Source organism: Streptomyces sp. DT190, assembly GCF_049846985.1.
In the GTDB taxonomy this organism is placed as follows: Bacteria; Actinomycetota; Actinomycetes; order Streptomycetales; family Streptomycetaceae; genus Streptomyces.
Map to the genome: position 1 here is coordinate 114380 of NZ_JBNCNM010000003.1, position 56122 is coordinate 170501.

At 74.1% G+C, this 56122-nt stretch carries 48 protein-coding genes, 1 other RNA gene and 2 pseudogenes (2 of these 51 cut by a window edge); 27 read left to right on the top strand and 24 right to left on the bottom strand.

Translation table 11 applies throughout. From position 1 onward, the window contains the following. On the bottom strand, positions 1-370 hold the start of the coding sequence (locus tag ACPXCS_RS07375; protein WP_425945294.1) for a BTAD domain-containing putative transcriptional regulator. Its footprint begins 2939 nt before the window's first position; only the first 370 of its 3309 coding nucleotides appear in the window; the start codon lies at positions 368-370; its stop codon lies beyond the left edge, outside the window. Positions 371-550: 180 nt separating this feature from the next. Here ACPXCS_RS07375 and ACPXCS_RS07380 point away from each other — a divergent pair, with 180 nt between their 5' ends. Further along, positions 551-1351, top strand: coding sequence for a site-2 protease family protein (locus ACPXCS_RS07380; protein ID WP_425945293.1), 801 nt, complete (start codon positions 551-553; stop codon positions 1349-1351). Positions 1352-1370: 19 nt separating this feature from the next. On the opposite strand, the gene ACPXCS_RS07385 is transcribed toward ACPXCS_RS07380, so the two are convergent. The 3 genes from ACPXCS_RS07385 to ACPXCS_RS07395 all read right to left on the bottom strand — a co-directional run bounded on the left by ACPXCS_RS07385 (position 1371) and on the right by ACPXCS_RS07395 (position 3448). Further along, positions 1371-1550, bottom strand: a complete 180-nt coding sequence (locus tag ACPXCS_RS07385; protein WP_094057501.1) for a hypothetical protein — start codon at positions 1548-1550, stop codon at positions 1371-1373. Between the two features lie 66 nt (positions 1551-1616). Then, on the bottom strand, positions 1617-2336 hold the full coding sequence (npdG, locus tag ACPXCS_RS07390) for an NADPH-dependent F420 reductase (RefSeq protein ID WP_425945292.1): 720 nt from the start codon (positions 2334-2336) through the stop codon (positions 1617-1619). A 38-nt stretch (positions 2337-2374) separates the two neighbouring features. Then, entirely contained in the window at positions 2375-3448 is a 1074-nt protein-coding gene (locus tag ACPXCS_RS07395; RefSeq protein ID WP_425945291.1) for a sialidase family protein, read from the bottom strand. Positions 3449-3567: 119 nt separating this feature from the next. Here ACPXCS_RS07395 and ACPXCS_RS07400 point away from each other — a divergent pair, with 119 nt between their 5' ends. After that, positions 3568-4170: a hypothetical protein gene (locus tag ACPXCS_RS07400; protein WP_425945290.1), complete on the top strand. Its 603-nt coding sequence runs from the start codon at positions 3568-3570 to the stop codon at positions 4168-4170. A 290-nt stretch (positions 4171-4460) separates the two neighbouring features. Here ACPXCS_RS07400 and ACPXCS_RS07405 read toward each other — a convergent pair whose 3' ends face one another. Further along, positions 4461-4691 (bottom strand): hypothetical protein, encoded by a 231-nt coding sequence (locus ACPXCS_RS07405; RefSeq protein WP_425945289.1) that lies wholly within the window; start codon positions 4689-4691, stop codon positions 4461-4463. A gap of 58 nt (positions 4692-4749) precedes the next feature. Between ACPXCS_RS07405 and map the strand changes: the two genes are divergently transcribed. Continuing rightward, complete coding sequence (gene map / locus ACPXCS_RS07410) at positions 4750-5607, top strand: type I methionyl aminopeptidase (RefSeq protein WP_425945288.1); 858 nt, start codon at positions 4750-4752, stop codon at positions 5605-5607. Between the two features lie 181 nt (positions 5608-5788). Next, complete coding sequence (locus tag ACPXCS_RS07415; RefSeq protein ID WP_425945287.1) at positions 5789-6436, top strand: heme oxygenase (biliverdin-producing); 648 nt, start codon at positions 5789-5791, stop codon at positions 6434-6436. Positions 6437-6515: 79 nt separating this feature from the next. Here the strand turns inward: ACPXCS_RS07415 and ACPXCS_RS07420 are convergent, their stop codons facing one another. The 4 genes from ACPXCS_RS07420 to ACPXCS_RS07435 form a co-directional block, all read right to left on the bottom strand. Further along, positions 6516-6734, bottom strand: coding sequence for a hypothetical protein (locus ACPXCS_RS07420; RefSeq protein WP_309097282.1), 219 nt, complete (start codon positions 6732-6734; stop codon positions 6516-6518). Between the two features lie 98 nt (positions 6735-6832). After that, a complete protein-coding gene (locus ACPXCS_RS07425) occupies positions 6833-7477 on the bottom strand; it encodes a PhzF family phenazine biosynthesis protein (protein WP_425945286.1) in 645 nt (214 codons plus the stop codon). 70 nt (positions 7478-7547) lie between these two features. Continuing rightward, positions 7548-9053: an HtaA domain-containing protein gene (locus ACPXCS_RS07430; RefSeq protein WP_425945285.1), complete on the bottom strand. Its 1506-nt coding sequence runs from the start codon at positions 9051-9053 to the stop codon at positions 7548-7550. 40 nt (positions 9054-9093) lie between these two features. Then, complete coding sequence (locus ACPXCS_RS07435) at positions 9094-10512, bottom strand: HtaA domain-containing protein (protein ID WP_425945284.1); 1419 nt, start codon at positions 10510-10512, stop codon at positions 9094-9096. A 132-nt stretch (positions 10513-10644) separates the two neighbouring features. Between ACPXCS_RS07435 and ACPXCS_RS07440 the strand changes: the two genes are divergently transcribed. From ACPXCS_RS07440 to ACPXCS_RS07470, 7 genes and pseudogenes are all read left to right on the top strand, one after another. Further along, positions 10645-11640, top strand: a complete 996-nt coding sequence (locus ACPXCS_RS07440) for a heme/hemin ABC transporter substrate-binding protein (protein WP_425945283.1) — start codon at positions 10645-10647, stop codon at positions 11638-11640. Continuing rightward, positions 11637-12710, top strand: coding sequence for a FecCD family ABC transporter permease (locus ACPXCS_RS07445; protein WP_425945282.1), 1074 nt, complete (start codon positions 11637-11639; stop codon positions 12708-12710). Before ACPXCS_RS07440 ends, ACPXCS_RS07445 begins: the two co-directional genes overlap by 4 nt. Beyond that, positions 12707-13540, top strand: coding sequence for a heme ABC transporter ATP-binding protein (locus tag ACPXCS_RS07450; protein ID WP_425945281.1), 834 nt, complete (start codon positions 12707-12709; stop codon positions 13538-13540). The genes ACPXCS_RS07445 and ACPXCS_RS07450 overlap by 4 nt, the downstream gene beginning before the upstream one ends. 94 nt (positions 13541-13634) lie before the next feature. Next, complete coding sequence (gene efeO / locus ACPXCS_RS07455) at positions 13635-14783, top strand: iron uptake system protein EfeO (protein WP_425945280.1); 1149 nt, start codon at positions 13635-13637, stop codon at positions 14781-14783. Positions 14784-14796: 13 nt separating this feature from the next. Further along, positions 14797-16041 (top strand): iron uptake transporter deferrochelatase/peroxidase subunit, encoded by a 1245-nt coding sequence (efeB, locus tag ACPXCS_RS07460; protein WP_425945279.1) that lies wholly within the window; start codon positions 14797-14799, stop codon positions 16039-16041. Positions 16042-16045: 4 nt separating this feature from the next. Next, positions 16046-17056, top strand: a pseudogene (gene efeU, locus ACPXCS_RS07465) (iron uptake transporter permease EfeU). Continuing rightward, on the top strand, positions 16941-17933 hold the full coding sequence (locus tag ACPXCS_RS07470; RefSeq protein ID WP_425945278.1) for a hypothetical protein: 993 nt from the start codon (positions 16941-16943) through the stop codon (positions 17931-17933). Before efeU ends, ACPXCS_RS07470 begins: the two are co-directional and overlap by 116 nt. Before the next feature lie 24 nt (positions 17934-17957). Here ACPXCS_RS07470 and ACPXCS_RS07475 read toward each other — a convergent pair whose 3' ends face one another. Further along, positions 17958-18689: a bifunctional DNA primase/polymerase gene (locus ACPXCS_RS07475; protein WP_425945277.1), complete on the bottom strand. Its 732-nt coding sequence runs from the start codon at positions 18687-18689 to the stop codon at positions 17958-17960. Positions 18690-18946: 257 nt separating this feature from the next. Between ACPXCS_RS07475 and ACPXCS_RS07480 the strand changes: the two genes are divergently transcribed. Next, positions 18947-19804, top strand: a complete 858-nt coding sequence (locus ACPXCS_RS07480) for a glycerophosphodiester phosphodiesterase (RefSeq protein WP_425945276.1) — start codon at positions 18947-18949, stop codon at positions 19802-19804. Here ACPXCS_RS07480 and ACPXCS_RS07485 read toward each other — a convergent pair. Continuing rightward, entirely contained in the window at positions 19783-20430 is a 648-nt protein-coding gene (locus ACPXCS_RS07485; protein WP_425945275.1) for a TetR/AcrR family transcriptional regulator, read from the bottom strand. The two genes, ACPXCS_RS07480 and ACPXCS_RS07485, sit on opposite strands and share 22 nt — an antisense overlap. A gap of 104 nt (positions 20431-20534) precedes the next feature. On the opposite strand from ACPXCS_RS07485, the gene ACPXCS_RS07490 reads away from it, so the two are divergent. After that, complete coding sequence (locus ACPXCS_RS07490; RefSeq protein WP_425945274.1) at positions 20535-20741, top strand: DUF6243 family protein; 207 nt, start codon at positions 20535-20537, stop codon at positions 20739-20741. Positions 20742-20985: 244 nt separating this feature from the next. On the opposite strand, the gene ACPXCS_RS07495 is transcribed toward ACPXCS_RS07490, so the two are convergent. Next, positions 20986-21984 carry a small ribosomal subunit Rsm22 family protein gene (locus ACPXCS_RS07495; RefSeq protein WP_425945273.1) on the bottom strand — a complete coding sequence of 333 codons (999 nt, stop codon included), beginning with the start codon at positions 21982-21984 and terminating at the stop codon, positions 20986-20988. A 134-nt stretch (positions 21985-22118) separates the two neighbouring features. Here ACPXCS_RS07495 and ACPXCS_RS07500 point away from each other — a divergent pair, with 134 nt between their 5' ends. Continuing rightward, positions 22119-22364 carry a hypothetical protein gene (locus ACPXCS_RS07500; protein WP_425945272.1) on the top strand — a complete coding sequence of 82 codons (246 nt, stop codon included), beginning with the start codon at positions 22119-22121 and terminating at the stop codon, positions 22362-22364. Between the two features lie 80 nt (positions 22365-22444). Here ACPXCS_RS07500 and ACPXCS_RS07505 read toward each other — a convergent pair whose 3' ends face one another. Both ACPXCS_RS07505 and ACPXCS_RS07510 read right to left on the bottom strand, forming a co-directional pair. Then, on the bottom strand, positions 22445-23620 hold the full coding sequence (locus ACPXCS_RS07505; RefSeq protein ID WP_425945271.1) for a serine hydrolase domain-containing protein: 1176 nt from the start codon (positions 23618-23620) through the stop codon (positions 22445-22447). Further along, a complete protein-coding gene (locus ACPXCS_RS07510) occupies positions 23572-24870 on the bottom strand; it encodes a multidrug effflux MFS transporter (RefSeq protein ID WP_425945270.1) in 1299 nt (432 codons plus the stop codon). The genes ACPXCS_RS07505 and ACPXCS_RS07510 overlap by 49 nt, the downstream gene beginning before the upstream one ends. A gap of 85 nt (positions 24871-24955) precedes the next feature. Here ACPXCS_RS07510 and ACPXCS_RS07515 point away from each other — a divergent pair, with 85 nt between their 5' ends. Further along, positions 24956-26002 carry a Gfo/Idh/MocA family protein gene (locus ACPXCS_RS07515; protein ID WP_425945269.1) on the top strand — a complete coding sequence of 349 codons (1047 nt, stop codon included), beginning with the start codon at positions 24956-24958 and terminating at the stop codon, positions 26000-26002. Here the strand turns inward: ACPXCS_RS07515 and ACPXCS_RS07520 are convergent. Then, positions 25989-27629 (bottom strand): alkaline phosphatase D family protein, encoded by a 1641-nt coding sequence (locus ACPXCS_RS07520; protein ID WP_425945268.1) that lies wholly within the window; start codon positions 27627-27629, stop codon positions 25989-25991. The two genes, ACPXCS_RS07515 and ACPXCS_RS07520, sit on opposite strands and share 14 nt — an antisense overlap. A 134-nt stretch (positions 27630-27763) precedes the next feature. Here ACPXCS_RS07520 and ACPXCS_RS07525 point away from each other — a divergent pair, with 134 nt between their 5' ends. Then, positions 27764-28522: an SDR family oxidoreductase gene (locus ACPXCS_RS07525; protein WP_425945267.1), complete on the top strand. Its 759-nt coding sequence runs from the start codon at positions 27764-27766 to the stop codon at positions 28520-28522. 251 nt (positions 28523-28773) lie between these two features. Here the strand turns inward: ACPXCS_RS07525 and ACPXCS_RS07530 are convergent, their stop codons facing one another. Further along, positions 28774-29100 (bottom strand): nuclear transport factor 2 family protein, encoded by a 327-nt coding sequence (locus ACPXCS_RS07530; protein WP_425945266.1) that lies wholly within the window; start codon positions 29098-29100, stop codon positions 28774-28776. Between the two features lie 173 nt (positions 29101-29273). Here ACPXCS_RS07530 and ACPXCS_RS07535 point away from each other — a divergent pair, with 173 nt between their 5' ends. The 5 genes from ACPXCS_RS07535 to ACPXCS_RS07555 all read left to right on the top strand — a co-directional run bounded on the left by ACPXCS_RS07535 (position 29274) and on the right by ACPXCS_RS07555 (position 44037). Then, entirely contained in the window at positions 29274-29831 is a 558-nt protein-coding gene (locus ACPXCS_RS07535) for a DoxX family protein (RefSeq protein WP_425945265.1), read from the top strand. A 95-nt stretch (positions 29832-29926) separates the two neighbouring features. Beyond that, positions 29927-30280, top strand: coding sequence for a MazG-like family protein (locus ACPXCS_RS07540; protein WP_425945264.1), 354 nt, complete (start codon positions 29927-29929; stop codon positions 30278-30280). A gap of 179 nt (positions 30281-30459) precedes the next feature. Next, entirely contained in the window at positions 30460-31980 is a 1521-nt protein-coding gene (locus ACPXCS_RS07545; RefSeq protein ID WP_425970920.1) for an MFS transporter, read from the top strand. Then, on the top strand, positions 31940-43120 hold the full coding sequence (locus tag ACPXCS_RS07550; protein WP_425945262.1) for an amino acid adenylation domain-containing protein: 11181 nt from the start codon (positions 31940-31942) through the stop codon (positions 43118-43120). Before ACPXCS_RS07545 ends, ACPXCS_RS07550 begins: the two co-directional genes overlap by 41 nt. Positions 43121-43347: 227 nt before the next feature. After that, the gene (locus tag ACPXCS_RS07555) at positions 43348-44037 is read left to right on the top strand and encodes a hypothetical protein (protein ID WP_425945261.1); all 690 of its coding nucleotides are present in this window, start codon (positions 43348-43350) and stop codon (positions 44035-44037) included. A 389-nt stretch (positions 44038-44426) separates the two neighbouring features. On the opposite strand, the gene ACPXCS_RS07560 is transcribed toward ACPXCS_RS07555, so the two are convergent. From ACPXCS_RS07560 to ACPXCS_RS07580, 5 genes and pseudogenes are all read right to left on the bottom strand, one after another. After that, positions 44427-44879, bottom strand: coding sequence for a hypothetical protein (locus ACPXCS_RS07560; protein ID WP_425945260.1), 453 nt, complete (start codon positions 44877-44879; stop codon positions 44427-44429). Between the two features lie 29 nt (positions 44880-44908). Next, on the bottom strand, positions 44909-45238 hold the full coding sequence (locus ACPXCS_RS07565) for a plasmid mobilization protein (protein ID WP_425945259.1): 330 nt from the start codon (positions 45236-45238) through the stop codon (positions 44909-44911). A 412-nt stretch (positions 45239-45650) separates the two neighbouring features. After that, an RNA gene (gene rnpB / locus ACPXCS_RS07570) (RNase P RNA component class A) lies at positions 45651-46056 on the bottom strand. A gap of 115 nt (positions 46057-46171) precedes the next feature. Then, positions 46172-46951 (bottom strand): annotated as a pseudogene (locus ACPXCS_RS07575) (DMT family transporter); the annotation flags it as partial. Positions 46952-46970: 19 nt separating this feature from the next. Next, positions 46971-47798 (bottom strand): AraC family transcriptional regulator, encoded by an 828-nt coding sequence (locus ACPXCS_RS07580; protein ID WP_425945258.1) that lies wholly within the window; start codon positions 47796-47798, stop codon positions 46971-46973. Between the two features lie 132 nt (positions 47799-47930). Between ACPXCS_RS07580 and ACPXCS_RS07585 the strand changes: the two genes are divergently transcribed. From ACPXCS_RS07585 to eda, 4 genes are all read left to right on the top strand, one after another. Then, complete coding sequence (locus tag ACPXCS_RS07585) at positions 47931-48689, top strand: MerR family transcriptional regulator (protein ID WP_425945257.1); 759 nt, start codon at positions 47931-47933, stop codon at positions 48687-48689. Continuing rightward, positions 48686-49264 (top strand): hypothetical protein, encoded by a 579-nt coding sequence (locus tag ACPXCS_RS07590; protein ID WP_425945256.1) that lies wholly within the window; start codon positions 48686-48688, stop codon positions 49262-49264. The genes ACPXCS_RS07585 and ACPXCS_RS07590 overlap by 4 nt, the downstream gene beginning before the upstream one ends. A 43-nt stretch (positions 49265-49307) precedes the next feature. Next, positions 49308-50090, top strand: coding sequence for a peroxide stress protein YaaA (yaaA, locus tag ACPXCS_RS07595; RefSeq protein ID WP_425945255.1), 783 nt, complete (start codon positions 49308-49310; stop codon positions 50088-50090). A 63-nt stretch (positions 50091-50153) separates the two neighbouring features. Beyond that, entirely contained in the window at positions 50154-50807 is a 654-nt protein-coding gene (eda, locus tag ACPXCS_RS07600; RefSeq protein WP_425945254.1) for a bifunctional 4-hydroxy-2-oxoglutarate aldolase/2-dehydro-3-deoxy-phosphogluconate aldolase, read from the top strand. On the opposite strand, the gene ACPXCS_RS07605 is transcribed toward eda, so the two are convergent. From ACPXCS_RS07605 to ACPXCS_RS07615, 3 genes are read right to left on the bottom strand one after another with little or no spacing between them, the layout of a single operon-like run. Next, the gene (locus tag ACPXCS_RS07605; protein ID WP_425945253.1) at positions 50782-52584 is read right to left on the bottom strand and encodes a bifunctional RNase H/acid phosphatase; all 1803 of its coding nucleotides are present in this window, start codon (positions 52582-52584) and stop codon (positions 50782-50784) included. The genes eda and ACPXCS_RS07605 overlap by 26 nt on opposite strands. 20 nt (positions 52585-52604) lie before the next feature. Beyond that, positions 52605-53348 (bottom strand): zinc ribbon domain-containing protein, encoded by a 744-nt coding sequence (locus ACPXCS_RS07610; RefSeq protein ID WP_425945393.1) that lies wholly within the window; start codon positions 53346-53348, stop codon positions 52605-52607. After that, positions 53345-54199: a Nif3-like dinuclear metal center hexameric protein gene (locus ACPXCS_RS07615; protein ID WP_425945252.1), complete on the bottom strand. Its 855-nt coding sequence runs from the start codon at positions 54197-54199 to the stop codon at positions 53345-53347. The genes ACPXCS_RS07610 and ACPXCS_RS07615 overlap by 4 nt, the downstream gene beginning before the upstream one ends. A gap of 235 nt (positions 54200-54434) precedes the next feature. Here ACPXCS_RS07615 and ACPXCS_RS07620 point away from each other — a divergent pair, with 235 nt between their 5' ends. Both ACPXCS_RS07620 and ACPXCS_RS07625 read left to right on the top strand, forming a co-directional pair. After that, a complete protein-coding gene (locus tag ACPXCS_RS07620; protein ID WP_425945251.1) occupies positions 54435-55928 on the top strand; it encodes a hypothetical protein in 1494 nt (497 codons plus the stop codon). 96 nt (positions 55929-56024) lie between these two features. Beyond that, on the top strand, positions 56025-56122 hold the 5' portion of the coding sequence (locus tag ACPXCS_RS07625; RefSeq protein ID WP_425945250.1) for a hypothetical protein. The gene runs 70 nt beyond the window's last position; only the first 98 of its 168 coding nucleotides appear in the window; the start codon lies at positions 56025-56027; its stop codon lies off the right edge, out of view.

Below are 56122 nucleotides of genomic sequence, written 5' to 3' on the forward strand. Positions count from 1 at the left end.
CGAGGACGACGGCGGCCTTGGCGGGGTCGCCGTCGGCCAGGGCGCGCAGCCCCTCACCGGCCAGCCGCTCGAAGCGGTGCAGGTCGACGTCGTCGGGCGCGGCGGTGAGCCGGTACCCGCCCTCGGCGGAGGCCACCTCGTCCGGCCCGAGCGCCCGCCGCAGCCGCCCGACCAGCGCCTGCAGCGCGCCCGCCGCGTCGGCGGGCGGATCACCGCCCCACACCTCGTCGACGAGCATCCCGGCGGGCACGGTGCGCCCCGCCCGCAGGGCGAGCACGGTCAGCAGCGCGCGCAACCGCGCCCCACCGACCGGTACGACCGTGCCGTCGGTGCGGATCGCCTGAGTGGTGCCGAGGATGCGGTAACGCACGGGTTCATTGTCTCCGGAGGCGTAAGGGCGGTCGCGACGGCCCGGCGGCGCGACGGGGGCGGGTGGAGCGGCCCCGGGGACCCACCCTTCCCGGAACGACCGGCCCGCGCGAGACGTTTTCCCCCTGCGCCCGGTACCGTCGGGCCGTCCCATCGCGTGTTCGAGAGTGCAGGGAGTCCCATGACCACCGTCACCAGCCGCCACAGTGAGCGGCGGATCAGTCCCGTCTTCGTCGGGATCCTGGCCGTGACGGCGGTCACGGGGTGGGCGACCTGGACCGGGTTCGCCGAGCAGCCCGGGGTCGCCGTGTTCCTGTTCGTGACGGCGGCCTGGATCGTCTCGCTCTGCCTGCACGAGTACGCGCACGCGCGCACGGCCCTGCACAGCGGCGACATCTCGGTCGGCGCGAAGGGCTATCTGACCCTGAACCCGCTGAAGTACACGCACGCGCTGCTCAGCATCGTGCTGCCGGTGATCTTCGTGATCATGGGCGGGATCGGCCTGCCCGGCGGAGCCGTGTTCATCGAGCGCGGGCGGATCCGGGAGCGCTGGAAGCACAGCCTGATCTCGGCGGCGGGCCCGCTGACGAACGTGCTGTTCGCGGTGGTGTGCACGGCCCCGTTCTGGCTGGACGCGCTGGACGGCGTGCCGAGCGACTTCCGCTTCGCGCTGGCGTTCCTGGCGCTGCTGCAGGTGACGGCCGCGCTGCTGAACTTCCTGCCGGTGCCCGGCCTGGACGGCTACGGCGTGATCGAGCCGTGGCTGTCGTACAACGTCCGGCGCCAGGTGGAGCCGTTCGCGCCGTTCGGCCTGCTGTTCGTGTTCGCGCTGCTGTGGCTGCCCGCGGTGAACGGCGTGTTCTTCGACGTGATCGACGCGATCCTGAAGTCGCTCGGCATCAGCGACTTCGAGACCTACTGCGGTCAGGAGCTGTACCGCTTCTGGCAGGGCTCGAACGAGTTCTGCTCGGCCGCGCCCTGAGGGCCCGGCCCGTGGTGGTTCAGCCCGTCGCGGACTTCTGCTGCCTGGCGCGCTTGAGGTAGTACCAGCACATGTTGGACGACAGGCCCGCCAGCAGCACCCACACGATCCCCAGGAAGCTGCCCCGCGTGAAGGACACGACGGCGGCGGCCACGGAGAGGACGCAGACGATCAGGGCGTAGAGGGCGAGGCGGGGCATGGCGGTGTGAGCTCCTGTCGGGGGACACTTCGGGCACTGCTGTGCCGTCCAGTGTCCCCCATCGGCTCACACGTCCGTGACCCGGAGCCCCGCGTGCGCCTTGTAGCGGCGGTTCACGGAGATCAGGTTCGCCACCAGCGACTCCACCTGGTGGGCGTTGCGCAGCCGCCCGGCGAAGATGCCGCGCATGCCCGGGATGCGTCCGGCGAGGGCCTGGACGATCTCCACGTCGGCGCGGACCTCGCCGAGCACCATCACATCGGTGTCGATCTCGTCGATCTCCGGGTCCTGCAGCAGCACGGCCGACAGGTGGTGGAAGGCGGCGGTGACCCGGGAGTCCGGCAGCAGGGCGGCGGCCTGTTCGGCGGCGCTGCCCTCCTCGGGCTTGAGGGCGTAGGCGCCCTTCTTGTCGAAGCCGAGCGGGTTGACGCAGTCGACGACGAGCTTGCCGGCCAGTTCCGCGCGCAGGGACTCCAGCGTCTTGCCGTGCCCGTCCCACGGTACGGCGACGATCACGATGTCGCTGCGGCGGGCGGTCTCGGCGTTGTCGGCGCCCTCGACGCCGTGGCCGATCTCCTCGGCCGCGGCCCGTGCGCGGTCGGCGGCCCGCGAGCCGATGATCACCTTCTGCCCGGCCTTGGCGAGCCGGTAGGCGAGGCCCTTGCCCTGCGGCCCGGTCCCGCCGAGCACCCCGACGACGAGTCCGGAGACGTCGGGCAGGTCCCAGGGGTCCTTGGCGGGGGCCTTCTGGGCGTTGTCGGAGGCAGCACTGTCGGTAGAGGTCATGGGCCCGACTCTACGACCGCGGTCCCGCCCCGACCGGCTCAGGTCAGCTCCGCCACCGGCACCCGCCGGAAGCCGATCGTCTCGTAGGCGCCGAAGTCGCCGGTCTCGTACAGCAGCCCCACGGTGTCCGGGTCGACGCGGACCAGGTCGGAGTAGGCCGCGGGCAGTCCGTCGACCGTGTGGGCCGGGCGCCAGGTGGTGCCGTCGTCGGTGGAGGCGCGGATCGTCATCACGGCGCGGAAGCCGGGGTCCGCGGGCCCGGAGTACAGCAGCAGGTCGGGGTCGCGGAGCTGCAGGACGCTCGCCTGGCACACGGGGGCGGGCAGGCCGGCCTGCGGACGGAAGGGCTTCACGAGCGTCTGCCCGCCGTCGGCGGAGTGGGCGTCGGCGCGGGTGCCGGGGGACGGGGAGTCGTTGCGGGTGTTGAAGTAGACGCGCCCGTCGGGCAGTTCGGCCGCGGTGGTCTCGTTGACGTTGACGTAGCCGTCGGGGTTGTCGTCGACGTAGCCGATCCGCCAGGTGGCGCCGGCGTCGTCGCTGAGCAGGCAGTGGCCGCCGTCGTACTTGCCCTCCGTGCCGTTGTCGGTACCGGTGGGCGGCAGGGAGTGGTTGGCGGGGACGACGACCCGTCCGGTGCTCAGCTGGATCGCGTGGCCGGGGGTGGTGGCGTACCAGCGCCACTGCGGCTTCTTGGTCTCCTGGGTGATCTCCCGCGGCGCCGACCACGTCAGGCCCTCGTCGTCGCTGTGCTGCACCCAGACGCGGCGTCCGTCCGCCGCGCTCACCGCGCCGCGCCGGATGGCGTCCTCGGTGGCCGCGGCGGCGTTGCGCACGTGCACCAGCAGGACGCGGCCGGTGTCCAGGACGACGGGGGCCGGGTTGCCGGCGAGGGCGTCGCCGTTGCGCGCGGCGACCTGGAGCGGGCCCCAGGTGCGGCCGCCGTCCGTGGAGCGCTTCAGCACGATGTCGATGTTCCCGAAGTCGTCCCGGGAGCCGACCCGGCCCTCGCAGAAGGCGAGCAGGGTGCCGCTGCCGGCGGCGACGACGGCGGGGATGCGGAAACTGGCGTATCCCTCCCGGCCGGCGCGGAAGGGGACGCTGGTCTCGGTCATCGGCGGGGCTCCTGTGGGTGTTCGACGGCGGAAAGCGTGACCGGGCCGCCTACCCAGGCCGGGCGAATGCGCGGTGAACTCCACGTCACGACTGGCCGGTTCGGGCAGGATGCGTGCCCATGGACGCGGTACGGGTGGCACTGCTGCGGGAAGTCCTCGCCGGGACGGAGTGGCTGGGCGCCACACGGCGGTTCGCCAGGGCTCTGCGCGGGTCGGTGGTGTCGCACGGGGGCGGGCTGCTGCTCGTCGGCACGCCCGCCTACGAGCCGTGGCATCTCGCCGCGCACCTGGTGGACGAGGCCGCGTGGTCGGGTACGCCGGAGCTGGCTCCGACGCTGGTACGGCACGACGCGCGCCCCTCGGATCCGGCGCACCTGGCGGTGGGGCTCGGCCGGCTGGAGGCGGCCCGGCGGGGCGAGACGCTGCTGGTGGTGTCACCCGAGGGCCCGGCCGTCCCCCTGCTCGAACGGGTGTCGGACGCCCGGCGGGCCGGGGCGACGGTGCTGGCCCTCGGCCCCGACCGGGGCGAGCTGCCGGCCATGGCGCACGAGGCCCTGGCCGTCCCCGCCGGTTCGGAGCTGGACCTGGACACGGTCCAGCACCTGGTCAGCGCGGCGGCGGGCGAGAACGCGCTCCCGACACCACGGGGGCGACGCCGCTTCCGCGACCGGGTCTCCCGCCTGGCGGAACACCTGACGGCCCCACCACCGGCCCGCTGGTAGACGGCACGGGTCCCAGCCGGAGGTGAACCGGCCGGACGTGAAACCGACCGGAGGCAGACCAGCCGAAGGCAGACCAGCCGGAGGCAGACCGGCCGAAGGCAGACCAGCCGAAGGCAGACCAGCCGAAGGCAGACCAGCCGGAGGCGAACCGGCCGAAGGCAGACCGGCCGGAGCCCACCGGGGCCGGCCCGGGGGCGTCCCGTCGCGGTCCGTCCCTCTGTCCCCGACGTGGCCACAACGCGACGCCCGGAGCCGATCGGCCGCGGGCGTCGTGCCGGGTGCTTCTCGGTTCAGCTCTCCTCGCGGCCGCCCGCGGGGGCGTCGTGCCACTTGGGGTCGTTCTCCCACTGGAGGTTGCGCTCGCGGGCGGTCTCCATCGCGTGCTCGGCCTCCGTGCGGCTCGCGTAGGGGCCGAAGCGGTCCTTGCCCGGGCACTCGGGTCCTTCCTCGACCTTCTTGTGCTCCAGGCAGTAGAACCACTCGCCCGGCTTGCCGACCGTCCGCTTCTTGAACAGGGCCATGACCAGCTCCTCTCGCCATCGACATGTTCCCCCATGGCCGCTGGTTAGACTCGCTGGCATGTCTGGCCAGTCGCTGCTCGTCCCGGGGGAGCTGTCCCCCACCCGTTCCGTGCCCGGAAACATCCGCCGGCCCGAGTACGTCGGCAAGCCCGCGCCGACGCCGTACACCGGACCGGAGGTGCAGACGCCCGAGACGATCGAGGCGATGCGGCGCGCCGGCCGGATCGCCGCCCGGGCGATGGCGGAGGCGGCCGCGCTGATCGCCCCCGGGGTGACCACGGACGAACTGGACAAGGTGGCGCACGAGTACATGTGCGACCACGGCGCCTACCCCTCCACGCTGGGCTATCGGGGTTTCCCGAAGTCGCTGTGCACCAGCGTCAACGAGGTCATCTGCCACGGCATCCCGGACTCCACCGTGCTGCGCGACGGGGACATCGTCAATCTGGACGTGACGGCGTACATCGGCGGTGTGCACGGCGACAACAACGCCACCTACCTCGTGGGTGACGTCGACGAGGAGTCGCGGCTGCTCGTGGAGCGGACCCGGGAGTCCCTGAACCGGGCGATCAAGGCGGTCAAGCCGGGCCGGCAGATCAACGTCATCGGCCGGGTGATCGAGTCGTACGCCAAGCGCTTCGGCTACGGGGTCGTCCGGGACTTCACGGGGCACGGCATCAGCTCGTCGTTCCACTCGGGCCTGATCATCCCGCACTACGACAGCCCGCACGCGACGACCGTGATGCAGCCCGGCATGACCTTCACGATCGAGCCGATGCTGACGCTCGGCACGCACGAGTACGACATGTGGGACGACGGCTGGACGGTCGTGACGAAGGACCGCAAGCGGACGGCCCAGTTCGAGCACACGCTGGTGGTGACCGACTCGGGCGCGGAGATCCTCACGCTGCCCTAGCTCCCCGGTCCGTCCGGGACTCCCCCGTGGACCTCGCATCCCGCCCACGGCCCGCCCTCCCTCAGGGGGCGGGCCGTTTCCGTGCCCGCGCGGGTTTTTTCCGACAAGCCGTCGGGAAGTTTACCGACAACCGGTCGGCAAGGCATTGACTTAGGTAAGGCTAACCATAGAAAGTGGGCCCATGGAATCCTTCTCGACCCTCATCCGGACGGCCTCCCGCGAGCAGCACGAGGAGGTCAGGGGCTCGACCTTCCTGAGTGACCTGCTGGGGCACAAACTGGGGGTCGACGCGTTCGCGCGCTACACGGAACAGCTGTGGTTCGTGTACGGGGCGCTGGAGTCCGCCGCGGAGCGGCTGGCCGGGGACCCGGTGGCGGGCCCCTTCGTCCGCCCGGAGCTGTTCCGCCGGGCGGCGCTGGAGCAGGACCTGGAGTATCTGCGCGGTCCCGGCTGGCGCGCGCGGGCCGACGCGCTGCCGGCCACGCTGGAGTACGCCGGGCGGATCACCGAGTGCGCCCGCGACTGGCCGGCGGGCTACATCGCCCACCACTACACCCGCTACCTCGGCGACCTCTCCGGCGGGCAGATCATCCGTGACACGGCCGAGAAGACATGGGGCTTCCCGAAGAAGGGCGACGGGGTCCGCTTCTACGTCTTCGAGGAGATCCCCAACCCGGCCGCCTTCAAGCGGACCTACTGGGAGCTGCTGGACGCGGTGCCCGGCGACGAGCTGGAGCGGCAGCGGATCGTGGCCGAGTGCAAGCGGGCCTACGGGCTGAACAACGCGATGTTCGTGGCGCTGGGCGAGGAGTTCCCGCTGTCGGCGTGAGGGCCCGGGACGACGGGCGGGGCCCCTCGCACGCGGCGAGGGGCCCCGGATCCGTCTCGGGTGGAGCGCCGGTCCCGGCTCAGATGTCGAACGGACCGTTGTGGCAGACGGCGCCGCCCCACTCGATCTCGGCGGTCTCGGCCTCCAGCTCACCGAAGTACGGGCTGCACGCCACGTGGTGGCCGCGGCCGTCGCGGTGGTCCCGGCCGTCGTCGTCGCCGGCGGCGGCGGTCGCCGCGCCGGTGGCGGTGACGGCGACGGTCAGGGCGGCTACGGCCAGAGCGGATCGAATGCGCATGAGATTCCTCTCGCGGTGGTGCTTGGTCACGCCCAGAGGTCCCCGTTCACCACCGCGCACACACGCTGTTCCACCCGTACGGCCGCGCGCCGCCCGAGTCAGCGTTCGAGATGCACCCGGCCGCCGACCTCCGTCCAGCCGCCCGGCTGGGGCGCGGTGAGGATCTGGGAACCCGCCCCCTGGGTGATGTTGAGGGCCCGGCCCAGCCGGTCGGTGAGCAGCAGGGCCGCCGCCCCCGTCGCCTCGTCCTCGTCGATGCCGTCGCCCCGGCCGGGGAAGGCCCGGGCCCGGACCCGCCCGGCGGGCTCGTCCTCCCACGCCCAGGCGTACACCCACTCCCCCGGCGGCGGCACGGGCAGGCCGTCGACCTCGGCGGCGCTGCCGTACTGCCGCAGGGTGCGCGGCGGCACCCAGTCCGCCCGCGCCTCGATCCAGCAGAACTCCCCGTCCTGCCGGGCCCCGACCACCCCGGCCGGCGTCACCAGCTCGGGCACGTCGAGCAGCCAGGCCGAGCCGACGCAGGGGTGCCCGGCGAAGGGCAGCCGCAGGGTCGGCGTGTAGATGTCGATCACGCCCCGCTCGGGGTCGTCGACGAACACGGTCTCGCTGAACCCGAGCTTCGCGGCGAACGCCTGACGGTCGCTCGGGCCGGGCAGCACGGACCCCTCCCGCACGACACCGAGCTCGTTGCCGTATCCACCGTTCGGCCCGCAGAAGACGCGGAGCACGTCGTAGTCAGTCACGGGGGCATTCAAGCACCGGCGGGGCGGGCGGCGGACCGCCCCGCCCCGGCCGGCGCCCCGCGCCTGCGCCCTACGCCTGCGGGCGCCGCCTGCGCACCGCCAGGACGGCACCGGCGCCCGCGACGACGGCCGCCGCAGCGGCCGCGCCCAGGGGGCCGGCCGGGACGGAGGAACCGGTGCTCGCGAGGCCGCCCGTCACGGCGCCCGTGGTGGTGCCGCCCGTGGTCGAGCCGGCGCCGCCGGCCGTCCCCGCGCCGCCGGTGGTGCCGGTGCCGCCGGACGTGCCGCCGTCGCCGCCGGGGAGCTGGGCGTCGTCCGTGAGGGCCACCGTCAGGTCGACCGGGTCGAGCCGGGTGCCCGCGGTGTAGAAGTCGCCGAAGGCCTCGGCCCCGGCCTCGGTGAGGGTGGCGGTGACGTCGTCGAGCGTGATGACGTCGTCCTCGGGGACCAGGTCGGACGCGTCGGTCTTCAGCTCCGCGAGCACCACGTCCCGCGACTGCTCGCCGAGGCTGGTGACGTCGGCGGTGAGGCGGCCGGTGCCGTCGTCGAGGGTGGCCGTCAGGCCGGCGAGGGTCAGGTCCAGGCCGTAGCGGCCGTCGCTCTCGTGGCCCTTGAAGGTCACGCTGCCCTCGAAGGACGCGGAGAGGGTCCCGGCGTCCGTGTCGTACCTGCCGGTCGCGCCCGGGAAGGTGAAGGGGCCGTTGCCGGACGCCTGCGTGGCGCCGCCGGAGGCCGTGATCCGTCCGTGGGCGACGGGGCCGACGACGTACGTGCGGAAGGACTCCTTCACGCCCCAGCCGAGCCTGCCGTCGGCTATCTCGCCCCGGGCCGACGGGGCGGAGGCGCCGTCCGAGGGGGCACCGGCCGCGGGGCTGCTCGGGACCGGGGACGGGGAGGCCGGCGGGGACGCCGGGCCGGGGGACGTGGTCGCCGGCTGCGACGGGGTGGAGGTGGGTGTGGCGGTGGGGGTGGGGGTGGGGGTGGGGGTGGGCGTGGGTGTCGGGCTGGGGGACGCGGGCGGGGTCTTCTGCACCACCGTCAGGGGGTCGCCCGCCGCGCCCTCGTAGCCCGCGCTGCCGAAGACGTCCGCCGCCTCCTTGGTCAGCGTGGTGGCCATGTCCTTCATCGCACGGGTGACCGTCACCGTGGCGAGCGGCACGTCGTCCTTCGTGGCGCCGTCGCGCGTGACGTCCGCGGTGACCTCCGCCTCGGCGCTGTCGAACCTCACGTCCGACAGGGTGAGGGCGAAGCCGTGCAGCTTGGACTCGATCCGCAGGGTGCCCTTGAAGGCGAGGTCCACGGTGTGGGCGGTGGAGTCGTAGCTGCCGGCGCCGTCCGTGAAGGTGAACGGGCCGTTGCCCGCGGCCTGGCTCGCGCCGTCCGCCGGGGTGAAGGCACCGGCCGCCATGCCGGTGACGTAGGTGCGGTACGACTGCTTGATGCCCCAGGTCAACTCGTAGCCGCTGAGGGGGACTCCGGCCGCGGTGGCGGAGGGGGCGAGCGCGGTGGCGCCGAGGGCGGCGGCGGTGGCCACGGCGGCGGCGAGGGCGGCGGTCCGGCGTCGTCTGACAGGCATGGCGTGCGTCTCCTGGGTAGGGGGTGGGTCGGCTGGTGGGTCAGTGCTGGTCCGGGGCGCCGGCCGCCGGACGGGTGCGGTGCCGGCGGACGGCGACGGCCGCGACGGCCGCTGCCGCGACGGCCAGGGAGCCGGCCGCGAGGGCGACGGGCAGGGCGGGCGTCCCGCCGTCGTCCGCCGTGTCGCTCGCGACGGGTCGCGCGGAGGCCTCCGCCGGCGCCGGCGCGGGCGGTGCGCTCGCCGTCGGCGCGCTGCCCAGGTCGGGCAGCGCGGGCAGTCCGGCGTCGGCCGTCAGGGCCACGGCCAGGGAGACCGGGTCCATCGCGGTCCCCGCCCGGTACATCCCGCCGAAGGCCCGCGCGCCCTGGGCGGTGAGCCGCGCGGGCGCCTCGGTCACCCGGACGAGCCCGCCGGACGCCTTCAGCTCCCCGGCGGTGAAGGTGACCAGCGGGGCCTTCCTCGCGCGGTACCCGGGGCTCGTGATGTCGGCGAGGAGCGTGCCCCGGCCGTCGTCGACGGTGACGCGGAACGCGCTCAGGCGCAGGTCGAGGCCGTGGGAGCCGGTGAAGCGCACGGCGCCGCTGAACCGCGCCGTCAGCCCCCCGCCGTCGTAGGCGCCCCGGCCGCCCGGGAAGCGGAAGAGGGCGCCGCCGTCCTGCGCGCCGGACGAGAGGGTCCAGCGGCCGTCGGCGATGTCGCCGGTGACGTACTCGCGGAAGGTGCGGCGCACGCCCCAGTCGACGGCGCCGTCCCGCACCTCGCCGCCCGGGGCGCTCTTCCGGGACGGGGACGCCGCGGGCGCGGCGGGCGTGCGGGACGGCGTCGCCGCGGCCCGGCGCACATCGGCCGACAGGCTCACCGGGTCCAGCGCGGTGCCGGCCGTGTAGTACCTGGCGAAGGACCGGGCGCCCTGGGCGGTGAGCGTGGCAGGGACGTTGTTCAGCACGACGGTGGTGCCGCCGCCGCGCATGTCGATCCCGCCCAGGGAGAGGGAGGCGAAGGGCACCTGACGGGACGTCGTGACCGCCCCGGTGCCCTTCGCCTTGCTGGTGACGTCCACGAGGAGCGTGCCCGTGGAGCCGGTGACGCTCACGGTGGGACGGCTGAGGGTGAGGTCGAGCTGGTGCTCCCCCGTGCCGGTGCGGTGGCCGAGGAAGCGCACCCCGCCCGAGAAGGAGGCGCGGAAGGCGCCGGTGTCGCCGTCGTACGTCCCGGTCGCCGAGTGGAAGCGGAAGCCGCTGCCGCCGACGGTGGCCGCGCCGCCCGTGAGGGAGTAGCCGCCCTGGGCGATGGGCCCGGTGACGTAGGCGGAGAACGACGACTTGACGCCCCAGTCGAGCCGGCCGCCCTGCACGGCGCGGCCGGCGGCGTGGGCGCCGGTGGCCGGCGTCAGGGCGCCGAGGGCACCCAGGAGGGCCGCGCAGAGCAGGGTGACCAGGGCGCGTGGGCGGGCGGGCATGGCGGAGTCCTCCGGTAGCGACGGTGACGACAGCCGGTAGCGAATAAGGTAAGGCTAACCTAAGCTTCACTCGGGCCACAGGGACGGCGCCCGGCCTCAGGAGCGAAGGGAACGGAACGGATGGTGCGACGCATGCGCACACGACTGGCGGGGGCGCTGCTGTCCGCGCTGGCCCTCACGCTCACGGCGACGGCGTGCTCGGGGCCGGCCCAGCCCTCCCCCGCGCCCGCCGCGACGACCGCGAACCGCGTCCAGCCCCTCTCCGGCACGCCGGAGCCCCGGCTCCCCGTCACCGTGCGCTCCGCCGACGGCGCGCCGGTGACGGTCGGCCGGGCGGCCCGGATCGTGCCGCTGTCCGGCAGCCTCAGCGAGATCGTCTTCACGCTCGGCCTCGGCGACCGGGTCGCGGCCCGCGACATCACCACCACCTTCGCGCAGGCCGCCCGGCTGCCCCTGGTCACCCGGGGCCACGACGTCTCCGCCGAGGGCGTGCTGTCGCTCAGGCCCGACCTGGTGCTCGCCGAGACCACGACCGGTCCCCGGGAGGCCATGGACCAGATCCGCGCCGCCGGTGTGCCGGTCCTGGTCGTCGACCCGGCCACGGGCCTGGACGACGTCGGTGCGCGCATCCGGGCGGTCGCCGGCGCGCTCGGCGTCCCGGACGCCGGCGAACGGCTCGTCCGCCGCTCCGAACAGCGCATCGCCGCCGTGCGGGAGTCGGTCCCGGCCGAGCGGCCCCGCCCCCGGGTGGCGTTCCTCTATCTGCGCGGCTCCGCCTCGGTCTACCTCATCGGCGGCAGGGGTTCGGGCGCGACGTCGCTGATCGAGGCGGCCGGCGGCGTGGACGCCGGGGCCGATTCGGGCCTGGAGAAGGACTTCACCGCCCTCACCAGCGAGGCCCTCGTCAAAGCCGCTCCCGACGCCATCCTGGTGATGTCCAAGGGGCTCGCGTCGGTCGGCGGCGTCGACGGCCTGGTGAAGATCCCGGGCGTGGCCCAGACCCCGGCGGGGGCCGACCGGCGGATCGTCGCGGTCGAGGACGGCGTCCTGCTCACCTACGGCCCGCGCACCGACCAGGTGCTCGGGTCGGTGGTGCGGCAGCTGTACCCGGAGGGCGGCGGGCGATGACCGCGCTGCAGCGGACGACGGCCGGCGCCCCGACCCGCAGCCGGCGGACCACGGCCCGGCTGCTGACGGCCGCGCTGGCCGCCGCCCTTCTCGTCCTCGTCCCGGTCGCCGCCGGCACCGGCGCCTACCCCGTCCCCGTCGGCGACGTCCTCGCCTCCGTGCAGCACCGGCTGGGGCTGGGCGGCACCGGGCTGGACCGGGTGGCCGAATCCGTGCTGTGGAACGTGCGGTTCCCGCGGATCGTGCTGGCCCTGCTGGTCGGCGCCTCCCTGGGCTGCGCGGGCGCGCTGATGCAGGGCGTGTTCGGCAACCCGCTCGCCGAGCCGGGCGTCATCGGCGTCTCCTCCGGGGCGGCGGTCGGCGCGGTCGCCGCGATCGCCCTCGGCCTGGACGTCCTCGGCACCTGGACCGTGCCGGCCCTCGCCTTCGTCTCCGGGCTGCTGACGGTCCTGCTGGTCTACGCGATGTCCCGCTCGGGCGGCCGGACGGAGGTGGTCACGCTGATCCTCACCGGCATCGCCGTGAACGCGTTCGCGGGGGCGCTGATCGGCCTGTTCCTCTTCGTCGCCGACACGGCCGCGGTCAACCAGATCACCTTCTGGCAGCTGGGCTCGCTCTCCCAGGCGACCTGGCCGAAGGTGCTGGCGGTCCTGCCGTGCGCGGTCGCCGGCCTGGCGGTCGCGCCGCTGTACGCCCGGCGGCTGGACCTGCTGGCCCTCGGCGAGCGCCCGGCCCGGCACCTGGGCGTCGACGTGGAGCGGCTGCGGATCGTGCTGGTCCTCGTCATCGCGCTGCTGACGGCGGCGGCCGTGAGCGTCGCCGGCATCATCGGTTTCGTGGGCCTGGTCGTCCCGCACCTGCTCCGCATGGCGGCCGGCCCGGGCCACCGCCTCCTGCTGCCGGGCAGCGCGCTCCTCGGCGCGCTCGTCCTGCTGGCCGCCGATCTGACGGCCCGTACGGTCGCCGCGCCGGCCGAGCTGCCGCTCGGGGTGCTGACGGCCCTGCTCGGCAGCCCGTTCTTCTTCTGGCTGCTGCGCCGCACCCGGCGCCGGCAGGGAGGCTGGGCATGATCCGCCTGCGTACCCGCCGCCCGTCACCGCCGGCCCCGTCCGCGCCCGGCGACGTCCTCGCCGAGGCCCGGGGCCTGCGGGTCAGGCTCGGCACCCGCGAGGTCCTCGGGGGCGTCGCCCTGGCGGTCCGCGCGGGCGAGGTGCTCGCCCTGGCCGGTCCCAACGGGGCGGGCAAGTCCACCCTGCTGGGCGCCCTGGCCGCCGACGTCCCGCCCGACGAGGGGGAGGTCAGGATCCACGGCCGCCCGGCGGCGCGCTGGTCCGCGCCCGACCTCGCCCTGCGCCGTGCGGTGCTGCCCCAGACGGCGGCGCTCTCCTTCCCCTTCACGGTGGAGGAGGTCGTCCGCATGGGCCGGGCCCCGCACGCCGCCTCGCCCGCGGCCACGCCCGCCGACGACGACCGGGCGGTCGCCGAGGCCATGGCCGCCACCGAGGTCACCGCCTTCGCCACCCGCCCGTTCTCCGCGCTCAGCGGCGGCGAGCGGGCCCGGGTCGCCCTCGCCCGGGTGCTGGCGCAGCGCACTCCGCTGCTGCTGCTCGACGAGCCGACCGCCGCGCTCGACCTGCGCCACCAGGAACTGGTGCTGCGGCTGTGCCGGTCACGGGCGCGGGCCGGGGACGCGGTGGTCGTGGTGGTGCACGACCTGGGACTCGCGGCGGCCTACGCGGACCGGGTGGCACTGCTGAGGGCCGGTCGCGTCGCGGCGGAGGGCCCGCCCGCCGAGGTCTTCTCCGAGCGGCTGCTCTCCGACGTCTACGACCAGCCCGTCGAGGTCTTCCCGCACCCGCGGACGGACGCCCTGCTGATCACCCCGCGCCGCGACCTTTGACCGTCCCTTGACTGCGCCATGGGGGCGACTTTGAGCCACTTACGTCATCCTTATCTGGCTTAGGTGAGCCTCACCTTCCTGCTTTGGAGCCCAGATGCGACCCGTCAGACCAGCCTCCGTCGTCCTCGCCGCAGCGGCGGCCCTGACCGCCGTCGCCGGCTGCACCGAGAAGAGCGGCGCGCAGGACGGCGACCACGTCATCAACGTGACGGCCACGGACGACAAGTGCGAGGTGTCGAAGAAGGAGTTCCCGGCCGGGCACGTCGAACTCGCCGTCGAGAACAAGGGCTCCAAGGTCACCGAGGTCTACGTCCTGTTCCCCGACGACCGTGTGGTCACCGAGCGGGAGAACATAGGCCCCGGCACCAAGCAGCGCGTCACCGCCGAGGTGAAGGCCGGCGACTACCAGATCGCCTGCAAGCCGGGCATGAGGGGCAAGGGCATCCGCCAGTCCGTCAAGGCCACCGGTGGCAAGGCCGTCCGGCGCGACCCGCGCCTGGACAAGGCCGTGGCCGCCTACCGCGCCTACGCCCAGCAGCAGGCCGACGAGACCCTGCCGAAGGCCGAGGTCTTCGCCGCGGCGGTGCGGGACGGCGACATCGAGGCGGCCAAGAAGGCCTACGCCCCCTCCCGCATCGGCTGGGAGCGCACCGAGCCGGTCGCCGAGTCCTTCGGCGACATCGACCCCAAGGTCGACGTCCGCGAGGACGGCCTGGAGGACGGCCAGGACCCCGCCACCGACTGGACGGGCTGGCACCGCCTGGAGAAGGCCCTCTGGCAGGACGGGAGGATCGGCGACCGCGAGAAGGAACTCGCCGGGCTGCTCATCAAGGACCTGAAGGACTGGCAGAAGCGCGTCGGCACGGCGGAGATCACCCCCACCTCCATGGCCAACGGCGCCAAGGAACTCCTCGACGAGGTCGCCACCGGCAAGGTCACCGGCGAGGAGGAGCGCTACTCGCACACAGACCTCGTCGACTTCAAGGCCAACGTGGAGGGCGCGCAGCAGTCGTACGACCTGCTGAAGCCGGTCGCGCGGGAGAACGACGCGGCCCTCGTCGGCGAGCTGGACCGGCAGTTCGCCGCCCTGGACACGCTCCTCGACCGCTACCGCCCGAACACCTCCTCCTACGAGTTCACCTCGTACGACAAGGTCGGCAAGGCGGACCGCAAGGAGCTCTCGGACGCGGTCAACGCCCTGGCGGAGCCGCTGTCGAAGCTCGCCGCCGCCGTCGTGAAGTGACCGGGTGCCCGCCATGACGGACACCAGCGCGTCCTCCTCCCCGTCCCGGCGCTCGCTGCTCGGCTGGGGCGGCGCGGGCCTGGCCCTCGGCGCCGCCGCGGCCGGCGGCGCGGTGGCGATCGCCCGCACGGACGACGACACCTCGACGCCCGCCGCCGGTACGGCGATCCCGTTCCACGGCACCCACCAGGCCGGCATCGCCACCCCGGTCCAGGACCGCCTGCACTTCGCCGCGTTCGACGTGACGACACAGGACCGTCAGGCCCTCGTCCAGCTCCTGAAGGACTGGACGGAGGCGGCCCGGCGCATGACGGCGGGCCACCCGGTCGGCGAGGGCGGCTACGGCGGCCTGCCCGAGGCCCCGCCGGACGACACGGGCGAGGCCCTGGGCCTGCAGCCCTCCCGGCTGACCCTGACGATCGGCTTCGGCCCCTCGCTGTTCGACCGGTTCGGCCTCGCGGACCGGCGCCCCGAAGCCCTGGTCGACCTGCCGAGGTTCGCGGGCGACAACCTGGACGGGAACCGCAGCGGCGGCGACCTGTGCGTCCAGGCCTGCGCCGACGACCCGCAGGTCGCCGTGCACGCGATCCGCAACCTGGCCCGCATCGGCTTCGGCAAGGTCGTCATCCGCTGGTCGCAGCTCGGCTTCGGCAAGACCTCCTCGACGACACCCGAGGCCCAGACCCCGCGCAACCTGATGGGCTTCAAGGACGGCACCCGCAACATCGCGGGCACGGAGACGGCCCGGCTGCGCGAGCACGTCTGGGTGGACGGCAAGGACGGCCCGGCCTGGATGGCCGGCGGCAGCTACCTCGTCGCCCGCCGCATCCGCATGCACATCGAGACCTGGGACCGCACCTCGCTCCAGGAGCAGGAGGACGTCTTCGGCCGCGACAAGGGCGAGGGCGCACCGGTCGGGAAGGCGAAGGAGCGGGACGAGCCGTTCCTGAAGGCGATGAAGCCCGACGCGCACGTCCGGCTGGCGCACCCCGACTCCAACCACGGGGCGACGCTCCTGCGCCGCGGCTACTCCTTCACCGACGGCACGGACGGCCTGGGCCGCCTGGACGCGGGCCTGTTCTTCCTGGCCTACCAGCGCGACGTCCGCAAGGGGTTCATCCCCGTCCAGCGCAATCTGGCGACGGACGCGCTCAACGAGTACATCCAGCACGTGGGTTCGGCGCTCTTCGCCATCCCGCCGGGCGTCCGCGACCAGGACGACTGGTGGGGCCGGACGCTGTTCTCCGAGGAGGCCTAGGCCCGTGTTCTCCAACTACCTGATCGGTCTGCGCGAGGGCCTGGAGGCGAGCCTGGTCGTCTGCATCCTCATCGCCTACCTCGTCAAGACCGGCCGCCGGGACGCGCTCAAGCCGATCTGGGCGGGGATCGGCGTCGCCGTGGCCCTCGCGCTCGGCTTCGGCTGCGCCCTCGAATTCGGCTCCCAGGAGCTGACGTTCCAGGCGCAGGAGGCACTCGGCGGTTCGCTGTCGCTCCTCGCCGTCGTCCTGGTGACGTGGATGGTGTTCTGGATGCGCCGCACGGCCCGGCACCTCAGGGCGGAGCTGCACGGCAGGCTGGACGCCGCCCTCGCGATGGGCACGGGCGCGCTGGTCGCCACGGCGTTCCTCGCGGTCGGCCGCGAGGGCCTGGAGACGGCCCTGTTCGTCTGGGCCTCGGTGCACGCGGCGAGCGACGGCACACCGCGTCCGCTGCTGGGCGTCGCCCTCGGCCTGCTCACGGCCGTCGTCCTGGGCTGGCTGTTCTACCGGGGCGCCCTGCGCATCAACCTGTCCCGGTTCTTCACCTGGACCGGCGCCATGCTGGTCGTGGTCGCGGCGGGCGTCCTCGCCTACGGCTTCCACGACCTCCAGGAGGCCGACTTCCTGCCCGGCCTCGACGACAAGGCCTTCGACATCTCCGGCACGATCCCTCCGGACAGCTGGTACGGCACCCTGCTGAAGGGCGTCCTCAACTTCCAGCCCGACCCCACCACCCTCCAAGTCACGGTGTGGCTGCTGTACTTGGTCCCCACCCTCGCCCTCTTCCTCGCCCCGGCCAGGGTGCGGACGGAACCGGTGGGCGACCGGGCCTGACGCCGTACCCGCCGGAGGCACCCGGTAGGGTTCGCCTCCGGAAAGGGGAAGGTGAAGGAACCCGATGAGCAGGGATCGCGACCCTCGAACGCTCCGCAGGCCCGCCCGGAGCGCCCTCATAGCCACGTCGGTGACCGCTTTGTCACTGACGGCCGGTGGATGTGTCGTGGTGCACGGTGAACGGGAGATCCTGCCGTCCACGACCCGCGCCGAAGCCGCCGAGGCACTCCGGCAGTTCACGGCCGCGTACAACGAGGCCGACAAGGCCTACGACGCCACCCTGGACGCCGACCACACCACCGGCGCCCTCGCCGACATCGACTCGGCCCGCCTGAAGGCCGGCCGGGCCAACAACCCGGACGGCAACCCGAACCACACCCCCCTGCGGCTGACGGACGCGAAGTTCACCATCCCGAAGAAGGCCGGCTGGCCCCGCTGGTTCCTCGTCGACGCCGCGGGCAACAAGGGCGGCGCCGCCCGCTGGCTCCTCGTGTTCACCCGCAGCAGCCTCGACGCCCCGTTCCAGGTGGCGTACCTGACCCTCGTCGCCCCGGGCAAGGTCCCGCAGTTCAAGAAGGACGCGGACGGTTGGGCCGAGTCCGTCCCCGTGAACGCGGCCGGTCTGGCCGCCGCTCCGGGCGAGCTGAGCCGCAGCTACAGCACGTATCTGAAGGACGGCGGGGAGACCTTCGCGGACGGCCCGCACACCAGCCAGTGGCGCACCCTGCGGCAGAAGAACGCCAAGAAGCCCGGCCTGGTCACCCAGTACATCGACGAGCCGCTGACGAACGGCGACTACGCGCCGCTGGCCCTGCGCACGACGGACGGCGGGGCGCTGGTGTTCTTCACCACGCGGCACTACGAGAAGCAGACGGCCGCGGCGGGCACGTCGGTCCCCGTCCCGAACAAGGACGTGAGCGCCCTGACCGAGGGCGAGATCAAGCAGTCCCTCACGATGGAGTTCGTCTCCAACGAGGTGGCGCTGGACCCCGAGGGCCAGGGCGAGGTGACCATCCTGGGCAGGATCCAGGGCCTGACCGCGGCGGAGGGCTCGTAGCGGACGGGCGGGCCGGGCGGGGGCTCAGTGCCGCAGGGGCCAGGCCGCCCGCTGGTCGCTCTCCTCGCCGGCGTAGCGCGCGCAGACCTCGGTGAGCACCTCCAGCAGGCTCAGCGGGTCCGGCAGCGCGTGCTCGGGGCCGCGCACCCACCGCACCGCCTGGTCCTCGCCGGGCAGCCGGGCCGGCGGCACGAGGACGTAGGAGCCGCGGCAGTGCCAGCGCAGCCCGGGGTGCTCGTCCATCGTCTCGGGGTGGCAGTCCAGCTCGCACGGCCACCACTCGTCCTCGTCCTCGGGCGTACCGCGCGTGAGGGTGAAGAAGAGCATGCGCCCGTCGTCGCTCTCGGCGACCGGCCCGACCTCCACGCCCTCGGAGAGCAGCCGCTCCAACGCGACGCGACCGGCGTCGAGGGGCACGTCGAGGACGTCGTGCACCATGCCGGTCGCGGTGATGAAGTTGGCCTGCGGCTGGTGGCGGGCCCAGCGCTCGATCTGGGAGCGGTCGGTGGTGGACTGCGTCTGCCAGGCGAAGGACACCGGGTGCCGGGCGGGGGTGGGGCAGCCGACGCGGTCGCAGGAGCAGCGGTATCCGGAGGGGTGGGCGGCGGGTGCGAGCGGCAGTCCCGCGCCGGCGGCGGCGAGCAGCAGGTCCTCACGGCCGCCGTCACCGGCGGTCTCCTTGGGCCGGCGCCCCGCGCGCAGCCACTGGGTGAGTTTGCCCTGCAGGCCGGTCCGGCCGCCGAACTCCGCGCTCATCTATCCCCTCGCCTCGCCGTCGTGCGGAACAGCATGCCCTATGGTCCCATCTTCCCGCGCACCGGGGGGCCAGTGCCCACATCCGGGGCATGAGGGCCGAGACGTGGACCGGTGGGGCGAGCGACGCACCGGGGGGCGAGGCATATGCCACCGGACGAAAAGGCGCGGGAGCCGCCGTCCCGGCTGTTGTCCCGCTTTACCGACCATCGGGTGTCATTCACGGCTTTGCGCCCGTTCGGCGCCCTACCGTGGTCGCCATGGTCACAAGCATCGCGCTGACGGCCCTGGCCACCGCGGCGTCCGTGGTCTCGCTCGCCCTCACGGGGCCCGGCGGCCGCGTCCCGGCCCCGCTGGAGTGGGGCGCCGGCCCGCTGACCGTGGCGGCACTCCCCCGGATCACCTACGTCGCCCACCGCGGCGGTGCCCGCGAGGTCCCGGAGAACAGCATGGCGGGCCTGATGACGGCCTACGAGCGCGGCACGGCACAGGTGCTGGACTTCGACACGCGGCTGCTGCGCGACGGCACGCCGGTGGTGTTCCACGACGAGACCCTGAACCGCACGACCTACCTGGGCGGCGCGGTGCGCGGCCTCGACGCGCGGGAGTGGCGGGGCGTGCGGCTGCGCCCGAAGGACCGGCTCCCGGGCAGCTGGCGGTCGGAGCGGCCGCCGACGGTCGCCGAGGTGCTGGATCGTTTCGGCGGCCGGATCGTGCTGATGCTGGAGGCCAAGGACCCGCGCGGCGTGGACCGGCTGGCCGCGCTGATCCGCGCCCGGGGGCTGACCCGCTCGGTGTTCGTGAACTCCAACGACCCCGAGGTGGCCCGGCGCGTGCATCGCCTCGGCCTGCTGGCGCAGGTGTGGCGCTCGGCGGAGCAGCTGCGCACGGACCGCCCGGAGCGCTGGCGGTCCTACGTCGACCTGCTGGACGTGGACCACCGGGCGCGCGACGCGGACCTGCTGCGGGCGGTGCGGTCGGGGATCCCCCGGGTATGGGCGCACACGGTGGTGACGGACGCGCAGCGGGACCGGGTGCTGGCGCTGGGCTGCGACGGGGTGATCACGGACGCGCCGGGGCGGCTGGCCCGGGCCGCTCAGCGGGGCGCGAGGCCGTGAAGGGCGTAGTCGACGAGGGTGTCGGTGTACTCGTAGGAGATCGGGCCGGTGTGCTGGAGCCAGCGCTGGGCGAGCGGGGAGACGAAGAACTCCAGGGCGATGCGCAGGTCGAGGCCCTCCCGGACCTGGCCCGCGGCCTGGGCGGCGCGCAGCCGGTCCGTGTAGAGGTCGAGTGAGGGCTGCAGCAGCCTGGCCACGAGCTCGCGTCCGAACTGCTCGTTGACGACGCCCTCGGCGGCCAGGGCGCGCGAGGGCGCCTCGAAGCGCGGGTCGCGCAGTTCGTCGACGGTGGCGCGCAGGACGGCCTTGACGTCGGCGGCGAGGTCCCCGGTGTCCGGGAAGGCGTGCGTCACCGGCCCCGACGCCACCTCCCGCTGGGACCGGTCGGCCAGGTCGAGGAAGGCCTCCATCAGCACGTCCGCCTTCGACGACCACCACCGGTAGATCGTCTGCTTGCCCACGCCGGCGCGGGCGGCGATGCCCTCGATGGTGGTCTTCGTGTAGCCGACGTCGACGACGAGGGCGAGGGCGGCGTCGTAGATGGCCCGGCGGGACTTCTCGCTGCGCCGGGTGGAGTCGGGGGCGGACTTGCCGGAGGCGGGCTGGGCTGACTTGTGGGCGGCCATGGCCTGAATTTATCAGGTTGACAAGACGGAGCGTCTCGCGGAGAGTGGAGGAGTGTTAGCGAGACGAACCGTCTCGTCCCCTTGTGGTGAGGAAGGAGCCCGACATGGCCCGAGGTGGAGCCGGAGACATGCTGGGGGTCGGCGGTTCGCGCCGGAAGCTCGGCCGTGACGCCCTGCGGGGCGGCGGCCGGGGCGGCCGGGTCGGCGGCGGGCTCGACCCGCAGGCCCAGAAGCGCGAACTGCTGCGCAAACTCCAGGAGAAACGACAGCAGCGACGGCAGGAGGGCGATCCGGCCGAGCCGTCGTCGTGAGCCTTCCGCGCCCGGGTAAGGGCCCCCTCGCACGCGGGATCCTCCGGGGGCGTCCGGCGGACGTACCGAGGCGGTCGCGGCACCGCGGCCGCCCCGCCGAGCACTTCCGGCGCTCGGGCGCGGACTCACGGGCGCGGTGAGTGCCGGGCGGCAACCACGGTGCCGGCATCGGGCACCTGCCCTCCGTCGGCCGGGCGTGGGCGCGGGAGGCACCGGGGCGCTGGGCGGGCCGGGCGGGGTCCGGTCAGTCGACGTCACCCGAGGGCGGCGGCCAGGGGTCTCCCCAGTCGGCGTCCCGGGCCGCCTTGTAGAGGTCGCCGTGGCGTTTGGTGACGGTGGTGCGGCGCAGGGACGGCTCCGTCTCGCACAGGTCCAGCAGGACCTGGCCCTTGCGGATCTGGGGCCGGCGCACGACCCGCGAGGCAGCCGGTTCGACGGGGAAGCGGGCGGCGGCGACGTAGCTGAACTTCTCGTCCTCGTAGGCGAGGGAGCCGCCCTTGACCTGGCGGTGCAGGGAGGAGCGGCTCACCCGGGCGGAGAAGTGGCACCAGTCCGTGCCCGGTGCGATGGGGCAGGCGGCGCTGTGCGGGCAGGGGGCGGCGATCCGGAAGCCGGCGCCGATCAGCCGGTCGCGGGCCTCGATGACGCGGGCGTAACCGTCGGGGGTGCCGGGTTCGACGATCACGACGGCCCGGGCGGCGGCCGCGGCGGCGTCGACGAGGGCGGTGCGGTCGGGGGCGGTCAGCTCGTTGAGGACGTACGAGACCGTGACGAGATCAGTGCTCTCCAAGGAGAGCGCCGCTCCGATCCGGGAGCGCTGCCAGCGGGCGTCGCGCAGGGCCGGCCGGGCCGCGGCGATCTCCCGGCCGAGGGCGAGGGCCGGCTCGGCCCAGTCGAGCACGGTGACGGGCCGCCGCCCCTCCCACGTCGCGCTCACGGCCCAGGCCGCGGCGCCCGTACCGCCGCCGACGTCGGTGTGCGATCCGGGCACCCATCCCGCAGCGGCCTCGGCGAACGCCTCCAGCGCCGACCGCACGGCCTCGAAGGTCGCGGGCATCCGGTAGGCGGCGTAGGCGGCGACATCGGCCCGGTCCCGCAGGATCGGCGCGTCGGTCGGGGTGGCCCCCCGGTAGTTGCTGATCAGCCGCTCCACGGCCTGCGCGGCCTGCCGGGGCGGCAGCCCGTCGAGCAGACCGGCGAGGGAGGCGCGGAGGGATTCGGCCGGGGCCAGGGGGTCGTTCACCCGGCGATTCTACGAGGGCCCCGGCGCTGCCGGACTCCCCCGTCCGGCCCCGCCGGACCGCGCAGGCGTCGACGCCCGGCGTGACCCTGGAAGCCCTCTCTCCCCTCGTACGCACACCTGTCAGGAGCGTGGCCATGGCCGGGAACCGCCGTCCGATCCTGACCTCGCCGTCCGAGGCCCGGCGCCTGCTGTCGGACGGCCACCGCCACGGGGAGTGGGTCACGGGAACCCGCCGGGTCCTCGCCGCCGACCCGCACTGGCCGGACGTGGGCGCCCGGCTGAAGGTCCGCGTCGGCGCGGGCCCGCTCACCCTGGACGGCACCCACCCGCATGCACGGCCTCCCCGTTCGACTACCTGGTCGCGGTCCGCAACGGCATGATGCCGACGAAACCGGCCCGGATCGCCGTGCGGGAGCGGAGCGAAGGCGCCGGACGGTGAGCGGGCGGCCGGGGCCGCGCCTCATCTCCCCCGCACCGCCCGGGCCACCCGCGACCCCGCCGCCGCCCTCGGTGCGTTGTCCGGGCGTCTGCGGCGGGGGTGGACCGCGTTGGTGAGGAGGATCAGGAACGTGTCCGTCGCCGGGTCGAGGACCAGGGACGTGCCGGTGAAGCCCGTGTGGCCCGCTGCTCCGCGGCCCGCCAGGTCACCCATGAACCAGGGCTGGTCGAGGGAGAAGCCGAGGCCCGGTGGGGTGAAGAGGAGTTCGACGAAATCGGGGCCGAGGATGCGGGCGGGGCCGTGGGAGCCGCCGGCGAGGAGGGTGCGGCAGAAGACCGCGAGGTCCCGGCCCGTGGAGAACAGGCCCGCGTGGCCCGCCACTCCCCCGAGCGCCCAGGCGTTCTCGTCGTGCACCTCGCCCCGCAGCATGCCCCGGTCCGCCTTGGCCCAGGGCCGGCGCTGGTCCTCCGTGGCCGCCGCGCCGGGGCACGGGCCGAAGTCCGTCGACGTCATGCCCAGCGGCCGGGTGATGCCGTCGTGGATCAGGACGTCGAGGGTGCGTCCGGTGAGGCGTTCCAGGACGTGCTGGAGGAGGAGCATGTTGAGGTCTGAGTAGCAGTACGTGCCGGGCGCTCCGACCGGGGCCTCCGAGCGCAGTGCCGCGAGGCGCTCGGCGTCGTCGGCGCAGTCGTAGAGGGGGAGTTCGGGCCGCAGTCCGGAGGTGTGGGTGAGGAGCTGGCGGACGGTGATGCCGTGCCGGGCCGCCGCCGTGAAGTCGGGCAGGTACGCGCCGACCCTGGCGTCGATGCCCAGCGTGCCGCGCTCGATCTGCTGCACGGCGGCGACCGAGGTGAACAGTTTGGTCAGCGACGCCAGGTCGAAGGGGGTGCCGACGGTCATCGGGACCCGCTCCTCGGGGGGCAGTTCCACGCCCGCATCGGTGGTCTCGTCGTAGGCCGCGTAGCGGACGGCCCAGCCCGCCGCCTCCTCGACCGCGATGAACGGGCCGCGTCCCACGACCAGCACCGCGCCCGGTGCCCAGGGCCGCCGCCCGGTGGTGAGGACGTGGACCTCCCGGACGAGCCGGCGCAGCTCCTCGGGGTCGAGTCCGGCCCGTTCCGGCGTGCCGTCGCGCAGTCTCGGTGCGCTCAGCTGTCCGCTCCCTCCACACTCGCGCGGGCCCTCCAGGGACGGCACATTCCCACGAAGCAGGCCAGCGCCACCAGTGCGGCGGCCAGTTGGACGACGGCCATCGGGAGGGCCGTGTCCTCCCCGGCGACGCCGACCAGCGGGGAGGCGATCGCCCCGATGAGGAAGGAGGACGTGCCGAGCAGGGCGGAGGCGGAACCGGCGGCGTGCCGGACCCGCATCAGGGCGAGCGCCTGGGTGTTGGGCAGGGTGATGCCCATCGCGGACATCAGCACGAACAGCGCGACGGCCACGGGCGCGAGCCCGACCTCGCCGAACACGCCCAGGGACATCAGCAGCAGTGCGGTCGCGGCCGCGATGACGATCGCCAGGCCGACGCCCAGCACCTTGTCCAGGCCGACCCGGCCGACCAGGATCTTGCCGTTGATCTGGCCGACGACGACCAGTCCGACCGAGTTGACGCCGAACAGGAGGCTGAACGTCTGCGGGGAGGCCCCGTGGATCTCCTGGATGACGAACGGGGAGGCGGCGATGTAGGCGAAGAGGGCGGCGAAGGCGAAGCCGCCGGTGAGCATGTAGCCGGTGAAGGAGCGGTCGGCGAGCAAGGTGCGCATCGCGCGCAGGGCCTCCCCGACGCCGCCGCTGTGCCGTGCGGCGGGCGGCAGGGTCTCGGGGAGCTTCGCCCAGACCAGGACGCCGATGAGGACCCCGACGACCGTGAGGACGGCGAAGACGCCCCGCCAGTCCGTCACGCGCAGCACCTGACCGCCGATCAGGGGCGCCACGATCGGGGCGACCCCGGAGATCAGCATGAGGGTGGAGAAGAAGCGGGCCATGGCCATGCCGTCGTAGAGGTCGCGGACGACGGCCCGGGCGATGACGATCGCGGCGGCGCCCGCGAGGCCCTGGGCCAGCCGGAAGGCCACCAGGAGTTCGACGGTGGGCGCGAGCGCGCACAGGACGGTGGCGGCGACGAAGACGGCGAGCCCGGCGAGCAGCGGGCGGCGGCGCCCCCAGCGGTCGCTCATCGGCCCGACGACGAGTTGCCCGAGGGCCATGCCGGCGAGGCAGGCGGTGAGGGTGAGCTGGACGGTCGCGGCGGGGGCGTGCAGGGAGCGGGTGACCTCCGGCAGCGACGGGAGGTACATGTCCATCGCCAGGGGCGGTACGGCGGTCAGGCTTCCGAGGAGGAAGGTGACCAGGAGCCCGGTGCGGCGGTGCGGTGTGAGGTCGGGGGGTTCCGTCCCGGTCGCGGCCCCCTGCGCGGTCTTCGATATGGACGCCCCACCCTCGGGCATGAGTCCCTCCCTTTTCGAGTCGATCGCCACCTATGCTCTCAGCTCGTACGGACTGCTAGGGGTCACGAGGCGGAGGCGGGCGGGAATGACGGCGGACACGGTGCGGTGGGGGATTCTGGCGACCGGAGGGATCGCGGCCGCGTTCACCGCGGATCTGGTCGACCTGCCGGACGCGGAGGTCGTGGCGGTGGCGTCGCGGTCGCGCGAGTCGGCGGAGGCGTTCGCGGAGCGGTTCGGGATAGCCCGGGCCTACGGCGACTGGAACGGGCTCGCGCAGGACGAGGACATCGATGTCGTGTACGTCGCCACACCGCACACGGCACACCGGGCGGCTGCCGGGCTGTGTCTGGCGGCCGGGCGGCACGTGCTGTGCGAGAAGCCGTTCACGCTGAACGCGCGGGAGGCGGGGGAACTCGTCGCGCTGGCGCGGGAGCACGGGCGCTTCCTGATGGAGGCGATGTGGATGTACTGCAATCCGCTGGTGCGGCGGCTGAAGGCGCTGGTGGACGACGGGGCGATCGGCGAGGTGCGCAGTGTGCAGGCCGACTTCGGGCTGGCCGGCCCGTTCCCGCCCTCGCACCGGCTGCGGAACCCGGAGCTGGGCGGGGGCGCGCTGCTCGATCTGGGCGTGTATCCGGTGTCGTTCGCGCAGCTGCTGCTCGGGGAGCCGTCGGACATCGCGGCGCGAGCGGTGCTCTCGGACGAGGGCGTCGATCTCCAGACGGCAGCGGTGCTCTCCTGGGAGAGCGGCGCTCTCGGTTCGGTGCACTGCTCCATCGTGGGCGGTACGGCGACCGCCGCCTCGGTCACCGGCTCCAAGGGCCGTATCGACATCCCGCACGGCTTCTTCTTCCCGGAGGGCTTCGTGCTGCACCGGGACGGCCGTGACGCCGAGGAGTTCACGGCCGACCCGGCGGACGGGCCGCGCAACAGCATGCGCCACGAGGCGCTGGAGGTCATGCGGGCGGTGCGCGCCGGCGAGACCGAGTCCCCGCTGGTCCCGCTCGACGGCACGCTCGCGGTGATGCGGACGCTCGACGCGATCCGGGACCGCGTCGGCGTCCGCTACCCCGGCGAGACCCCGGGTGAGACCCCGGACGAGGGCCGCACGGCGGAACTCACGCCGGCTTGAGCCCCTGCTCCCCCACCTCCGTCACGAAGGACGCGGCCGTCGTGACCGGCGCCCCCCGCCTGGTCACGTACGGCACGGTCCTGAAGTCCGCGCGCGCCGAGTCCCGGCCCAGTGCGACCGTGACGTAGCCGCGCCGGCCGTTGAAGAACTTCAGGTGCGGGTTGGCGGACATGTAGGTGTCCCAGGTGGCGGGCTTGTCGGCGCCGTCCCGGCCGCTGGAGATCGACGTCGCCACGATCTCGGTGCCGAGCGTGGCGGAGGACGGATCGTCGAAGTCGTCCTTGATGTCGAAGGCGTAGGCGGAGTGCACGTCGCCGCTGAGCACCATCAGGTTGGCCACGCCGGCGGCCTTCGCGCCGTCCAGGACACGGCGGCGGGAGGCGCTGTAGCCGTCCCAGGCGTCCATGGACACCCGGGAGGGGAGAGTGGCGTCCATGTTCCGGCGGGCGAACAGGACCTGCTGCGGTACGACGTTCCACAGCGCCCGCGAGGAGCGCCAGCCGTCGAGCAGCCACCGCTCCTGGCTGGCGCCGGTCATGGTGCGTGCCGGGTCGTCGGACTCGGGGCCGGGCACGTGCGCCGTGTCGCCGTAGGCCTGGTCGGAGCGGTACTGGCGGGTGTCCAGGACGTCGAACTGGGCAAGCCGGCCCCAGGTCAGGCGGCGGTGGAGCCGCATGTCGGGTCCGGTCGGGCGCTGCGGGCGGCGCAGGGGCTGGTTCTCCCAGTAGGCGCGGTAGGCGGCGGCGCGGCGCAGCAGGAACTCCTCCGGCGGGACGCTGTTCTCGGGGACGTCCCCGGCGTAGTTGTTCTCGGTCTCGTGGTCGTCCCAGGTGACGACGAACGGGTGCGCGGCGTGCGCTGCGGCCAGGTCCGGGTCGGACTTGTAGAGGGCGTACCGCAGCCGGTAGTCCTCCAGGGTCACCGTCTCGCGGGCGAACAGGGCGGGCAGGGTGCGGTCGGTGTACCTGCGCTGGCCGCCCGCCGCGTCGACGGCGTACTCGTAGAGGTAGTCGCCCAGGTGGAACACGAGGTCGACGTCCTCGGCGGCGAGGTGGGCGTAGGGGGTGTAGTAGCCGTCGTGGTAGGCCTGGCAGGACACGGCGGCGAGGGTGAGGGACGGCACGCGGCTGCCGGGGCCGGGGGCCGTGCGGGTGCGGCCGGTGGGGCTGATCCAGCGGCCCGCGCGGAAGCGGTAGTAGTAGACGCGGCCGGCCTGCAGGTGGCCCACCTCGACGTGGACGGTGTGGTGGAACTCGGGGTGCGCGGTGGCGGTGCCGCGCCGGGCGATGCGGCGGAACCGCTCGTCGTGGGCCAGCTCCCAGTGCACGGTGACGCGTTGGGCGGGCAGTCCGCTGTCGGCCTGGAAGGGGACGGGCGCGAGGCGGGTCCACAGGATCACCGAGTCCGGCAGCGGGTCACCGGAGGCGACGCCCAGCGTGAAGGGGTCGTCGGCGATCGTCGCGGCGTCGAGTTCGGCGGCGGCCGCGACGCCCGGGGCGGGCAGGTTGGTGGCGAAGGCCAGCGCGGCGGCGGCGCCGGTGGTGGTGAGGAAGCGGCGGCGGCCGATGTGGCGGGCGGCCGCGCGGAGTTCGGGGGCGTGCTGGGACGGGTGTGCTGCGGGTGTCATCCGGTCCTCCCCTGGCGAATGGCTGCAGGGGGCATTGGAGTGGCCGGGGACGACACCTGATCGACGCGTGCACAGCACTCACATGACGGACGGATGAGTTCCGGATGGCGGACGCTCCCGTACGCTGCGGGGCCATGAATGCGAAGGGGAACGGAATCGCGGTGGTGACCGGCGCGGGCTCCGGCATCGGCCGGGCGGTCGCGGCGGAACTGCTGCGCGCGGGCTGGTCGGTGGCGCTGGCGGGCCGGCGCGCGCAGACGCTGGAGGAGACGGCGGCGCTGGTGCCGCGGGGCGCGGCTCTCGCCGTACGGACGGACGTCTCACGCCCGCAGGACGTGACGGAGTTGTTCGCCGCCACCGTCGAGCGGTTCGGGCGGGTGGACCTGCTGTTCAACAACGCGGGCACGTTCGGGCCCGGCGGGGTGCCCGTCGAGGAACTGCCCTACGACGCCTGGCGGCACGTGGTGGACACCAACCTCAACGGGGCGTTCCTGTGCGCGCAGGCCGCGTTCCGGCAGATGAAGCAGCAGGACCCGCAGGGCGGGCGGATCATCAACAACGGCTCGATCTCCGCGCACACGCCCCGCCCGCGGTCGGTGGCCTACACGGCGACCAAGCACGCGCTGACGGGCCTGACCAAGTCGCTGTCGCTGGACGGCCGGCCGTACCGGATCGCCGTGGGGCAGATCGACATCGGCAACGCGGCGACCGACATGACGGCCGGCATGCAGACCGGGGCCCTGCAGGCGAGCGGGGTGGTCGCCCCGGAACCGGTCATGGACGTCGCGGACGTGGCCCGCACCGTGCGGCACATGGCGGAGCTGCCGCTGGAGGCGAATGTGCAGTTCGCGACCGTGCTGGCCACGGCGATGCCGTACATCGGGCGCGGCTGAGCCCCGCGGCGGGCGCCCGCCCACGTCGTCAACTCGTCAACCTGCACAAACGGAATTGGTTCGTCCGCACCATTGCGGCCGGTCGGGCGCTTATGCTCAACTCTCCTACACCAAAGCTTCACAGTTGGAGCAGAGGGCTTCCGTAGGCCACATCCAGGGGGGTGGGGGCGGCAGTCGTTCCACGGGACCGGGTGGGGGTGGACCCCGCGGGGACCGCGGGGTGCGCACCGGTGCGTGGAACGACTGCCGCGTCAGGCCTGGCCGGTCTCGAAGCGGGAGATCCTGCCGTCCTCGTCGACGGTGAAGCTCCACTTGGTGCGCATCTCGCCCCAGGTGTCGTTGCTGTAGCGGACGAGCAGGGACCGGCCGCCGCCGGACTCGTTGTCCACCTCCATGTGGCCGCGCGAGGTGAAGATCTCCCGGTCGACCCAGTCGGCGAGGTCGCGGTCCGACCCGTCGTCCGCCATGGTCGCGCCCGGCGCGAGCAACTCCATGAAGCTCTCGCGGTCGTGGTTGTTCACGGCGGTCACGAAGGCGCGGACGGCCGGGTCGCTGAGGCGCGTGGTCTGAATCGTCATGTGCGCCAGCCTCGTCCCGGCCGCCGGACCACGCCACCCGTGCCACCCGAACGGCGCCCCTGGCGCATCCGTGGGATGTCGCGCCGAGCCGGAGGTGCGACGGTGGGAGGGCGACGAGGGGTTCCCTGTTCCTGCTGCCCGCTCCGGGAGACGACGTGAGGTACGTGAAGCGCGTGAGGCATGACCACCGACGTGATCTGGGCCTGCTGCTGCTCCGGCTGGGGACCGGAGGTGTGCTGGCCGCCCACGGCGCGCAGAAGCTGTTCGGCTGGTTCGGCGGCCACGGCATCGAGGGCACCGGCCAGTTCATGGAGTCCGTGGGCTACGCCCCGGGCAGGGCCAGCGCGACGGCCGCGGGGCTCGCCGAGACCGGCGGCGGCGCCCTGCTGGCCCTGGGTCTCGCCACGCCCGCGGCCGGCGCGGCGGCCGCCGGGGCGATGGCCGGGGCCGCCGCGGTGCACGCCCCGAACGGGTTCTTCAACCAGGGTGGCGGCTACGAGTACGCCGCCACGCTCGGTCTGACGGCCGCCGGCCTGGCCGTCACCGGGCCGGGGCGGTACTCCCTGGACCACGCGCTCGGGCACGCGGTGAACCGGGGCTGGATGCTCCCGGCGGCCTTCGCGGCGACCGCGGCGGGAACCGCCCTGGTCGTCGGGGGACGGGCCCGGCGGCTGCGGAAGGCCAAGGAGGGCGAGCAGGAGGCCCTGTTCGCAGAGGAGTCGATGGCGTAGAGCGGGCAGCCTTCCGCCCGCGGCCGGGGCGCTGGGCGGGCAGCCCTCCACCCGCGGCCGGGGCGCTGTCAGACCCGCGTGGCAGGCTGCGGCCCATGAGTGATGACACGCCCGCCGCCCCGCCCGCGCCCGAGCTGTGGGACACCGTCGAGGTCCTGCACGCGTGGCTGGACGCGCAGCGCCCGGTCGAGGGCCGCGAGGGCCTGCTGCTGCGCGTGCTGAAACTGAGCGAGGAGGTCGGCGAGGTCGCCGAGGCGGTGATCGGCGCGACCGGCCAGAACCCGCGCAAGGGCGTCACCCACGGCTGGGACGACGTGCAGGCGGAGCTGTGCGACGTCGTCATCACGGCGCTGGTGGCGCTGCGGACGCTGACACCCGAGGCACGGGAGGTGTTCGCGCACCATCTGGGGCGGGTGGCGCAGCGGTCACTGGCCTCGGCGCGGCAGTGACCGCTCGCCGGTGCGGTGCGCGGCGCCGGCTCCGGTCGTCGCGCGGCGGCCGGACGGCGACGCCCCGGTGGGCTCGTTTCCACCCGCCGGCCCGAACACTTCTGCAATGATCGACCGAACGCTCGGGTGGTAGGACGACTGACTTCGGCCTACCGAGGTTGAGGAGTCCGGTGACGGGGGTGGACTGGAGGTTCCGGTCCCTGGTGGTCGCGCACGCCGTGTCGGCCTACGGGACGTACCTCAATCTGATCGCGCTCAGCCTGTTCTCGTACGAGGTCACGGGCACCGCCCTGGGCGTGGGCGCGGTGATGGCCGTACGGCTGCTGTCCGGTGTCGCGGCCGGGCTCGCCGCCGGGGCGGTGACCGCGAGGGTGACGCGCCGGACCGTCATGGTGACCACCGACCTCGCCCAGACCCTCGCCATGGTGGTGCTCGCGCTGGGGGCCCAGGACATCTCGCCCGGGGTGCTGCTCGGCGCGGTGCTCGTGCTGGGGGCGGGCAACACGCTCTTCAACGTCGCGCTGCGCAGCTCGGTCCCCGTCCTGGTCGGGCAGGAGGACCGCGCGCGGGCCAACGGCGTGCTGGTGACGGCCCGTTCCGTCGCCACGGTGCTGGGCTTCGCGTCGGCCGCGCCGGTGATCGCCCTCGGCGGCTTCGGCGTCGCGTTCGCGGTCAACGGCGCGAGCTTCGTGGTGTCGGCGGCGGTGGTGGCGGTGCTGCGGCCGCGGACGGACTCCGCCGGTTCGGTGGAGCAACCTCAGTGTGCGCAGAGCGATGTGGCCCAGAAGGCCGGTCCCTCCTCGGCCGGAGCCGGTGAACTGCCGACCGGGGAGCGGCCGGAGAGCGTGCCGGTGCGGGGCGGGTGGCTGGGGCGGCGCGTGCCGGCACCGGGCGGGTGGCTCGGGCGGCGCGTGCCGGCACCGGGCAGGTGGCTCGCGCGGCGCGTACCCGTGCAGGGCGGACGGCTCAGGCGACGCATGCCCGACCAGGGCGGACGGCTCACGCGGCGCGTACCGGTCCGGGGCGGACGGCTCGCGCGGCGTGTCGCGGGAGTCGCCGGGCCGCTGCTCGGGCTGATCGCGCTGCGGGGCCTGGACGCGCTGGCGTCCGCCTCGCACAACGTCGCGCTGCCGCTGGCGGCGAACGCGGCCGAACCGTCCGAACCGGCGCTGTTCATGACCCGGTTCTGGTCCGCGTGGGCCGTCGGCACGCTCCTCGCCCACCAGGTCCTCAAACGCCGCCCGCACGGCACGACGTGGGGCGAGCGCGCCTTCGCCGCGGGCACCTGCGCGATGTCGCTCTGCTTCGTCGCGGCGTTCACCGGACTGCCCGCCCCGGCCCTGATGGTGGCGGCCCTGGCGGCGGGGTTCGCGGACGGCTGGACCGAGATCGTCTACACCTCGCGTCTCCAGGCGGCGCCCGACCGGCAGCGCGACCGGCTGTTCGGACTGTCGGCCACCGCCGAGCAGTCCGGGTTCGCGCTCGGCACGATCACCGCCGCTGCCGCGTTGGAGACTCTGCCCGCCCTCGCCGTCGTGGGCGCCTTCCACGGGGCGGCGGTGTGCGGGGCGGTGGCCCTGCTGCTCACCGTACGGAAGCGCCACACCCGCAAAGCCACGAACCGTTCGTCCACCGACGCAGAAGAGGGAGAGGGCACGCATGGAGCGTCTACGGGGGCAGGCCGTCTGCCGGGGTCCTGAGCCCGAGTGGACCGCGGACGACCCGGCCGACGCGGTGCGGGCGCTGCTGGGCGCGGCCTGCTCGGCGCCCGGCGGTGCCGTCGTCACGGTCGCGGCCGACGGCACGACCGGCTCCCGGTCGTATCCCGAACTGCTGGACGCGGCACGCCGGATGCTCGGCGGGCTGCGTGCCCACGGGGTGCGGCGCGGTGATCCGGTGGTGCTGTGCGGGCTGCCGCTGGACGAGTTCTTCCCCGCCTTCTGGGCGTGTGTGCTGGGCGGAGCGCTCCCGGTGGCGATCGCCGAGCACCCCGCGCCGGGTTCGACGGCCTTCGAACGCCTGGGCCAGACCTGTGCGTTACTCGACGGGCCGCTGGTCCTGACCGACGCCCCCGGCGCGGCGGCCCTCGCCCATGCCACGCCCGCCCCGCGTACCGCCCTCGCCCGGCAGTGCCTCGCCGCACCGCCCGCCCGGGACCACGTCGAGCCCGACCCCTCCGACACGGCTCTGCTGATGCTGTCCTCCGGCAGCACCGGGGTCCCGAAGGCGGCACGGCTGACGCACGCCGGCCTCGCGGACTTCGCGGCGAGCAGCCGGCGGATCCTCGACGTCCGCGCGGACGACACGATGGTGAACTGGCTGCCCGTCGACCACAGCGGCGCCTTCCTCCTCTACCACCTGCTGGCCGTCTTCACCGGCTGCACCAACGTCCACGCCCCCACCGAGCACGTGCTCGCCGACCCGCTGCGCTGGCTCGACCTCCTGCACGAGCACCGGGCGCGGCACAGCTGGGCGCCGACCTTCGCGTACCGGCTCGTCGCGGACGCGCTGGCCGAGCGGCCCGACGGCCACTGGGACCTGGGCGGTCTGAAGTCGCTGCTGTGCGGGGGCGAGCGGGTCGTGCTGCCGGTGCTGCGCCGCTTCCTCGACGCGACGGGCCCGTACGGCGTGCGCGAGGAGCACATCGCCCCGGTGTGGGGCATGGCCGAGACCGTCACCGCCGTCACCTACGGCCGGCTGGACCGGCCCGGCACCGTGCACCGCCTGCTCAAGAGCAGCCTGGGCGGCGACCTGGTGCGGGCCGGCGAGGACGTGCCCGACGCGGACTGCGTCACGTTCGTCGCCTGCGGCTCGCCCGCGCACGGCGTCACGCTGCGTGTCGTCGACGACCGCGGCGACCTCGCCCCGGCGGGCCGGATCGGCCGGCTCCAGGTCCACTCGCCCGCCCGGCTCACCCCCGGCTACGTGCGCAACCCCGAGGCGGACGCCGCCGCCTACCCGGCCGGTCCGGACTGGCTGGACACCGGCGACCTGGCCTTCCTCGACGGCGGCCAGGTCGTCATCACCGGGCGGCGCAAGGACGTCATCATCCTCAACGGCCTCAACGTCTACTGCCACGAGGTGGAGGAGGCCGCCACCGCCGTCGCCGGGGTACGGCAGGGCGAGGTCGCCGCGTGCGGGATTCCGTCGGCGGAGCAGGGCACGGAGGAGCTGGCGGTGTTCTTCGTCAGCCGCGGTGCCGCCGAGGACACCCGGATCGCCGCGGAGGTGAGGGCGGCGCTGTTCAGCCGCCTCAGGCTCACCGCCGCCCACGTCCTGCCCGTCCCCGAGGGCGAGTTCCCGCGGACGCCGGCGGGCAAGGTGCGCCGGGAGGAGCTGCGCAGCCGGCTGACCCGGGACGAGCCGCGGGGCACGGCCCGGGACGGCGGGCCGCAGCACGGGCCGGACCCCGGCCGGGACGGCGAGCCGCAACACGGGCCGAACCCCAGCCGGGACGGCGAGCCGCAACACGGGCCGGGCCCGGGGCGGGACGCCGACGCGATGGTCCGGGTCGTCGGGGAGGAGCTGGCCGCCGTACTCGGCCGCCCGGCCGAGGCGGACCTGCCGTTCTACGAACTCGGCCTGACCTCGCTGCTGTTGGTGCGGCTGCGGAACCGGCTGACGGAGCGCCTCGGCACGCCCGTACCGCAGACGGCGTTCTTCGAGCATCCGACGGTCACGGCTCTCGCGACCCACCTCGCGGCCCACCTCGTGACCCACCCAGCGAACGGGCCCGCACCCACCTCGACTTCGCCGCCCGCACCCGCATCCCCCGCGCCGTCGGCGAGTGAGGCCGCTCCGGGCCCGCCCGCCGCACCCGGTGCGGCACCCACCGGCAGCCGGACCGACCAGCGCGTGGCCGTCATCGGGCTGGCCCTGCGCTTCCCCGGGGCCCGCACGGCGGACGAGTTCTGGGCGAACCTGCGGGACGGCGTGGACAGCGTGCGGGTGTTCGGCGAGCAGGAGCTCGCGGCGGCCGGGCTCACCCCGGAGCAGCGCCGCGCCCCCGGGCACGTGCCCGCCGCCGGAGTCCTGGACGGGGTCGAGGAGTTCGACGCGGACTTCTTCGGGCTGAACCCGCGGGAGGCCGGGCTCACGCACCCCGCGCACCGGCTGTTCCTGGAGTGCTGCCACCAGGCCCTGGAGGAGGGCGGCCACGCGGCGACCGCCCCGGACGTGCGGGTGGGGGTGTTCGCCGGGTCCGGCATGAACCTCTACGACCACCAGCAGCAGCCCCCGGCCGGTACGGCGTACGACCCCGCCGATCCGGCCGCCGGCATGCAGTCGGCCATCGGCCGCGAGCCGGACTTCCTCGCCACGCGCGTCGCCTACCGGCTCGGCCTCACCGGCCCGGCGATCGGCGTGCAGACGGCCTGTTCCACGTCCCTGGTCGCCGTGCACCTGGCGGTGCAGGCGCTGCTCACCGGCGAGACGGACCTGGCCCTGGCCGGTGCCGCCGCGGTGCATCTGCCCCAGGAGACCGGCTATCACAGCCACCCCGGTTCGATCCTGTCCCCCACCGGCCGCTGCCGGGCCTTCGACGCGGAGGCCGACGGCACCGTCGGCGGCAACGGCGTGGCCGCGGTGCTGCTCAAGCGCCTGGACCGGGCGCTGGCCGACGGCGACACCGTGCACGCCGTGATCCTGGGCTCCGCCGTCAACAACGACGGCGCCGCCAAGGTCGGTTTCAGCGCCCCCGGGGTCGAGGGGCAGGTCGAGGTGGTGCGCCAGGCGCTGCGCAGGGCGGACGTGCCGCCGGAGACGATCTCCTACGTGGAGGCGCACGGCACGGGAACGCGGCTCGGCGACCCGGTGGAACTCACGGCCCTGGCACGGGTGCTCACCCCGGAGGGCGACGTCCCGCCGGGCTGGTGCACGGTCGGTTCCGTGAAGCCCAACATCGGTCACCTCGACAGTTGCGCGGGCATGGCCGGGCTCATCAAGACGGTCCTGATGCTGCGGCACCGCACGCTGGTGCCCACCCCGCACCTGACCCGCCCCAATCCCGAACTCCCCCTGCGGGGCAGCCGGCTGCGGCTGGCCACCGAGCTGGAGCCGTGGACGGCACCGGACGGCTCACCCCGCCGGGCCGGGGTGAGCGCGCTGGGCGTCGGCGGCACCAACGCCCACGTCGTCCTGGAGGAGGCCCCGCCCGCGCGCCTCCATCCGGCCCCCGAACCGCCCGTCCTCGTCCCCGTCTCGGCCCGCGACGCCGAGTCCCTCGACGCGCTCACGGCCGCGCTCCGCGACCATCTCCTGGCCCACCCGGACCTGCCGGCCGCCGACGTGGCCGCCACCCTGGCCCTCGGCCGTCCGCACCGCGCCGTACGCACCGCCGTCGCCGGCCGCACGGCCGGGGATCTCGCCGCCGCGCTGGCGGAGCACCGGCCCACCGCACCGGCCGCCCCGGTGGGCCCGGTCGCCTTCGCCTTCACGGGCCAGGGCAGCGCCCGTCGCGGCATGGCGAGCGGCCTGTACGCCGCGCACCCGGCGGCGCGGGCCACGCTCGACCGCTGCGAGGAGCTCCACGTCCGGGAGTTCGGCGGCAGCCTGCTCACCGCGCTGCTCTCGCCCGGCGGCCCCGCCCCGGACGGGACCGCCGAGGAGCAGGAGATCTGGCCCACCGACACCGCACAGGCGGCCCTCTTCGCCCATCACGCGGCACTGGCGGACGCCTGGCAGGCGGCCGGGATCCGGCCGGGGCTGCTGTTCGGGCACAGCGTCGGCGAGTACGCCGCGCTCTACGCGGCCGGTGCCCTCTCCCTGGAGGACGGGCTGCGGCTCACCGCCTGGCGCGGACGTCTGATGCGGGAACGATGTCCGGCCGGGGGCATGCTCGCCGTCCGTTCCGACGCCGCCACCGCCCGCCGCGTCGCCGCTGCCGCCGGTGCGGAACTCGCCGCGGTCAACGGCCCGGCCGCCCATGTGCTCTCGGGCCTGCCGCAGACACTGAAGGAGGCGGCGCGGCTGCTCGACCAGGAGGGCCTGCGCTGGCGTGCGCTGCCGGTCGACCGGGCGTTCCACTCCGCGGAGATCGAGGACGCGCTGGACGCGTTCCGTGCCCGCGCCGCACAGGTGACGTACCGCCCGCTGCGCACCCCCCTGGTGACCACGGCCGACGGGGAGCTGCGCCCGGCGGGCTGGACGGTCGACGTGGAGTACCTGTGCCGCCAGGCCCGGCAGCCGGTCCGCTTCGACCTCGCGATGGCCACGGCGGTCGCGCAGGGCTGCCGCGACTTCGTAGAGCTCGGCGCCGGGCGCACCCTCACGGGCCTCGGGCGCCACTGCGTACCCGACAGCCGGTGGCTGAGCGGGCAGGGCGCGGGAGACACGTCCGCCGAGCAGGCCCAGGGCTTCCTGACGGCCCTGGGCTCGCTGTACGGCAGGGGAGCCGACCTGGACTGGCGGGCGCTGGCCGGCGGCGGGGGCCGGGTGCCGCTGCCGGGGCATCCGCTGCGGCGGCGGGTGGTGCCGTTCGTCGGCATACTGCCGGCCGGGCACACGCCGCCGTCCGGGAGCGCGGCGCCGTCCGGGAGCGCGGCGCCCACAGCTCACGAGCGCGCCGCAGAGCCCGATAACGATGTCCTGGACTTCGTACGGCAGTTGGCGGCCGACAAGCTCGGCCGTCCGGTCGCCGACGTGACACCGGACAGCTCCTTCTTCGAACTGGGCGCCGACTCGCTGTCCTTGATGAGCATGACGACGGAACTGGAGCAGCGGTACGGCGTCCGGGTCCCGGTCCGGGAGGTGTTCGACACGGCCGACACGCCGGGGAGGCTGGCGGAACGGGTCGGGGAGCTGCGGGGAGACGGACGACGGCCGGTGGATCGCCGCCGGGCGGACCACCGCTCGGCGGACCACCGCTCGGCGGAAACGGTGGTCCGGGAGCCGGTGGCAACGGAGTCAGTGGCCATGGGGTCAGTGGCCATGGGATCAGTGACCATGGAGTCAGTGGCGCCCGACGCCCCGCAGGTGTCAGGGGAATCCGTGGCGCCCACTGCCCCGCAGCCGTCACCGGAAGACCGGGAGGGCCTGACCGCCTTCTTCGGGGAACAGCTGCGACTGGCAGGGCAACTGGTCGACCAGGTAGGCGCGATGATCTCCCGCCAGCTCGACGTACTCGCCACGACCGGCACCGGGACGGCACCGCCCCGGACCCCCGCTGTCAGCCCCGCCCCCGCTCCCCGCCCGATCCCTCGCCCCCACCCTCGTCCCTCCATACCGGACGCGGACGCCGCCGGAACCACCGACTTCAGCCTCTACTTCTTCGGCGACTACCCCGAGGACACCGACCACGACAAGTACGGCCTGATCATGGCCGCCGCCGAGTTCGCCGACCGGCAGGGCTTCCACGCCCTGTGGTTCCCGGAGCGGCACTTCAACTCCTTCGGCGCGCTCTTCCCCAACCCCTCCGTCCTGGCCGCCGCCCTCGCGGCCCGGACCGAACGGGTCCGGTTGCACGCCGGTTCCGTGGTGCTGCCGCTGCACCATCCGGCCCGGGTCGCCGAGGAGTGGTCGGTCGTCGACAACATCTCCGGCGGGCGGACGGGCCTGTGCTTCGCGAGCGGCTGGCACGCCACCGACTTCGCGCTCGCCCCGCAGCACTTCGGCCGGCACCGGGAGGTGATGTACGAGCACCTGGCGACCGTACGGGCCCTCTGGTCGGGGCAGCCGGTGAAGACGACCGCGGGTGACGGCACGCCCGTGGAGATCTCCCTGCACCCGCGCCCCGTGCAGGAGCGGCCGCCGATGTACGTGGCCGTCGTCGGGAACCCGGACAGCTACCGCCGGGCGGCCGCCGAGGATCTCGGCGTGGTCACCAACCTGATGACGCAGACGGTGGAGCAACTGGCCGAGAACATCGCGCTGTACCGGCGCTGCCGCGCCGAGCACGGTCTCGACCCGGCGGCCGGGCGGGTGGTGGTGCTCGTGCACACGTACCTGGAGGACGACGCGGAGCGGGCGCGGGCCGAGGCGTACCGGCCGTTCCTGTCGTATCTGCGGTCCTCGCTGTCCCTCTTCGACCAGGTCACCAACAGCCTGGGCTTCCAGGTGGACCTGGAGAACACGCCGGAGGAGGACGTGGAGTTCCTGCTGGGCCGGGCGTACGAGCGCTACTGCGCGTCCCGTGCCCTGATCGGCGACGAGCGCACCGCCGCGGAGACGGTCGGGCGTCTGCTGGCCGCCGGGGCGGACGAGATCGCCTGCTTCGTGGACTTCGGCGTACCGAAGGAGAAGGTGCTGGCGGCACTGCCCGTGCTGGACCGGGTCCGCAGGGCGGCCCCCGCCACGAGCCCGCAGCCGAAGGCTCCAGCGCAGGCGCAGCCCCGATCACTCCCGCAGTCCCGACCGCAGCCGCAGTCCGGACCGTTGCCGGAGGCCCGGCCGCAGCTCCGCCCGGAGCCCGAATCCCGGCCGCCGCACCCAGAACCGCGACCGCAGACACGACCACGGCCGCAACCACAACCACACTCGCGACCGCAACAGGACCCGGAACCGCCCACCGGGGCCACCGCCCGGCCCCCCGCACCGGGCCGCCGCCCCCTCACTCCCGCCCAGCGCCGCATCTGGTTCCTGGAGCAGCTGCACCCGGGCACCGCGATGTACCACGAGCCGAAGGCGATCCTGCTCGACGGCCCCCTGGACGTCGCGGCCCTGCGCTGGGCGCTGCACCGGGTCGCCGACCGGCATCCTGCCCTGCGCACGGTGTTCGGCGACTCGGACGGTGTCCCCTACCAGGAGATACGCGACCTGATGCCGCTCGACTGCCCCGTGGAGGACCACACGGGCGCGACCGAGGAGGCGGCCCTGCGGTCGGTGCTGGCGGCGGACCACGGTCTGAACCTGTCCACCGGTCCCCTGGTCGCGGCCCGGCTGCTGCGCCTCGCCCCGGACCGCCACCTGCTCTTCCTCCTGGCCCACCACATCGTCTTCGACTCGTCCTCCACATCCGTGCTGGCCCGCGATCTCGCCGCGTACTACCGCGCCCGGCGCGGTGCCGGACCCGAGCCCCGGCCCCTGCCCGAACTGCCGGCACCGGCCCGCCCGGACCCCGCCTCCCTCGACTTCTGGCGGCATCACCTCGCCGGCGCACCCGAGCTCACCCTCCCCACCGACCGCCCCCGCCCACCGGTCCGTTCGGGAGCGGGCGCGAGCCTCACCCACACCCTCGACGCCGAACTGATCGACGGCATGCGGAAGTTGGCGGCCGGGCACCGCGCCACCCTGTTCATGGCGCTGACCGGTGCGATCGGCGCGGTCCTCGGCCGGTTCGCCGGGCAGCGGGACGTGGTGATCGGCACGGCGCTGGCCTCCCGTCCCCCGGGCGCCGAGGACCACGTCGGTCTCTTCCTCGACACGGTCCCGTTGCGCCTGGACCTCACCGGCGACCCGGATTTCCCGGCCCTGCTGCGCCGGGTCCGCGAGAGCAGCACCGCCGCGTACGAGCACAGCGGCGTGCCCTTCGACGAGCTGGTCGGCGCGCTCAACCCGCGTCGCGACCCGGGCCGCAACCCGCTGTTCCAGGTGATGGTGGAGTACGAGAACGAGGGCGGGGCGGAGTTCGACCCGCCGGACCTGGCCGCCACCCTGCTCGACGTGCCCAGCGAGCGCGCCCCGTTCGACCTCAGCGTCTACCTCACCCGCCACCCGGGCGGCGTCCGCTTCATGGTCGAGTACGACACGGTCCTCTTCGACGAGGCGACGGTCCGCCGTTTCGTGGACTACGTCGAGCAGGTGCTGCGCCGGGCGCTGGACGCGCCGGACGCGCCGCTGGGGGCGCTGACCTCCCTCACGGCGGCCGACCGTGCGCGGCTGGCCGCCCTGGAGCACACCGCGCAGGCCGCGCCTGCGGGCACCCTGCACGCCCTGTTCGAAGAGCAGGCGCGCCGCACGCCGGACGCGACAGCCCTCCTCGGTGACGAAACCCGCATCAATTACGCGGAGTTGGACGCGGCGGCCAACCGCCTGGCCCACCTGCTCCGCGACCGCGGCGCGCGACGAGGCCACCGCGTGGCGGTCCTGCTCCCCCGGGGCCCCCAGCTGATCACGGCCCTGCTGGCGGTCCTCAAGACGGGAGCGGCCTACGTCCCGCTGGACCCGTCCCTGCCCGCCCCCCGCCGGGCCCTGCTCCTCGCCGACACGGCACCGGTGCTGCTCCTCACCTCCGAGGCCACGCCCGACATGGACGCCGAACTCCCCGTCGTACACGTGGAGTCGGCGGACGAGACCCTCTCCTCCGTCCCCCTCCCGGACGGCGCGGGGCCGGAGGACCCGGCCTACTGCATCCACACCTCGGGCTCGACCGGCCGGCCGAAGGGCGTGCTCGTACCGCACCGGGGCCCCGCGAACCTGGTCCGGCACCACCTGACCCGGCACCCGGCGCTGCGCACCCTCCAGTGGACGTCCCCGGCGTTCGACGTGAGCGTGCAGGAGATCTTCACGACGCTCGCCTCGGGGGCGGCCCTGGTCCTCGTCGACGACGCCGTACGGCACGACCCGACGGCGGTGGCGCGGACCGTCCGCCGCCACGGGGTGCAGCGCCTGTTCATGCCGTGCACCCCCCTGAAGTACCTGATGGAGACGGCTCCCGAACTGCCCTCCCTGCGGGAGCTGTTCTCGGCGGGCGAGGCCCTCCACCTCACCCCGGCCTTCCGCCGCTTCCTGACCGCGCACCCGCAGTGCACGCTGCACAACCAGTACGGCCCCACGGAGACGTCGATCATCGTCACCTCGCACCGCGTCGACCCGTCCGGCGAGGAGTGGCCGCCGATCGGCACGCCGGTGCCGGGGGCCCGCGTCCTCCTCCTGGACGCCGCGGGCCGGCCGGTCCCGGCCGGAGCGGTCGGCGAGATCCACGTCGGCGGGACGCCGGTGGCGCACGGTTACCACGACCGTCCCGCCGAGACCGCCGCCGCGTTCCTCGACGACGGCGCGGGCGGCGTGCGGTACCGCACGGGCGACCTGGGCCGCTGGCGCACCGACGGCACGCTGGAGTACCGGGGCCGGGCGGACGACCAGGTGAAGATCCGCGGCTACCGGGTCGAACCGGGCGAGGTGCGGGCGGCGTTGACGGCCCTGCCCGCCGTCCGTGACGCGGCGGTGCTGCCGCGCCGCGACCGCCACGGCGACAACGAACTGGTGGCGTACGTGGTCCCGGACGAGGGGGCGTCCTGGCCCGAGGCGCGCAGCGCGCTCGCGGCCCGCCTCCCCGACCACCTGGTCCCGCGCCGCTGGGTGTCCCTGGACCGCCTCCCGGTCAACGCCTCCGGCAAACTCGACCGCGCGGCCCTGCCGGAGCCCGGGGACGAGCCGGCGCAGCCCTCGCGAGCGGAGCCGGCGACGGACCTGGAGCGGGCGCTGCACGAGCTGTGGTGCGAGGAACTGGGCACCAGCCCGCTCCCGGTCACGACACCCTTCTTCGAGCTCGGCGGCCACTCCCTGAGCGCCATCCGCCTGCTGAACCGGATGCGGGAGGCGGCGGGCATCGACCTCACGATGGCGGACTTCTTCCTGGACCCGACGATCCGGGGCATCGCGAACCGCCCCCGGGTGATGGACACAGCGCCGATGCCCTCCACCCTCCGCCGCCTGTGGCACCGCCACCACACCCTCACCGACCCGAGCGTCTACAACATCGCCCACCGCATGGACCTGCGCGGCGCGTTGGACCCCGAGGCGCTGCACGCCTCCCTCCACGACGTGGTGACACGCCACCACGCCCTCCGCGCCAGGCCGGTGCACCGACCGGACGGCCGCTACGAGGTGGAGATCCTCTCCGAGGTCCCGGTGGACCTCCCGGTCACCGACCTCCGCGCGGCGGCCACACCACGGGAACGGGCGGCCGACGCCTGGTGCGCGGCAAGAATCTCCACCCCGTTCACCCTGAATGAGCCCCCACTGTTCCGCTTCGCCCTGGCCCGCCTGGCGGACGACCACTGGATCCTGCTGACGGTCTTCCACCACGCGGTCTGCGACGGCTGGTCCGTGGGCCTGATCCGACGCGACCTGCAGGAGTTCTACAACGCGCGCAAAGTCGACGAATCGCCTCAACTACCGTCGGTTGGGCACCACTTCACGGACTTCGCCCGAGCGGAACACACCCTCCCGGAGGACCGCAGGCGAACCCTGGAGCACTTCTGGCGCAAGGAACTCACCGACGTCCCGCTGCGCCCGCCCCTCCCCTACGACCACCCGCACCCCGGCACGCTCTCCGGCCGCGGCGCCCTGCACACCTGGACCGTCGACGACGACACCCCGGCCCGCCTCACGGCCACGGCGACCCGTCTGGGCACCACGCCGTACACGGTCCTGGCGGCCACGTTCGCGAAGTGGCTCGGCACGCTGTGCGGTGATCAGGACGACATCGTCCTGGCGGCGTCCAGCGCGAACCGCATCCCCCGCGAGCGCGCCGAAACGGTCGGCATCGTGGGCGACGCGGTCCTCCTCCGAACCCGCCTGTCCGAGGCGGACTCCTTCGCCACCCTGGTGACCCGACTGGGCACCACCCTCTTCGAGGCCCTGGACCACCAGCAACTCCCCCTGACGGACGTGGTCTCCCTGGTCTCCCCGGAGCTGACGAAGACCCTGTTCCCGACGGTCCTGTTCACGGTCATCACCACGGACCCCCCGACCCTGAACCTCAGGGACGTCCACACCACCATCCACCCCCTCCCCCTCCAGGGCGTGGCCCGCAACGAGCTCTACACCGTGATCACCCCGGAACCGGACCGCATCACGATCACGTTCGAGTACTCGACGGACCTGTTCACGGCGGAGACGGTCGCGGGGTGGGCGGAGTCGTTCTCCAACCTCTTGAGGGAAGTCACAGGCTCGCCCTGACCATCGCGGAGAGGGTGGCTCCGTCCCGTGAGTCACCCTCGTCGCAGTCATCGAAGTCGACGGTGAGCCGGCCTGATGGAGTGTCGTCATGTGAGCCCACTTCGCAAGTGATGGCCGCCCGCAACGGCACCGAGTCTGGCCAGGCAGGCTGTCGCGAAAACCCTCCAGAACCGGCAGCCCGAATGGGAGACTTCCTTCGGACGTAACAACTCAGGGGGGTTCAAAGCATGGCGACGGATGCCCACGACGGACCGGTTCCGGACGGAGACGCTCGTGGGCAGCGAGTCCTCGACCTCGTGGACAAGGCAATCGGCGGCCAGAGCCCGCTGGTGCGCAAGAACATCGCCCGGGCCCGCCAGCGGAACCCCGAAGCGTCGCCGGCGCAGGTGATACGCAACCTGGAGCGGATGTACGTCAGCGCCCTGACCGGGACAGGTGCCGCGGTCGGGGGGACCGCGGCCGCGCCCGGGGTCGGTACGGGAGTCGCGCTGGTGCTGTCGGCGGGTGAGGCACTCTCCTCTCTTGAGCTGACCGCCCTCTTCGCGCTCTCGATCGCCGAGGTCCACGGGGTCCCCATCGACGAGGTCGAGCGCCGCCGGACGATCGTCATGGGGATCCTGCTCGGTGGGAGCGGCTCCACCACCATCACCAAGATCGCCGAGCGGACCGGGCAGCACTGGGGACGTCAGGTCGTCGCCAAGGTTCCGGTCGAGACGCTGCGTCAGATCAACAAGATCCTCGGGAGGAACTTCATCACCAAGTACGGGACCAAGCAGGGGATCATCGTTCTCGGCCGAGTGGCGCCGTTCGGTATCGGCGCTGTGATCGGCGGTGGGGCCAATGCCGCCATGGCCGCTCTCGCGGTGAGGGCCAGTCGTCGCGCGTTCGGCCCTGCCCCGACGTCGTGGGACTGCTGACGCGCAGGACTTCACCGGCGTGCCTGAACCTGCCCGGCTGATCTCGGTGCCCTGAAGGGCGTCGAGCACCCGCCTCCGCCCTATGAGTCGGATACGGCACCGTGCAAACACCTCCGGGCCGTCTGAGCGCGCTGACGCCGAACCTCGCCTCCGAGTAGCCCACCAAAGGGTGGTTCGGTGTTTGGTTTGGCGGACCCTTGGCGAGTTCAGCGGTCGGCGGGCGGGGAGGCCGTGGCACTGGATGGCCGTTTCCCTCGCTCGCTGATGGTCTCGGGCCCCGCTCTCGGAGCAAACGTGCGCAGGACCGAGCCCGGTGCTCCACTCGCGCCAAAGGGCTTGTTCACCGCCTCCGCAACCGTCTGGACCGGGCGAAGCGTGACTCCCGCACGTCAGACGGCAACCACATGCACATCCGTCGGCGCCAGGACTGTCAGGTAGGCCTGGATGTCCGACGGGTCGGTAGTGAAGATCACCGCACTGCCGTGCCGGGCGGCCGCCAGGGCCACCCAGGCATCCACCGCGTCCGGTCGCTTCTTCGCCGGCAGGGCCGCCCTGCCCAGGGCGGTGCCGATGCGCCGCCAGTCCGCGAGGTCCGGGCCCGTCGCGCAGGCCAGGCACTCCGGACGGCCGGCCTTCGTCTCGCGCATGGGCGGTTCGGACGTACGGGCCTGAGGGACCGTGCAGTCCTTCAGGACCCCGGACAGGGCGTGCACCAGCGCCGGCTGGGGGCGCCACACCTGGGCAAGGACCGGGCCGAGTACCAGTGCCCGATGCGGGACCGTGCGCAGTCCCTCGTGGAGAGCCACCGCCTTGGCCTTGCGGTCGGCGAGCGCGATGAGCATGCCTGTGTCGTAGACCGGCACCCGTGCGCTCACGCGGCGTGCCCCGGACGGCGGCCTTGCCGTTCCTGGCCGCGGACGAGCCCTAGGGCCTCCTCGACTTCGAGGCGCTCCTGCTCCGTCAGTTCTGCGGCCGGTTCCCGGGCCGGTTCGGCGGGCAGCCCGTCCGCCGCCCGCTCCGCCCGGGCGATGAGTGCGTCCACCTCGGCGAACTGTTCGTCTATGGCGTCGCTCTCGGCCATCTGGCGCGTGGCGGCATGCACCAGGTACGCCGAGACGTCCATGCCCGCCTGTTCGGCGTGCTGCCTGATGCGCTCGGCCTGGTCCTGATCCAAGCTGATACTGATCCGCGTCTTTGCCACGAAGGCATCGTAATACGCGTATGACGGCGGTGCGAGTGCTACGGGACAGGTCGGTCGGTTCGAGTCCCTCTCGCACAGAGGAAATGAGAGGGACCGGCCCCTTCATCACCGCGTCCTCGCTGCCGGAGCCGCGATCACCCGCTCAATGTCGCCGACCAGCGCCGGGCCGTGTCGCGGTCGGCGTGGGACTCCGGGCACCGGGCCTGGGCGTGTGGCGGGCAGCGGGCCGTCTGCGGGTCTGCCAGTAGCGGCGCAGCAGCAGTACCAAGCCGCGCGGCCGGACGCCGATGGTGGAGGCGGTGGCGGTGCGAGGAGCCGGTCCGCGTCCGCGAGCGGCACGTTCACACTGCCGAGGTAACCGGCTTCTGCTACCCCGCAGGGGAACGCCTCAGCGCTAGCCGAGAGGCAGCGGCAGACGAGTCGGGCTGTACGCCGGGTTCTGTTCCCGGTGCTCCTCGCGGAGCGCCGGGCGACGGCCATCCATCTAGGGCCGGCGTTGCCGCCGGCCTCGTGCGGTCTACCCGCGGACTCGGGCGGGCAGCCCTCGAACGTCCGCGCAGAGACACCGGGGTGTCTCCTCTTGACCTTGCTCCGGGTGGGGTTTACCTAGCTGCCTGAGTCACCCCAGGCACTGGTGGTCTCTTACACCACCGTTTCACCCTTGCCCAGCACCGAGGTGCTGGGCGGTCTGCTTTCTGTGGCACTGTCCCGCGGGTCACCCCGGGTGGCCGTTAGCCACCACCCTGCCCTGTGGAGCCCGGACGTTCCTCGGGAAGCTCCCCGTCAGGGGGACTCCACGCGGCCGTCCGCCCGGCTCGTCTGCCGTGTCGACCATGGTACCCGGCGTGGCGTGGGCTTCGGTGCCGCCGCCGTGGCCAGGACCGAGCCGGCCAGGATCAGGGCGAAGGCGGCCGCCACGGTCGGGGTCAGCTGTTCGTCCAGGAAGACGGTGCCCGCCGCCACCGCGACCGCCGGGTTGACGTACGTGATGACCGCCGCGCGGGTCGGGCCGACCTCCTTGATCAGTTCCAGGAACGCCACGAACGCGATGGCCGTGCAGACGACGCCGAGCGCCACGAGGGCGGTGAGGGTCTGCGGTGAGGGGAGGGTCGCGGGGCGGGAGGCGACGGCCGCGGGGGCGTAGACCAGGGCGGCCAGTGCCAGGCAGGGCGTGATGAGGTGCAGGGTCGGGACGTCCTTGAGGTGGCGGCTGGCGATCAGGGGGGCCGTGGCGTAGCCGACGACCGTCACCAGGACCTCCGCCAGGGAGAAGGCGTCGCCGCCGGTCAGGTGCGGGACGGTGAGTACGCCCACGCCGGCCAGGCCCAGCGCGAGGCCGGTGACACGGCGGGTGCCGAGGGACTCCGCCGCGCCGAAGAAGCGGGAGAGGAGGACCGCGACGATCGGCACGCCCGCGATCAGCAGGCCCGCGGTGGAGCTGGACAGGTGGCGTTCGGCGTCGGTCAGGGTGTACCAGGGGCCGACGATCTCGATGACCGCGAAGGCCAGCATCGGCTTCCAGTGCGTCCGCACGGTGCGGGTCAGGCCCGGTTGGCGCAGGGCGAAGGGGAGGAGGAGGGCGGCGCCGAGCGCGCAGCGCGCGAACACCACCGCCGACGGGGACAGCTCGTCCACCGCCACCTTGATCAGCAGGTAGGGGACGCCCCAGACCACTCCCATCAGGGAGAACAGGAACCAGCCGCGTGCAGTCATGCGCCGAGTGTCGGCCGTCTCAGCCCGCCGCGTCTTGAACGCTGTTGCGGTACGCCGCCGGGGTCACGCCCAGCACGCGGCGGAACCAGCGGGTGAGGTGGGCCTGGTCGGCGAAGCCGACGAGCGCGGCGACCTCGGCGGGGCGCAGGCCGGAGTCCAGCAGGCGGCGGGCCCGGGCCACGCGGTGCTGGGCGAGCCAGGCGTACGGCGGTACGCCCATGGTCGTGCGGAAGGCGCGGAGCAGCTGGTAGCGGGACAGGCCCAGGTCGGTGGCGAGGGCGGCCAGGGACGGAGGTTGAAGCAGTTCGTCCGCGAGGCGGTCGCGTACGGTCCGGGCGATGTGGTCGGCGCCCGGCACGGTGCCGCTCGCCGCGCGGGCCGTGGAGTGCCGGTGGGCCAGGGCCGTGAGCAGCCAGGGCAGGCGGGACTCGGCCTCCAGCGGGTCGGGGCAGGCGCTGATGTCGGTGTGGGCGGCGCGCAGGGCCGCGGCGAGTTCCGGGTCGTGCAGGACGGGGTCGCGGAAGTGCGGCAGGCCGCCGAGGGTGCCGTCGGTGAGCAGGGCGGGGCCGGCGTAGAGGGCCTGGTAGGCGTAGCCGTCGGCGGCGGCCGGTCCGCCGGTGTGCATCTCGCCCGGTTCCAGCACGACGATCGAGCCGGGGTAGGAGTGGATGTGCCCGCCCCGGTAGGCGATGACTTCCGACCCACCGACCGTGACGCCGACGGTGAACTCGTCGTGGGCGTGGGGTGCGTAGGTGTGCTGGTCGAAGCGGGCGGTGAGCAGGTCCAGAGGCGGACCGCCGCGGCCCAGCCGCGCCCTGGTCCAGCTGGCCTGTTCGCGTGTTCCCATGACGCACCCCCGGCCACCAGGGGATCAGAGGAGCTCCGCGGTGTCCAGATCGGCACGGGCGGCAAGAGCACCGCGTTTCGTCCGATCGTGCGTGCTTGACCCTGCCGCAGCGTCAACGTCTTGACTGGTGGCATGCGGATCGGAGAACTCGCCTCGGCCGTCGGTGTCACCACGCGGGCCGTGCGGCACTACCACCATCTGGGGCTGCTGGCCGAGCCGGAGCGGCGGGCCAACGGGTACCGGGAGTACACGCTGCGGCACGCCGTTCTGCTGGCGCGGATCCGGCGGCTCACCGAGCTGGGGCTGGGGCTCGCCGAGGTGCGGGACGTGCTCGCGGACGACGCGGGCAAGGACCTCGTCGAGGTGCTGACCGAGCTGGACGAGGATCTGGCGCGGCAGGAGGAGGCGATCCGGGAGCGGCGGGGCCGGTTGCGGGCGCTGCTGGAGGCGGAGGGCGGGCTGCCCGCGGAGGGGCCCGTGTCGCCCGAACTGGCCGCGCTGTTCGCCGGGGCGGCGCATCTTTCGGACAGCCCGATGGCGGCCAAGGACCGCGAGATCATCGCCTTCCTGGAGACCTCCATGCCTCCCGGGGAGCGCGAGCGGATGGTGGCGTCGATCGGGGAGGCGCTGGGCAGTCCGGGAGCCGTGGCGCGGGCCGGTGAGGCGTACGCGCTGCTGGACGCACTCGCCGGCGCCGAGCCGGACGATCCGCGGGTCGGGGAGGCGGCCCGGGTGCTCGCCGGGTGCATTCCCCCGGGGCTGCTCCCGGAGACCGGGACCGCGGCGCTCGACCGGGACGACGGTGTGCTGCGCGCGTTCTGGGCCGACCTGGCCCCGGCGCAGGCCGAGGCGATCCGGGCGGCGCTGCGGATCCTCGGGGAGCGGCGATGAGAATCGCGTGGCTGCTGGTACGGCGCGAGGTGCGGGTGCTGATGAGTCTGGTGATGTGGGTGGCCCGGCGTACTGACGGGACGAGGGGGTGCCTGGCCTTCGGGTACGCGCGGGGACAGGGCGCCCTGATGGCCGGTTTGGCGTTCGTGTGCGTCGTCGAGACGGTCGCGCTGTCCGTGCTGCTGCGGGACTTCCCGACCGTGCACGCGGTGCTGTTGTTCCTGGACGTGTACGGCGTGGTGGTCGTCGTGGGGCTGCACGCCTCGTCCGTCGTACGCCCGCACGTGCTGGATCCGCAGGGCGGCACCCTGCGGATACGGCGGTACGTCCACGTCGACCTGTGGGTGCCGCTGGAGCGGATCGCCTCGGTGCGGCGCGAGCTGCGGATGACGCACGAGCGGGCCGACGGTGAGCTGGACGTCGAGGTCGGGTCGCGGACCACGCTCACACTCGTACTGACCGAGCCGGTCACCCACGTCTCGTTCCTCGGCCGGCGCCGCGAGGTCCGGGTCGTCCGCTTCCACGCCGACGACGCCGACGGCCTGCTCCGTGCCCTCGGCCCGGCGCGGGTGTGAGACCCCCGTACGCTGTCGGCGGAGTTCGATCGAAGGAGTACGTGTGCTTGTCCTGCTGCCGCCGTCCGAAGGAAAGGCCTCGTCCGGCCGTGGTGCGCCGCTGAAGCCCGAGTCGCTGTCCCTGCCGGGGCTCGCCGGGGCCCGGGAGGCCGTCCTCACGGAGCTGGTCGAGCTGTGCTCCGGCGACGAGGACAAGGCGCGCGAGGTGCTGGGGCTGAGCGAGGGGCTGCGGGGCGAGGTCGCGAAGAACGCGGAGCTGCGGACGGCGGGGGCGCGGCCGGCCGGGGAGATCTACACCGGCGTGCTGTACGACGCGCTGGGCCTGGCCACCCTCGACACGGCCGCCAAGCGCCGCGCGGCCCGGTCGCTGCTGGTGTTCTCGGGGCTGTGGGGTGCCGTGCGGGTGACGGACCGGATCCCGTCCTACCGGTGCTCGATGGGCGTGAAGCTGCCGGGGCTCGGGGCGCTGGGCGCGCATTGGCGTACGCCGATGGCGTCGGTGCTTCCCGAGGTGGCCGGGGGCGGGCTGGTGCTGGACCTGCGGTCGGCCGCGTACGCCGCCGCGTGGAAGCCGAAGGGCGAGGTGGCCGGGCGGACGGCGACCGTGCGGGTGCTGCACGCACCGACCCGGAAGGTGGTCAGTCACTTCAACAAGGCGACCAAGGGGCGGATCGTGCGGAGCCTGCTGACCGCCGGGGCGGCGCCGGAGTCGCCGGCGGAGCTGGTGCAGGCGCTGCGGGACCTGGGGTACGTGGTCGAGGCGGCGGCGCCCGGGAAGGCCGGTCAGGCGTGGGCGCTGGACGTGCTGGTGGACGAGGTCCACTGACCCGCGTTGCAGTAAGTGCAACGCCCTTTGCGCACTCTGCATTGTCGACGGCAGGATGAGGCCATGACCTCCTCCTCCGCCCTGCCCTCCTCCGTGCTGGACCTCGCGCCCGTCGTCCCCGTCGTCGTCGTCGAGGACGTCGGCGACGCCGTACCGCTGGCGCGGGCGCTGGTCGCCGGGGGGTTGCCGGCGATCGAGGTGACGCTGCGGACGCCCGTGGCCCTGGACGCGATCCGGGCCATCGCCCGGGAGGTGCCGGAGGCGGTGGTCGGGGCCGGGACGGTGATCAGCCCCGGGCAGGTGGCGGACGCGGTGGCGGCGGGGGCCCGGTTCCTGGTGAGCCCCGGCTGGACCGAGGGACTGCTGGAGGCGATGCGGGGCTCCGGTGTGCCGTTCCTGCCGGGGGTGTCGACCACGTCGGAGGTCGTGGCGCTGCTGGAGCGCGGGGTGCGGGAGATGAAGTTCTTCCCCGCGCAGGCGGCGGGCGGCACGGCGTATCTGAAGTCGCTGGCGGGACCGCTGCCGCAGGCGCGGTTCTGCCCCACCGGCGGGATCGGCCCGGACTCCGCGCCCGACTATCTGGCACTGCCCAACGTCGGTTGTGTCGGCGGCAGTTGGATGCTGCCGCGGGACGCCGTCGCGGGCGGCGACTGGGGCCGGGTCGAGGAGCTGGCCCGGGCCGCGGCGGGGCTCAGCGCAGGTGGGACGTGTCGTTGAGGAGGCGGACGCTGGCGTTGCCGTCCGCGTAGTACGCCACGACCGACAGGGACGCGGCCGACAGCTCCATGCGGAACACGGACTCGGCCGGGGCGCCCAGGGCGAGCCGGACGAAGGTCTTGATCGGGGTCACGTGCGTGACGAGCAGGACCGTGCGGCCCTGGTGGGCGGCGATCAGCTTGTCGCGGGTGGCGGCGATCCGCTCGGCGGTCGCGGCGAAGCTCTCGCCGCCGCCGGTGGGTTCGGCGTCCGGGGAGGCCAGCCAGGCGTTCAGGTCGTCGGGGTGACGTTCGCGCACCTCGGCGAAGGTGAGTCCCTCCCAGGCGCCGAAGTCGGTCTCGCGCAGCCCGTCCTCGATCTCCACGTCCAGCCCGAGCCGGGCCGCTACGACAGCGGCCGTCTCCCGGGTCCGGGCCAGGGGCGACGAGACGACCGCCTGGATCGTCCCGCGCCGGGCCAGCATCGCGGCGGCCCGCTCGGCCTGCTCCCGCCCCACGTCGGAGAGCGACGGGTCGGTGCCGCCGCTCCCCGAGAACCGCTTCTGCGGCGTCAGCGGCGTCTCCCCGTGCCGGAGCAGCACGAAGGTGGCCGGGGCACCCATGTCCGCGGGCGCCCATCCGGGCGAGGCCACGGTGGTGGCGGCACGGGTGTCGGCGACGGCTTTGGCGGCGCGGGTGTCGCCGACGGATTCGGCCGTGCGAGTGTCGCCGACGGAATCGGCGGTGCGGGTGCCGGCGACCGATTCGGCGGTGCGGGTGTTGGCGACCGATTCGGCGGTGCGGGTGTTGGCGACCGATTCGGCGGTGCGGGTGCCGGCGACCGACTCGGCAGTGCGGGTGCCGGCGACCGACTCGGCAGTGCGGGTGCCGGCGACCGATTTGGCAGTGCGGGTGCCGGCCGCGGCCGCGGTAACGGGGGTGTCGGCTTCGGCTCGGGGGGCGGGGGTGGCGACGCCGGCCTCGGCGGGAGTGTGAGCATCGGCCGTGGCGGCGGAGGCGCCGACGGCTCCGGCCTCGGCGGCGCGGGTGCCGGCTTCGACTTCGGCGGCACCGGTGTCCACTTCCGCCTCGGCAGCAGGGACACCGACCTCGCCCTCAGCGGCAGGGGCACCTATCGCACGCCCGGCTCCAGGAACGCCAGTCCCACCCCCGGCGGCAGGGTCGTCGGCCCCGCCGTCGCCGAGGGAGGCCCCGGCGCCGCCCGCTCGTCCCGCCGTCAGCGCCTCACGGACGCGAGCCGCGCCCGCCGCCGCATCGCCCGGCGGCTCCGGCCGCTCCGGCGTCGCCGCGGCCGTCGCCCGTGCGGCTCTCCGGTCCGCCGTGTCCAGGTCGAGGTCGGCCGTCGAAGCCGACTCCGACCACTGCTCGCCCTTCGCACCCGCGTCCATCGCCTCGTTGGCGAGCCGGTCCGCGTGCTTGTTCCGCTCGCGCGGTATCCACTCGTACGTCACGCGTCCCGGCGGGAAGATCCGGGCCGCCTCCGCGGCCAGGGGCCTCATCGCGGGATGCTTGACCTTCCAGCGGCCCGACATCTGCTCGACGACGAGCTTGGAGTCCATCCGGACGTGGACGGTGGCGGCCGGGTCCAGGGCGTGGGCGGCGCGCAGGCCTGCCAGCAGGCCCCGGTACTCGGCGACGTTGTTCGTGGCGACGCCGATGTACTCGGCGGCCTCCCGCAGCGTCTCCCCGGTCGCCGCGTCGCTCACCACGGCCCCGTAGCCCGCGGGCCCCGGGTTGCCCCGTGACCCGCCGTCCGCCTCGACGATGAACTCCCGCACCGGAGCGGCTCCTTAGAGGACTAGATACCGGACTCGGACGTGCGCACCAGGATGCGGCGGCAGTTCTCGCAGCGCACCACCGTGTCGGGCGCCGCCTTGCGGATCTCGTTCAGCTCGGTGATGGCCAGCTCCTGGCGGCAGCCCTGGCAGCTGCGCGCGTACAGCTTCGCCGCGCCGACGCCGCCCTGCTGCGCGCGCAGCTTGTCGTAGAGCTTGAGCAGGTCGGCGGGGACGGACCCGGCGATGACCTCGCGCTCCTTGGTGACCGTGGCGACCTCGGCGTCGATCTCCTCGAACGCCGCGTCGCGCCGCGCGGTGGCGTCGTCGATCTTCGCCTGGACCGAGGAGACCCGCTCGGTCAGCTCGGCGACCCGCTCCTGCGCGGACTCCCGGCGCTCCATGACCTCCAGCACCACGTCCTCCAGGTCGCCCTGCCGCTTGGCGAGGGAGGCGATCTCGCGCTGGAGGTTCTCCAGGTCCTTGGGGGAGGTGACGGCACCGGAGTCCAGGCGCTGCTGGTCGCGGGTGGCGCGCTGGCGCACCTGGTCCACGTCCTGCTCGGCCTTGGTCTGCTCGCGTGCGGTGTCGCTCTCCTCGGTCTGCGCGGCGACGAGCAGGTCGCGCAGCTGCGTGTGGTCCTTGGTCAGCGACTCGATCTCGGCGTGCTCGGGCAGCGACTTCCGCCGGTGGGCCAGCTGCTGGAGGCGGACGTCGAGGTCCTGGACGTCGAGAAGGCGGATCTGGTCGGCGGGCGCGGCGTTCAGTTCGGGGCTCCCAGGGGGTCAGAAGTGGTCGAGGCCGCGTGGGCGGTCCAGGGGTCGGTGACCGTCTTCGAGACGTGGACCCGCAGGTCCCATCCGTTGCGGTCGGAGATCTCGTCGAGCTGGCTCGCGGCCAGCTCGCACCAGGGCCACTCGGTGGCCCAGTGCGCCGCGTCGAGCAGCGCGAGGGGACTGTGGGCCACGGCCTCGGAGGCCGGGTGGTGGCGCAGGTCCGCGGTGAGGAAGGCGTCGACGCCCGCCGCGCGCACCTGGTCGAAGAGGCTGTCGCCGGAGCCGCCGCTGACGGCGACCGTGCGCACCAGCGCCTCGGGGTCGCCGGCGACGCGGATGCCCTGCGCGGTGGCGGGCAGCCGCTCGGCGGCGCGGGCGGCGAGCTCGCGGACGGTCAGCGGGTGGTCCAGCGCGCAGACGCGGCCCAGGCCGCGGCGGCCCTCCGGGTCGGTGGGGTCCGGCACGAGGGGCCCGGTCACCCGGAGGCCGAGGGCGCCCGCGAGGGCGTCGGAGACACCCGGGTCGGCGGTGTCGGCGTTGGTGTGGGCGACGTGCAGCGCGATGTCGTTCTTGATGAGCGTGTGGACGACCCGGCCCTTGAAGTGCGTCGCCGCGACCGTCGTGGTGCCGCGCAGGTAGAGCGGGTGGTGGGTGACGAGCAGGTCGGCACCCAGCTTCACCGCCTCGTCGACGATCTCCCGGACCGGGTCGACGGCGAACAGCACGCGCGTGACCTGCTGGTCCGGGTCGCCCACGACGGTGCCGACCGCGTCCCAGGACTCGGCCCGCTCGGCGGGCCACAGGGTCTCCAGCGCGGCGATGACTTCAGACAGACGGGGCACGGGTGCAAGGCTACCCGTCTGATCTGTGGCGTTGAACCGCCACCGCAGCCGCCGGCGCGACCGCCGCCGCAGCCGCCACCGCCTCTGCGCGCCCGCCTTCGCCGCGCTCAGCACAAACGCCCCCCTCCCCTCAGGCGAATCGTTCCTGGAACACCCTTATGTGTGAAGTGGGGCGCCAGGGAATTCCCCGCCCGTTCGTGCGAAAACTACGTTCGTCACTGGAGGTGACCGAACGATGACTGCCTGTGCGATCGAGCCTTCGGCGGGGCACGAGGACGGAGAGGGTGCCGCGCCGGCCGGCTGCACGCTCAGTGCGGACGGCTCCTACGGCGCGCGCCTCGCCGCGGCCGGCGACGCCTGGTTCCCGGAGCGCTGGACCCTCGACGGCCCCGAGCCCTATGCGGTGCCCCTGCCCCGCAACCAGCCGGAGGAGCCGGGCACCGAGGTGCAGCCGATGGGTGACGGGCGGGTGCTCATCCACCGCCGGGTGGCCGGGCGGCACGCCTTCTCGCTGCTGTACCCGACCGGGCCCGGCACGGGCGAGCTGCCGCTGGGCGCGGTCGAGTGCCCGGACGGCAGCGGCCGGCTGCGGCTGCTGCCGCCCGCGCCCTGCGGGGAGAAGGCGTACGCCCTGGCCGTCGGGCCGCGCTCGACGTCGGTGTGGCTGGTGGCGGGCGGGGCCTTCGGACCCGAGCGGGTGGCGGAGCTGCCCGGCCGCGGCTCCGGCGGGGTCTGGCTGGACCGCGCCGGGCGGTTGCTGGCCCTGGACCGGGAGACGGGCGGGCGCACCAAGACGGTCGTGGTGGACCTGGAGCGCGGCGGTGAGGTGTCGCCGCTGCTGCAGATCGCCGCGGACAGCGACGACCGGCTGCTGCTCGCCGACCACGACAGCGGCCTGCTGATCGTCCGCTCCGACGCGCCCTCGCCGGGGCAGGGCCGGCTGGGCTGGGGTGTGCTGGGCAGCACGCTGCCGCTGCGGTTCCCGGAGTGCCTGCGGCTGCGGGACTGCTCCGTCACGCCGTTCGCGATCCAGCCGGGGCAGATGCTGACGCCGGAGAGCTGTGCGGTGGCGCTGCGGGTCGACGGGCCCGCGGGCAGCTGGGTCGGGGTGTGGCGGCCGGCCGAGCGCCGGGTGCACCATCTCCCGGCGCCCGAGGGGTGGCTGGCGGGCACGGGCCTGTGGACGCCGGACGGGATGCTGCGGCTGCCGTACGCGACACAGGCGGTGCCGTGCGGGGTGGCGCTGGTGTGCCCGCCCGCGCCCGTCCCGGCGGAGTCCGGCGCCGTGCCGCCGCCTTTCGGGCCCGAGCCGGGCGCCCCGGTTCCGGAACGGCCCGCGCGACCCGCCGAGCCGGGACCGGCCACCGAGCCGGGCTCGTCCACCGGACCGAGACCGACCACCGGGCTCACGCAATCCGCCGGGCCAGGGCCGTCCACCGGGCCGAGACCGACCACCGGGCTCACGCAATCCGCCGGGCCAGGGCCGTCCACCGGGGCGGGACCGTCCACCGGGCTCACGCGATCCGCCGAGCCAGGGCCGTCCACCGGGCTCGTTCCGTCCGCGCAGGCGGGACCGCTCCTGGAGCCCGGACCGCTTCTGGAGCCGGGAGCGCCCTTCGAGCCCGGGCGGCCCGCCGCGCAGGACCGGCCCGGGTCGCCTCCGGCGCCCTCGGCAGCACGCCCCGTGCCCCTTCAGGAGGCGCCCCTGGGACGCCTTGTAACGAACTAGTGCCGGTTGGCGCGACCGCCTGGATCCCGGGCGTGGGGCGCCGGTTAGACTCACCCGGCTGAAAAAAGATCATGTTGACGGGGTGAATTCCATCCGATGAACGACGCCAGCACGAACCAGCCGCGCATGGCCGACGTCCAGGAGACCTCCACCGGCCACGGCCGGCACCGTGGCGAGGTCTCCACGCACGACAG

Bases quoted from the DNA above. Each gene is read 5' to 3' on its own strand.
- ACPXCS_RS07380 (WP_425945293.1), top strand. From the start codon at position 551: ATGACCACCGTCACCAGCCGCCACAGTGAGCGGCGGATCAGTCCCGTC.
- ACPXCS_RS07385 (WP_094057501.1), bottom strand. From the start codon at position 1,550: ATGCCCCGCCTCGCCCTCTACGCCCTGATCGTCTGCGTCCTCTCCGTG.
- npdG (WP_425945292.1), bottom strand. From the start codon at position 2,336: ATGACCTCTACCGACAGTGCTGCCTCCGACAACGCCCAGAAGGCCCCC.
- ACPXCS_RS07395 (WP_425945291.1), bottom strand. From the start codon at position 3,448: ATGACCGAGACCAGCGTCCCCTTCCGCGCCGGCCGGGAGGGATACGCC.
- ACPXCS_RS07400 (WP_425945290.1), top strand. From the start codon at position 3,568: ATGGACGCGGTACGGGTGGCACTGCTGCGGGAAGTCCTCGCCGGGACG.
- ACPXCS_RS07405 (WP_425945289.1), bottom strand. From the start codon at position 4,691: ATGGCCCTGTTCAAGAAGCGGACGGTCGGCAAGCCGGGCGAGTGGTTC.
- map (WP_425945288.1), top strand. From the start codon at position 4,750: ATGTCTGGCCAGTCGCTGCTCGTCCCGGGGGAGCTGTCCCCCACCCGT.
- ACPXCS_RS07415 (WP_425945287.1), top strand. From the start codon at position 5,789: ATGGAATCCTTCTCGACCCTCATCCGGACGGCCTCCCGCGAGCAGCAC.
- ACPXCS_RS07420 (WP_309097282.1), bottom strand. From the start codon at position 6,734: ATGCGCATTCGATCCGCTCTGGCCGTAGCCGCCCTGACCGTCGCCGTC.
- ACPXCS_RS07430 (WP_425945285.1), bottom strand. From the start codon at position 9,053: ATGCCTGTCAGACGACGCCGGACCGCCGCCCTCGCCGCCGCCGTGGCC.
- ACPXCS_RS07435 (WP_425945284.1), bottom strand. From the start codon at position 10,512: ATGCCCGCCCGCCCACGCGCCCTGGTCACCCTGCTCTGCGCGGCCCTC.
- ACPXCS_RS07440 (WP_425945283.1), top strand. From the start codon at position 10,645: ATGCGCACACGACTGGCGGGGGCGCTGCTGTCCGCGCTGGCCCTCACG.
- ACPXCS_RS07445 (WP_425945282.1), top strand. From the start codon at position 11,637: ATGACCGCGCTGCAGCGGACGACGGCCGGCGCCCCGACCCGCAGCCGG.
- ACPXCS_RS07450 (WP_425945281.1), top strand. From the start codon at position 12,707: ATGATCCGCCTGCGTACCCGCCGCCCGTCACCGCCGGCCCCGTCCGCG.
- efeO (WP_425945280.1), top strand. From the start codon at position 13,635: ATGCGACCCGTCAGACCAGCCTCCGTCGTCCTCGCCGCAGCGGCGGCC.
- efeB (WP_425945279.1), top strand. From the start codon at position 14,797: ATGACGGACACCAGCGCGTCCTCCTCCCCGTCCCGGCGCTCGCTGCTC.
- ACPXCS_RS07470 (WP_425945278.1), top strand. From the start codon at position 16,941: ATGAGCAGGGATCGCGACCCTCGAACGCTCCGCAGGCCCGCCCGGAGC.
- ACPXCS_RS07475 (WP_425945277.1), bottom strand. From the start codon at position 18,689: ATGAGCGCGGAGTTCGGCGGCCGGACCGGCCTGCAGGGCAAACTCACC.
- ACPXCS_RS07480 (WP_425945276.1), top strand. From the start codon at position 18,947: ATGGTCACAAGCATCGCGCTGACGGCCCTGGCCACCGCGGCGTCCGTG.
- ACPXCS_RS07485 (WP_425945275.1), bottom strand. From the start codon at position 20,430: ATGGCCGCCCACAAGTCAGCCCAGCCCGCCTCCGGCAAGTCCGCCCCC.
- ACPXCS_RS07490 (WP_425945274.1), top strand. From the start codon at position 20,535: ATGGCCCGAGGTGGAGCCGGAGACATGCTGGGGGTCGGCGGTTCGCGC.
- ACPXCS_RS07500 (WP_425945272.1), top strand. From the start codon at position 22,119: ATGGCCGGGAACCGCCGTCCGATCCTGACCTCGCCGTCCGAGGCCCGG.
- ACPXCS_RS07510 (WP_425945270.1), bottom strand. From the start codon at position 24,870: ATGCCCGAGGGTGGGGCGTCCATATCGAAGACCGCGCAGGGGGCCGCG.
- ACPXCS_RS07515 (WP_425945269.1), top strand. From the start codon at position 24,956: ATGACGGCGGACACGGTGCGGTGGGGGATTCTGGCGACCGGAGGGATC.
- ACPXCS_RS07520 (WP_425945268.1), bottom strand. From the start codon at position 27,629: ATGACACCCGCAGCACACCCGTCCCAGCACGCCCCCGAACTCCGCGCG.
- ACPXCS_RS07525 (WP_425945267.1), top strand. From the start codon at position 27,764: ATGAATGCGAAGGGGAACGGAATCGCGGTGGTGACCGGCGCGGGCTCC.
- ACPXCS_RS07530 (WP_425945266.1), bottom strand. From the start codon at position 29,100: ATGACGATTCAGACCACGCGCCTCAGCGACCCGGCCGTCCGCGCCTTC.
- ACPXCS_RS07540 (WP_425945264.1), top strand. From the start codon at position 29,927: ATGAGTGATGACACGCCCGCCGCCCCGCCCGCGCCCGAGCTGTGGGAC.
- ACPXCS_RS07550 (WP_425945262.1), top strand. From the start codon at position 31,940: ATGGAGCGTCTACGGGGGCAGGCCGTCTGCCGGGGTCCTGAGCCCGAG.
- ACPXCS_RS07555 (WP_425945261.1), top strand. From the start codon at position 43,348: ATGGCGACGGATGCCCACGACGGACCGGTTCCGGACGGAGACGCTCGT.
- ACPXCS_RS07560 (WP_425945260.1), bottom strand. From the start codon at position 44,879: ATGCTCATCGCGCTCGCCGACCGCAAGGCCAAGGCGGTGGCTCTCCAC.
- ACPXCS_RS07580 (WP_425945258.1), bottom strand. From the start codon at position 47,798: ATGGGAACACGCGAACAGGCCAGCTGGACCAGGGCGCGGCTGGGCCGC.
- ACPXCS_RS07585 (WP_425945257.1), top strand. From the start codon at position 47,931: ATGCGGATCGGAGAACTCGCCTCGGCCGTCGGTGTCACCACGCGGGCC.
- ACPXCS_RS07590 (WP_425945256.1), top strand. From the start codon at position 48,686: ATGAGAATCGCGTGGCTGCTGGTACGGCGCGAGGTGCGGGTGCTGATG.
- eda (WP_425945254.1), top strand. From the start codon at position 50,154: ATGACCTCCTCCTCCGCCCTGCCCTCCTCCGTGCTGGACCTCGCGCCC.
- ACPXCS_RS07620 (WP_425945251.1), top strand. From the start codon at position 54,435: ATGACTGCCTGTGCGATCGAGCCTTCGGCGGGGCACGAGGACGGAGAG.